Raw genomic sequence first — 57,671 nt, 5'->3', positions numbered from 1 at the left:
GGGTCTACGGTTCCATCGGCCCATCGATTGCAAAATAAAGGATAAACCTGTTGGTTATATCCGGCAGTTTCGTCTAATTTGGTCAGCAGTAAAGTGTGTCCTAATGGGGGCTTTAGTGCTGCAATTAATAATCCATGATATCGCCGGGTTAGCATTCCAGAAATGGTGCCGGAGGCATAACTGCCGGTGCCATTGGTCACTAACCACTCGCGCTGTTGTGCGGCGGCTAAATCTCCACAAATTTCTCTGCCTAATTGAATAGCCATAATCGCGATCGCTTGGTGTTTCCCACATCCGTATTGATTGCAGTTTTGGGAAATCCAGCCAAAGCAGGACTTACCCAGTCGCGCTTATTTTACACCCCACGGCTGGCTTTTCAAACCACTGAACCGGGATAAGTCCGTCTCGCGATTGGGGGTTACTGTCCCGCGCAAGGATTGGCGTTGGATTTAGAGGCGCAGGGATTGGCATCTGTCTTAGAAGCGCAGGGATTGCTGTCGGATTTAGAGGCGCAGGGATTGCCCTGAGTTTCGGTGGTCTGGTCTTTCGTCTGCGCGGCACAAGGATTGGCGCATCCCACCACAAATCCTAAACTTAACACAGAAGCTGCCGCTAGGGTACTTAAATAATTAATTCGCATCAGTTGTCTCCTCCACAATTTACGATTATGATGAAGATTGCCTAGCCTCTCCAGAAGAGTTTGACTCGCGCAATCTGGCGTATCCTATTTGCTAAATTAGGGCAGTTGTCTGAGTTTTTGCTGAGAATGGAGTGGGGATCGGATTAAAATTTGGAATGGGTAAAATTAGAATGAGAGTGTGACAATTCGAGGGAGAAATTTTATGGACACTTCTGATTGGTTGGTGACGCAGGTGGGGGAATGTCTTCCCTGCGACGCCCCGCGAGACGATGAATTTCCGGCGTCACCTTATCGCCTATACCGATTTCTCACGGATGTAGAGGATATTCTGCGCGATCGCCCGGAGGATGAAGCGCGTCTGGCGGCGATTCGGCCCTTAGTGCGGCGGTTGTTGGTCAGTTCCGATTGGTTGCAAGGGGAATATCGCGCTCCGGATCCGCAAACCGGCTGGTCTGTGGTGATTCTCTACGACGAACCGGATTTTCCCCTGACGGTGCAGATGGTGGCGTGGTTGCCCGGAAAGGTGTCGCCGATTCACAATCACGGCACTTGGGGAGTCGTGGCGGTGGTCAGTGGTGAGGAAAAGAATACATTGTGGAAGCGATCGCCTACCCCGGAGTTTCCCGATCGCATCGAATCCGTAGGCGATCGGATTTTCCTCCCCGGGGAAATTATCAGTTTCCTCCCAGATGCCATTCACTGCATCGAAGCAATGGGCGAAGAACCTACTATTACCTTTAATTTATATGGCGTCACCGATTACCAGCGTCGCTTTGAATTCAATCCGCGCGATCGAACCGCCCACTTGTTTTAAAACAACCATATGGGAAATTCTGCCAACGTAGGGTGCGTGAGACCCCGTACCCCATGAGTGGCAACATCCCACATTGCAATTCCGGGGGCCTCACACACCGACCTACTCGGGCGCTTTTCAAGCAGGTTTATTAATATTTATTCTCCCAATTCAGCAAGGTTTGAAATTATTTTGCCTGCCTTAATTAGAAGGAAACACAGCCTCGGGAGAAGCGTTCCCAGGCTGAAGCTGGGAACGAGGGGGCGCGGGAAAAACGAAAGGGATAAAACCGGATTATTTTCCCCTTTGTCTGATTAATTTACCAGCAAAAAGTGCCGACTTCGATTATCCTTCTGCGGTAGAGGGAGAAGCGGAGGTAGGGGTTTCTTCCGTACCGGGGAAGAATTTTTTCGCGATTCCAGCGGTGATAATATGAGATAATAATCCCATTGGACCGGCGAACAAACAGAATGCCAAAGAGTGAATCGTCCAGACTTTGGTCTGCTGTCCTTGCCAATAAATCCAGCGCCCGACAAATAAATCCATGACGAGAAAGTGAACCCAACCCGTCGCCGCCGCACCTTCTTCGGCAAAAAAGCGGGCAATATCGGCTAATTTTGGATTGGAAAGTGCTTGGGCAGTTTCGGAGTTAATTTCTCCGGCAAATAAATAGATATAGAGCAATGCCAAGGGGACAAAAATGAGGTAAGAGTCCATCACTTTTCGGGTAACGCCCCAGTTGGGCAGCAAAATCATCAGCGCCCAAAATGGCAAAACGTACAGATTAGCCAGGGTAAATAAAAGGTCCAAGTTCATGGTCGATCGCATGTAAAGTGGGATTGACTTAGATCGAGTCCGGAGGAATAGCAGTAAAAAAATGAGTCCGCGTCGGCGAACTACGGAAAGCTAAGGCGCAATTTCAATCGCCCGCTTTGATGAGCCATCGCCCGGATATGATATTATATCAGGTTGGTGGGAATAGATGTAAAAAAAATCAGTCCGCGTCGGCGGAGTTCGCCTACACAGGCGCGATTTCAATCCCCCGCTTTGATTGTCCTCGCCCACAGGTTCGGGTTTGGAAGGGATAAAATTGCGGTTGGGGGGTTGCAGGAGGGAAAATAGCGGCATAATAGAACTGTACATCTCGTTTTGAGGAGAAATGACATGACCGGACATGAGCTTTTGGTCTTGGTTCTGTTGCTGTCCCCCGGTATTTTGCTATCGGCGCTGGTGATGGGCGCATTTGCGGCGGGCGGATAAGAATAGCGGAAAAGGGGTGAAGGAAAGAAGGGGGAAGGAAAGTGCTTTTTCCCTTCTTCCTTTGCCCTTTTTTGGTGTTAGTTTATCGTTTATGTTTTCTCCTGGGTTGAAGCTGTTTGAGGAGTTGGGCCGTTTGTGCCGGGTCTACGAGGGTGTTCGCGCAGAGGATACCGGAGGCGGCGACGGCGGGGACGCCGATTCCGGGCATGGTGCTGTCGCCGACGCGGTAGAGTCCGGAAATGGGGGTATGAATGGTGGGGAATGTATCTTTTCCGGCTGCGATCGCGGGTCCGTAGGTTCCTTGGTAGCGGCGGAGGTAGTGAGCGTGAGTCAGGGGAGTGCCGATCAGTTCGAGGGTAATGCGATCGCGGATATCGGGAATCACGCGCTCTAAGGCGCGCAGTAAAGATTGTGCCCGCGATCGCTTGCGGGCTTTATAGGTAGCATCCCGCTGCCAAGAGCTGTAGGGTTCTAGTGTATAAGCATGAACCACGTGATGTCCGGGGGGTGCGAGATTGGGGTCCCACACGGAGGGAATGGAAATCATGCAAGTATTGCCCGGTTCTGTGAGGTCGGTTTTCAAATCGTGAACCACCACGTGATGTCCGGTTAACCCGTCCAATCCGGCGGATTTGATGCCCAGGTGCAGGTGCATAAAGCTATCAATTGCCGGGGTGGCGAGGGCTTGGCGGCGATAGGATTCCGGTAAATCCCCCGGTTTGAGGAGATGGGCGTAAGTATCCCACATGGTAGCGTTAGAAATGACCACGGGGGCGGTAATGACTTTGCCGGTTCGCAAGAGTACCCCTTTCACCGCACCGGATTCTACCACAATGCGATCGATATGGCAACCCAGTTGCAATTCGCCGCCCCAGCGCTGCAATCCGCGCACCAAGGCATCGACGATCGCGCCACTCCCGCCGATGGGGTAGTCGATGGAAGTGCGATCGCGTTCGCCAAACATAAAGGCCACTTCTGGGGCGATGGTCTCGTGAGCTTTCAACCCGGAGAGCAGAAAGCATTCCAGGTCGATGGAGCGGCGCACGAAGGGGTCTTTTATCTCGCGGTCCATCAGTTGACCCACCGATGCCCGAACGTCGCCGATGTGAGGGATTAATTTCAGCACCGACGGCCAGTATTTTAGCAGGGTCGGGAGCATTTGCCAATCCGATCGCAGGGCTAAGATGGGTATATCTTTGAGACCGCTGTAGAGAGACAACAGGCGCTTTTCAAAGCGTTTGAGTTCCTCGGCTCCAGTGGGGGTAATTTGGGCGATCGCGGCGCGGTAGCGATCGCTGTTGCCGTAAATTGGCAGAGTATAATCGGGGAAGTGATAGTGGCCCAGGGGGTCGTAAGGCACAGTGGCCAAGGATTCCCCCAGCAGGTCTAGCACTTGGCGCACTGGATTGAGGCTGTGCGGATCGGCCAATCCGCAATAAAACGAAGGTCCCGAGTCGAAGTGAAAGCCTTGGCGAGAAAAGCTATGGGCCGCACCGCCCGCGATCGCGTGGCTTTCGCACACCAGGGTTCGTTTGCCATAGCGCGCCAGCAGAGCCGCCGTCACTAATCCGCCAATTCCGCTTCCAATCGCGATAACGTCATAATCAGACATGGGTATGTATCCTCCGGCGTTCGATTGTTCCCCCTCGTCGGGTATAATGTTAGTTTTGGATGTCGCCATTGGGCATCGTGGTGTCTTTAAATATCGCCCCGGCGAGATTCGCGCTGCTCATTTCCGATCGCATCAAGTTCGCGCCGGTTAAATCCGCATTCATCAGATTGGTGCGGGCTAGGTAAACATCGCATAATTCCGTCTCGATCAGCAAAGTTGAGGAGAGGTTAGCGCGACTGAAATCGGCGCGGTTGAAGGTAGCTTTACTGAGATCCGCGCCCTGGAGGTTGGTTTTGCCCAGTTTCGCATCGGCGGCGATCGCCAGGGTCAGCTTCACGCCACTGAGGTCCGCTTCGGTTACTTGGGCGCGTTCGAGTTTGGCATTGATCATCCGCGCATCGCGCAGGTCTACTTGGTTTAAATTCGCTTCGCTGAGAAAGGCGCGATCGAGAATCGCCTCACTCATTTTCGCTTGGGAGAGAGTCGCGCCGCGCAGGTTGGTTTCTGTGAGATTCGCCCCGGTTAAATTCGCCCGGGTCAGATCCGCACCGCTGAGGTTCACCCCGCGCAGGTCCGCCCCGCGCAGGTCCGCCCCGCGCAGGTTGGCGGGACTGTATATCCGCCGTTCCTGGCGCAGGTTGGCTCCCCGCAGACAAGCGCCGCGCAAAGACGCGCCACTCATGTTGGTACTCCGCAAGTCCGCATTGCTCAGATTTGCATCTTGCAAGTTAGCCAAGGTAATGTTAGCGCGGCGCAGGTCCGCCCCTTGTAACGTGGCACCATGAAGGTCTGCATCGCTGAGATTTGCCCCACTCAGGTTGGCTTGATTCAGGTTGGCTCCACTGAGTTTGGTACTCACGAGATACGCCGCACTTAAGTTCACCCGACTTAGATAGGCGAGAATCAAATCTGCGCCATGCAGGTCCGCGCCGCGCAGTTTTGCTCCGATTAAATCCGCTCCCCGCAAATCTGCCCCCCAGAGGTTGGCTCCGTTAAAGTCGGTTTCTCCGTCTGTATATCGCTGCAGCAGTTCTTCGGTATTCATTCGATCTCCCTGTTGATTGCACGGTGGTTCGAGATAGTGGTGGGCGGCGATTCCCCTGGCGCAGACTCGCGGGGAGTGCTTGGGCGAGTTCTCCGGAGGTTGAGCGAGGGGCGATCGCGCGCTTTAGGCATTTTTATTTTATCAGCAAATGGGATTCGCAGTGCTAGTCTTTTTCGCCATGAATCAGGCGATTTCGTTCTGCTTCTTCCAAGCGACTCAGCAGTTCGAGAAATTGAGAGCTGGTGTCTTTCAGTTGAATCACAAAATCCCCCAAGGCGTCGTATTTGAGGGAGAGCATCTCCTCTATTTCTTGCCCGTTGAGTTCCTCGTCTAAATCGATTTCTAATTGGTTTAGTTGCGTTTCGATAAAGCTCACCACTTCCCTGACTCGCCCTCTGACCCGATCGCTGACAATTTCTTCGAGTTCCTGTTTTTGTTTGAGCGGATCGTGCAAACTCAGGGCGCTTAAGGAAAATTTGCCCGAGGCGCGATCGCTGTTTTTCCTTTCCGAAACCGGCGGCGCGCTTCCCGATACTTCAGCAAATATCTCGCTGTTATCTTCATCTAGTGAGTCTCCCACTTCCGTCTCGTCGGTGCCAATATCCCCAGAGTTGTCTAACGCCTCTAACTTCCAATTTTCTACAGTTTCGGGAGGGCGATCGGCATACATTTTATCTGCTATTTCTCCTCGGTTTGGCACCGCTCCATTGGGCGGTTCTCCCACTTCCGTTTCCTGTTCTGGTTCCCGATAGAAAGCACTCATATGTTGAATGACCACACTCGCCGCTTGAATCTGTTCGTCGGGTTCTGGAAGTTGTTTGGCGGTATGATAAAGCAAAGATTCTAAATCTTCTGCAGTTTTGCACACCGAACAGAGGTTTTGTAAGAGTTCGTCCAGGGAAATTTTTTTGATCTGACCCCAGTCTTCATCGCTGTTAAAATCAAACAGGCGATCGATGGCGGAAAATATAACCAGTTTGGCGCGCAGGGGACTGGTATGCTGCATCACTTTGAGCCGCAGGTCAAAGATTTGGTCGAGGGGAATCGGTTTTTGGGACAACCCACCCACTTCGGTTTGAAAATCCGTGGTGGGATTGCTGTTTTCTTCTGAGGGAGAAACCACTAAGGTTTTGGCGTCATAATAGTTATTCGTCCGATCCGGTTCGGTGGCTTCTTCTTGAAATTCGGGATAGAGTTTGCTCACATTTTGAAAAATTTTGTTGGCAATTATGGCATATTGTTGCGGTTTATTAATTTTAGAAACAATCCCATTTAAGACTGATTTTAGATTTTGAGAAGTGACGGTCGTTTCGCAAACTTCCAACACTAAATCGCGCAAATTCAACGCTTGAATTTTCTCGGCATTGTTTTCCCAAGTCCCCTGACAAACACAAATCATCAGCTTTTTGATCCGCGTCAGGTTTCGGTCTTGCTCTAGCTCTTGAACGACTTCATTGAGTAAATGTAAATTGGTCATCTCTGCCTCCAGACAGTGTGCGGGTTCTCGGGAACGAAAGGGGGTACGGGCAAAACTCAGGAAATGAGCCTCGGCTATTTATGATTAAAGCCGAAAGTCACCCCCCGATCGCGATTTTACAGATTTTCTTAATCTGAAAATCGAGCGGTTCTCTCGATCAATCCCCTGCTCTCAATTTATCTTAGATCTAATTGGCTTCTCTTGCATCTGGGTGAGGGGTAAAACCCCGTGGGAGTTACACCACATTTGCGGCGAGATTGTCGGCGATCGCCCCTCCATTGGCGCTACAATCCAATTATTATCCCCCCCAGCACAGAAGCGGTGCATCCACCCCCGCGTTTCCCCTGGAAATGCCCGATTGATTGAACACCATCGCCCCCATCGAAATTGTCGTCGCCATTTTTAGCATAATTCGCCCCATTGCCCCATGCATTCAAATCCTCCCCCACTGCCACCAGGGCACCCACCCAGTCCTCGGTTTATCCAAAAACCTGCAGGGCCGGCAACAGGTTTGTTCCCACAAATTCTATCATGCCTCTAAAAACATTAACTTCCCCGATTGCCAGCACTCCGCGCCTGGTTATTTCCCACGGCATCCCACCACCCGCCTTCAGGGTTGCCCCTCCGATGAAATCCGGTTGATATGCTTTTGAAAAAAGCGGCGATCGGCACTCGACTTAAAGGGCGATCGCCTGCCAATAGAAAATCAGGAAAGGTTTCGGGAACGATTAAATGGGTGAGGGGGTTTCCGATTCATCTATTATCAACCTAAATCAATGAAATTGAACTTTAAATTATTACCCCAATTTTCCTTTACTGCGGAAAAATACAATGTTATAATTGACTAATAAATGGAGAATACAACAATGATAGAAACGATTCAAGCCCAAAATATTAACCTGCTCGACTTAGAGCAAAAATTTGGTCTCGAACGCAGTGACGATTCCGACTTTTTCTTAGAGTGGCAAACGGATCTCCCAGAACTTACCGATGCCGAAAAGCAGTCTTTAGACGAACTCAAAGCCGAATATTTGCACTTGTCCAAATACCCGATTCTCGAACCGATTGTCAAACTGGTTGTGCTTTCCCCCTTGCTGCGACTGGCGGGGTTTTATCGTCCGCCGTTTTACCTCACGGGAGAGAAAGAAGTCAGAATCGTGTCTCAGGATAATGGAACCTTGGTCTCGGGAAGGCTGGATCTGCTGGTTTTTACCCCTCAAATTTGGATTTTGGCGATCGAGGCAAAAAAAGCACAATATTCCCTAGAAGCAGGTATTCCGCAAGCCCTCGCCTATATGCTGGGCAATCCCAATTCGGAACAACCAGCGTTGGGATTTGTCACGAATGGGAGTGAATTTCAGTTTTTAAAACTGGCTCAACAAGAGGGTGCAAAATACAGTCAGTCTTATCGATTCTATCTGGAACGAGAGAACGACCTGTATGCAGTTCTGAGCATTTTAAAGCGCTTTGCTCAGTTAGTGAGGGAATAAACTAATAGCCAACATCTTCTGAGGGTGGGAGGGGCGAGTTTTTCATTGAACCCGCCCCTCCTTGATTACAAAAACCCGAGGATGACTCTATCTAGAGACATAAATTACCCCGGTTACACAAGCCATTTGACCCGCAGGCGAGTTAAACTAACCGCGTAGTCTGGAGTCTCAAACCATGATTGAGCTTTACACCTTTACCACGCCCAACGGACGCAAGGCGTCTATCATGTTGGAAGAACTCGGTTTGCCTTATAATGTCCACAAAATCGACATTACCAAGGGGGAGCAACATACGCCGGAATACAAAAAAATCAATCCGAATAGCAAGATCCCAGCAATTATCGATCGCGAAACCGACATTACCGTGTTTGAATCCGGGGCAATTCTGATGTATTTGGCGGAAAAAACGGCCAAATTGCTGCCTCTAGAACCGAAAGAGCGGTTTCGAGTAATCGAGTGGTTGATGTTTCAGATGGCGAGTGTCGGCCCGATGTTCGGTCAGCTGGATTATTTTAAACTGTTTGCGGATGAAAAAATTCCCCCGGCGATCGAGCGGTATGAAAAAGAAACTATCCGATTGTATGGGGTATTAAATGACCAACTAGCGGAAAATGAATACATCTGCGGGAAAGACTATACGATCGCCGATGTGGCAACTTTTCCCTGGATCGCCGCTTACAAGTTTATGAAAATGAGTCTGGATGACCACCCGCACCTGAAGCGCTGGATGGAAATGGTGCAGCAACGGGAAGCGGTACAGCGCGGAATGAAAGTGCCGGCGTAGGGGGCGCGCAAAAGCTTCTCCTCACCCTTCGGGGTGGGGTTCGGGGCAAAATCGGGGAATGCAAGGGAGGCGATCGCCGGTTTGGTGATTTTATTTCCAGAAAAAATAAGGCAGAATCGGCAGCTAAAATCCTGGTGCTGACCCCGACAACCTGCGCTTAATTTGCTATGCTGGAATTTGCCCTGGGTTAGCGATAGAAAAAAAGTATGCATAGGGTATTCACTGGCGAGTTGCGCGTGGAACGAGTGACGGTGGCGATCGCCGATTTGCCACCCCACTTATCGGGCACGAAAATCGTGCAGTTAACTGATTTTCATTATGAAGGATGGGGACTGTCCGAACAACTGCTCGAAGAAGCGATCGCCGCTAGCAACGAAGCCGACCCCGATTTAGTGGTTCTCACCGGCGACTACGTAACCACCAATCCCGACCCCATTCATCAACTATCCCTGCGTCTCAAGCACCTGCAAAATCGCGCCGGGATTTATGCTATTTTAGGCAACCACGACCTGAAACGTCCCCATTCCAAATCAGAAATTATCGCCGCTTTAAATCGCGCCGAGATTCGCGTTTTGTGGAACGAAGTAGCCTATCCTTTCGGTTCGGGTTTGGCCCTGGTGGGCATGGCAGAAATCCAATCTGGCGAATTTAAAGCCGCCCCAGTGCTGATGCCTATCGATCCCAATATCCCGCGTATTGTATTATCCCACAATCCGGATACCGCAGCATATTTGCGGCAATGGCGCGTGGATTTGCAAATGTCCGGTCACACCCACGGCGGGCAGATTATTTTACCCCAAATCGGTCCGCTTCCGGCGCGCTTAAAAGGCATTCGCCGCCGCATTCCGCAATGGTTGCGTCCTTGGATTCCCTATATGTCCAATTGTTACCGAATCGTGGATAATTGGCACTGGCATCAAGGGTTTCATACCGTGGGCAATAACCAACTTTACGTGAGTCGCGGATTGGGTACTTATTTCCCCGGACGATTCTCTTGCCCGCCGGAAGTAACGGTCATTACATTAAGCGAAAAAAAACCATGACAACAACGGATAAAGTTTGGAAAAAACAAGACCTTTCCACTAGGTTTTTAGAAGGAGTTCGCGGGGCCGTTCCCTTGGCTGACGAGCAAATTCAGGTGATGCTAAAAATTGTTGGTTTGGCATCATCTCCGGTGCGAAATTTTCTTGATTTAGGCTGTGGCGATGGAATTTTAGGCCGATCGCTGTTAGCGGAATATCCCCAAGCAAAGGGCGTGTTTCTCGATTTTTCCGAACCGATGATTGAGGCGGCAAAATCCAAACTCAGCCCCCAGCATCCGAATGTAGAGTTTATCATAGCCGATTTTGCTCAACCCCACTGGGCGGAAGCAATTGCCCCGCAAGGGCCGTTTGATGCGATCGTCTCTGGTTTCGCGATTCATCACCAATCGGATGAGATAAAACGGGTAATTTATGGTAAAATTTACGAACTCCTGACGCCGGGAGGAATTTTTCTGAATTTGGAGCATGTTTCTTCTCCCAACCAATGGATTGAAAACCTGCATGACGAGTTTTTTCTCGATTCTATTTATCGGTTTCATCAAAGCAAAGGCAGCCAAAAGTCCCGGGAAGAACTGGCTCAGGAATACTATCACCGCCCGGATAAAGCTGCTAATATTTTAGCACCGATGGAGACCCAGTGCGAGTGGCTCAGAACTATCGGCTTTGTGAATGTGGATTGCTTTTTCAAGCTGTTTGAATTGGCGATTTTTGGCGGAATGAAGTCGCGAGGGACTAAAGTCCCTGGCTGATAGCTGAAGTCGTCTAAAGACGACTAAAAGCGGATTTCGGATTAAAAATACCCGCAACCTAGAAGGGTAGGGCTAAATGCGGACAAAGCTGCTCCTACGCGGGCTAATTTCAAACCGAGACTGGGGGATTTGCTATGAGTCGGTTTTTAACCGACTTAAGCTATAAGGAGGGGACTTTAGTCCCCGACTAACTAAAAGCGGATTTCTGGGGGATTTGCTATGAGTCGGTTTTTAACCGACTTAAGCTATAAGGAGGGGACTTTAGTCCCCGACTAACTAACGAAGCTAATTGTGGAGTGTATTGGTAGTCTTGTACCATTAACAGTTATGACGAGAAAAATTTTTGTGGTTTTGGCAAAGCATCTGTTGACTAGCGCGATATCGGTAGGTTTAGTCAGCTTGATGTCTTGTAATAATAATTTAGGGCAGAATCCGGCTACCAATTCAGAAAAAATGATTCAACCATCCGACGTGGCTAGTAATTCAGCAGAGATGAGCGATCGCGTGACCGAGGCATATACCGAATTTGCCTTTAAGCTGTTTTCCCAACTGAGCGATCGCCAGGAACAACAGAATATTTTCATTTCCCCGGCGAGCATTACCACGGCGCTCTCCATGACCTATAATGGGGCTTATGGGGAAACCCAAGATGCGATCGCGCAAGTGTTGGCAGTGCAGGGCATTTCTGTAGAAGAACTGAACCAAAGCAACGCCGCCCTGAAAGCTGCTTTGGAAAATGCCGATGAAGAAGTCAAGCTCACCCTTGCCAATTCTCTCTGGTTGAACAAAGAAGCTTCTTTCCTGCCCGCTTTCCTGCAGCGAATCAACGAATCCTATGACGCGAAATTGACGCAACTTGATTTCAGCGAACCGCAGGCGGTGGATGAAATTAACGCTTGGGTGCAGCAGCAGACGAACGATAAAATCAATGCGATTTTGGATGAAATCCCCCCGCAAGCGATTCTGTATTTGATTAATGCCATTTATTTTAAAGGCAGTTGGTCCGAACCCTTTGCGCCAGAAGCAACGGAAGAACAGCCATTTACCTTACTCGATGGCAGTACAAAACCGCATCCGCTGATGTCGCAAACCGGGGAATATCGCTATTTGGAAACCGACCAGATGCAGGGGGTGAGTATTCCTTATGGCGATGGGCGATTGAGCCTGTACGTTTTCTTGCCCAACACCGAGAGTAACTTGGCCAATTTTTATCAAAATTTGAGCCAAGAACAATGGGAGGATTGGATGAGTCGGTTTCAGTTTCGACCGGGGACGGTGAAATTACCTCGGTTTCAGTTGGAATATGAAACCAGCTTAAATGAGGTATTGAAACAGATGGGAATGGAGGTAGCGTTCGACCCCGGAATGGCGGATTTTTCGCAGATGACGCTCATGGAAAATGCCCATATTTCTGAAGTGAAACATAAGACCTTTGTGGAAGTGAATGAAGAAGGAACCGAGGCGGCGGCGGTGACTTCTGTGGGGGTGGTGGCCACCAGTGCGCCGGTGGATCCGCCGTTTTCCTTTGTGGCCGATCGCCCGTTTTTCTGTGCGATTCGGGACAATCAAACTGGGACGATATTGTTTATGGGGTCGATTGTAGATCCGAGTTAGGTGGCGCGGTTGCGGGGGCGCTCGTTCCCAGGTGCGGTGGGGAAACGAGCGGTCTCACTTGCGGTTAGCTAGCGGCGGGGGAAACGGGTTTTACATATTGTTCGTTCGCTCTCACGAAGCAATTGCTGACGCTGTTTTCTCCCGCAGAGCTTTCCACAAAAATCCAAGGATTGTTGTTGGAATCGAAGGTGATGACAAAGCCGCCGGGAGTGAGTTTAGCTTCAAAGGTTTGGTTTTGTTGCAAGGTGCCTTTCACCGGGAAACTGCCGATTTCCAGCGCCCCGGTTCGCGGATCCCAAATTTGGCTCAGGGGGGAATTGCCCATGCGACAGTTTAATCCCTGGGGGTCCGGATCCACCACTTCCCAGTACAGGTGGTTGGATTTGCCGATAAAGTCTCCTTGTTCGTTAGTGTTGGGCAATACGGAAGTGTAGGCGGTGTCCTCGGAGGTTTGCGGGGTGGAAGTGCCGCGATCGTCTTCCACCGGGGGGGTGGAAAGGGGCTGTTGCTGGGCGGGGGGAGAGTCTACCGAGGGGGAGCCACAGCCAAACGTGGCGATCGCCACCAGGGCGAAGATAGCCAACAAGCGGGGTCGGCGGGCGAGACCCCGAGATATTGCCCCCCGGTGGGAGGTTCGGGTGGATGGAAGCAAATTGCTGATTTTCATATTTCGATCCTTTCTACGGCTACAAATAAATTCACTCGTTACCACCCCTGATTCGGGAAACTCGGGGACTGTTGGCGCAAGGGTCCGCCATCCCTCCCCAGGTTCTCTGTTCTATTTTAAATGGCTTGGGAAATGCGGGTGGGGGCGCTCAATCGGTTCGGGATAGCTTGGCGGGCAAGTCTGGAAGGCGATCGCTCCGGGATTGCTTCTGGGCGCAAGGGGCTGGATTTCGGGTACAATAGAATCGGGCATGGGCAAAATGTCGGTGTTGGATCCGTGGGGCTTTGGATCTCCGATTTTCCGGTAATGGGTAGCTGTGGAAAATGATGGCGCTTCCTTTTCGCCTGAAACCCTACCGTTTGTGGCTTTCGTCGGGTGGGTGATGCCGGGAATGGATTGTGCCAGGGCTGAGGGGCGATCGCGCCTCGCGGTTCGGACATTTTCCCGATTGAATTGGTAGAATTTCCCCCCTGCCGATGTTGACAAGCGATCGCCGGCATTGTACGGGAGTTTATCTTTTTCCTGAGATGGGAGGGTCTGGAAAAAAGCGATCGCCGAGTCAACCTACCCGCGCGAGGAAGCGCCGCCTTTCTCGATGGCGGGGTTTGGGAAAAAGAGTGGGAGGGGCGATCGGGCAACGTGACAAAAATCTAATACAATTTAAACGCGAGTCAATGCCCGAGCAGAGAAATAGATGCACCCTGGAAAGGTTGGGGAGTTGTGCTGCTAATGGTTGTGGTTTTTTTTAGGCGGAATAAAATAGGTAAACCACACAAACCAAACCAGCCAGAGAGCTTGCATCCAATCTCCGTTCAGCACGCCGGGAATGCCTTGGAGTCCCAGAAATCCCAAAAAACCAAGCATCCAGTTTTTTCTCATCGAACCTTCTCCTTTGGCGAGGGGCAAAAGCAACTGTTGCCTTAAACGAGGCTAACACAAAAATTCCCGGCGGTGCCCAGTGGGTTCCGGGGAGGGGAAGCCAAGGGCACAAACCCCGGTGCCCCTCCTTCTTCTGTTACAGATTCCTGTGCCGACAAATTGCGACTCGAGAAAGAGGATGAAAGAGAAAATTTAGGATAGAATGTTATACAACGACGGGGGAAAACGAAACCGGAAATGCGATCGCCGTTATCGGCTATCCTCTGGGGCTTCATCCCCGTACCGCCCGCCCTGGCTCCCCGGGGTATTGGTTCTGAATTCATCGCACCAGTTGAGGATATTAAGCCATGAATGATGAGTTAAAACAAGAACTGAAAAAATGCAGAGCGCTGTTTAGCCTTACCCTTTGTCTGCTCTTGGCAAACTGCACTGCATCTTTCAGTTTGCCCCAAGCTGCCAACAATTCCAAACCCAACCCACCGCAACCGGATTTGCGGCAACAATTGCATTGGGTTCCCCCGGAACGCACGGTAAGTTTGCCCAAAGACAGACTGTCTTATCCTCTCGCTGCAAAACGAATCGCCAAGATTGCCCACTTCAATCCTCAGCAACTAAACCCCGATCGGTTGTAAAGCCCCGCCCTCCGGCAACGAGGGCAATTTCAGCGTCGGCCCACACCGGGCAAACCCCTGCTTCAGGGGGCGTGGTGGCGCGCCCCACCTGGTGCAATGGTTCCCTGGAGTGCAGGGGGCGGAAAAATCCGGGCTGCAAAAACCGGGGAGCGAAAAATACCGCCTCAGAAGGATGACGCTGCTGCTTATACCGAGTAAGGTATAGAAACCGAACGCCCCTAGGCTGCATTCGCTCTATCTCCTGGCAGAGATTCCCGGAATTACAGGGAAAAATCGGCATTTTTACTCAATATTGTCTCTTATTTTCGGGATTAATGTGCTATAATTAAATTACAAGCGGCTGAGAAGGTTGCTTCTGCCGCGCCCAACTCTTTGGGCAAATCGATAATAAAATCCTAGGGCAACACAGTATTGCCACTGGGGACAACTCTCACCGGCAAACTCCCGCGATGCAGCCGATTCCCAATTCGGTGCGATCGGCAGTGGGTAGAGAAAACGGGCGAGAGTCCCTGTCCAGGGAAAATATAACTGGATGTAACGTAGAAATTAAAGAGGTTTTATAATGGCTGACAATCAAACCATGAATCGCTTCTCCACTTCCAATCCTGGCGATCGCATCTCCGATGAAGCCCAAACCATCGAAGAAAAAGCGAAACAGGTGGCAGTAAATAGCCCTGACATTACTGGCGATAAAATTCACGTTCCCACCTACTTCATCGTGGAAGATGAAAGCGGGGAAAAAGAAGCCCTGCACCACGTGCGAGATGCGGAAGAAATTTCCGACGTCATCCGCCAAGCCAGAATGGATGAAAATGGCGATCGCAAGTGGTGGTAAACTGACAATCACGGCAATTTTGCCATAAAAAAGCCCCGCACTCTGAAGGGTGGGGCTACACTTCCAAACCCCGCCTACGCGGGCTATTTTTATGGGCAATTGTCCGCACAGAAAAGAAAACCGAGGGAGAGGCTTCCCAGGGATTTCACGGCTAGGGTGGGCAACGAGTTGCCCACCCTACTGCTGACAACGAGCGGATAAAATGGCGAGGGATGAAAACGCGATCGCCCCCTTAGTCGGCCTGTTTTTTGCGTTTAAAAATCCACCAAACGACGGCAATTAGCAAACCAATGGCTACCAGGAGAGAAATCGGTTTGATAAACTGTTCTACCAGGCCATAATTTTCCCCGAGCAAATAGCCGGCGGTGGTCAACAAACCCACCCAAATTGCGGTGCCTAAAGTCGAGTAGATGATGAAGCTGACCAAGTTCATGCGATGCAGACCGGCGGGAACCGAAATCAAGGTGCGAACCCCGGGAACGAGACGACCGAAAAACACGGCAAAACTCCCGCGTTTGCGGAACCAAACTTTAGCGCGATCGATATCTTCCGCCGAGAGAGCCAGCCATTTCCCGTACTTGTTTGCCAATCGTTTCAAGCGCCTTTCGCTAAAGTGCTTTCCGGCATAATACCAGGGAAATGCTCCCGCCACCGAGCCGATAATTCCCGCCACAAATACCGCGCCAAAATCCAGTTTTCCCTGGGTGACGGTAAAGCCGGCGAGGGGCATAATCAGTTCAGAAGGAATTGGCGGAAAAATGTTTTCTACAAACATCAGAAAGGCAATTCCGATATAGCCTAATTCGGTAATAATATTGGTAATCCATTCCAGCATAGGGGTGCGTCCTCAGTGGGGTAGTTGGTTGCATGGTATCGCAGATTTCCGGGACAGACTGGCAGGGATAGAGTGGGGAATTCCCCACCAACGCAAAACTGCGACCCCCCAAACCGAGGGGATTTGGGGGCAAAAGCGACGATCGCGATCGGGTTGTAGGGAGATTAATGAATGTCGATTGCCGGCTGCAGCAGCAGGGCGATCGCGCCGACAATTGCAAATGCCAAACTGACCCAAACAAAGACTCTCATAAAATATTCCTCATCGTAGATTGTCATTCATCTCTATGAAAGCAAAAAAGCGGGCAAAAAACCTCTTTCCCGAGAGACATTTTCTCCTTCACTCCTTCCCTAAATGGGAACAGAACGCCCGAATATCTGGGGCGGTAAAGCGCGGTGGGATAGGGTTTCTATGAGGCACATTTGGTGGGGGAGGCGGAGCCTCGGGATATGCGTTCCCAGGCGGGAGCCTGGGAACGAGTTAAAGCCTGGGAACGAGTTAACTGTTTCGTTGTTAAAGAAAAATGGTATGAGAAACGCTATAGGTTGATGTGGGCAAATTGTGCCGCGTCACCGGATGACTTGGGAAAAACCGCTTATTTGGTATCGGAACTTTCGTAAGCCCAGTAATCGGGACAATTCGTTGCCTCTGATTTTAACACGCGATCGGGATGCACGGCACATTTAAGATAAGGATTATTTTTAAAATACTGACAGTTCGTACAGGGCAATTGATGGCGAGTTTTCTGTAGCGAACCCATGCGATTTCTAACTGATTTCCACAGATTAAAGTGCATGGCAAACAGCAACATCCAAACCACGGTAGCAAACGAAATCGGCACTAATAAAATTTCGCCACTGGGAAAGGAAGTTTCCGGCATCGGAGAAGCAGAGGGGGAGATCTCAATCTGGTTATTGCTCTCCCAACGTTGCGTCACGGTGGCTCGGTTAAACTGTGGATAATTGTCTGATTTTTGCATGGTATTGACCTCTTGATAATGAGTGGTTAGAACAGCATGGTTTCAATTGCAGGCGATAATGAACTGCTGGGATAAAGCAGTCTTATTCCCCATTCAGGAATAAATTACCGAGCCGTTAAACCGATTCGGTGGTAAAAAATATTTAGCTGACAGTATCTATTTTAAAAGATATCTTAAAAACGAGACAAACAATATCTTTCTGTAGGGTAATATTTAACAAGTTTTCATCCGTCGGTAGTTTGACGTTGCGCCTCCGGGTTTTGGTATATGGAATTACAGCCACTCCCGAGTAGCGCGGAGAAAATTGCCGATAAGATGCCAATAAGTTGCCGTTTTTTGACGGCAACTCAACCAGAAAATTGAAATGATTTTGCAATCGGGAAATCAAATCTGGTTTTACGGTGGAGAGCTGGCGTGGGATCGGCACGGAGGGTGCGATCGCCCCCACTCAGCTCGGCAACAATTATCCCATGCGAGCCGCGAGCAATTTTTTCGCCCGGGCGGCATACTTGCAATTCTGGTCTTTGATTTCGTGAAAGAAATCGACCAATTCGCGATCGCCAGCTTGTTCGGCGTCATTGGCATACATTTCATAGGTCGCGGCACCTTCGAGGGTGTGATACAGTGCGCTAACCAAATCGTAATCCTTATCTTCTACGCCGGTAATTCTTCCGCCTTGTTTGACGTCAGTCATATTTTCCTCCTTAAAATTAATCGCTTCTTTTAGCAAGATAAACCATCGATTGAGGCGATAAAATTCGACCCAATAGAATGCAGCGGTATTCCAGACGCGCTCGGTGAACGTTCCCCACCGCTTAAGTCTTGCCAAAAGCTAATTGTTTTTATCCGAGCTTACTCAGATAGTTTATTCCTCATCAGCCCGATTGTGGATCTCTCTGTAGATAGAGATATTTACCGAGGTCAACCGTAGCAAGCTAAACGGTAAAACGTTACAGCCAATCGATCGCCGGCAGCAATCACGAGAGTCTGCTAAAAAACGCCGAACCAATTTTCTAGGTGCCAGTGTAATCTAGGCAACAGGAGAGTTAGGCGCTGGCAAAAAGCCGCCAAAACGAGGCAATTCGGGAGTTTCCGCGCCATCGACAGGATTTTCCCCGGGGAATTGTGCATGGAATTCTCGGAAAAAGAGATCTCCCTCGCCGGATACCTCTTTAGGTAGATGAAACCCATCTAGAGGAGTTTTAAACTGAAAGTATTTGAAAGACACTCCTGTGATGCAGGAATAAAGCGATCGCCCTCGATAGAGCATCACTCTTTCCCGGGAAAACTTGAAAAAAATATCTACATAAAGGAGAAAAATCATGGCAAAGGTGGCAATTAATGGATTGGGAAGAATTGGCCGCGCCACGTTGAAGATTGCCATTGACAATCCAGATTTAGAAGTGGTTGCCATAAATGATTTAGTGCCCCCAGATAATCTGGCTTACTTACTCAAATACGATACGGTTTACGGGCGATATGACAAAGAAGTAGAAAGTACCAGCAAGTCATTAATCGTTAACGGCAAAGAATATCCCGTCTCGAGCGAAAAAGATCCGGCACAACTGCCGTGGGGGGATATGGGAGTGGATATCGTGTTTGAATGTACCGGGATTTTCACCAATCGCGAGGGGCTGGAAAAACACCTACAAGCGGGAGCCAAGCGCGTTATCCTCTCTGCACCCATCAAGAAAAACGGGGTTCCCACCATCGTCCACGGGGTCAACAAACCGGGCGAAGATGAGAAAATTATCTCCTGTGCCAGTTGCACCACCAACTGCGTCACCCCGGTAGCGGAAGTGATGGATCGGCGAATTGGCGTCAAAAAAGCGATTATGACCACGATTCACGCTTATACTTCCACCCAGGCGATCGTGGATGGGCCGAGCAAGAAAATGCGGCGCGGACGGGCGGGGGCGGCGAACTTAGTGCCCACCAGTACCGGTGCGGCAAAAGCCACCGCCAAAGTGCTGACCCAGTATCAAGACAAATTTGACGGGGTTGCGGTGCGGACTCCCGTTGCGGTGGGTTCGATTACCGATATTACCTTCGTCACCGAAAAAGCCACCAGCGTGGAAGAAATTAACAACATTTTCAAGGAAGAAGCACAAACCGATAAATATCAAGGAATTTTAGCTGCTTCGGAAGAAGAACTGGTGTCCTCGGATATCATCCAACAACCCTACGGATCCATTGTAGATCTGACCATGACCCAAGTCATCGACGGCGACTTAGTAAAAGTTATGAGCTGGTACGATAACGAATGGGGATATTCCAGCCAAATGGTGAAAGAAGCGGTTCGCATGGTGAAAGAAACCAAGGAGCTGCAAGCGGTGTAAAAACATCCTATTGCTACCGGATAAATTCTTCGCAATGGGGTTAGGAACAGCAATGAGTAGGGGCGGATTTGGGGAAACTATCGACGGTTTCAACCGGAAAAACTTTCCGAACCGTTCCTGCTTTTTTATTGAAAGCTTGGGGTCAATTATCCAGAAATCGGTCAGTAAGCATCTTTTTAATTCAGAACGGCAAACAGTAAATTTTAGGAGAAAATCGGTATGGCAGAGAATAATTACATTCGCTGGTTTGACAGCTTGGGTTCCGATGATACGGCAATCGTGGGCGGAAAAAATGCCTCTCTCGGGGAAATGATTAGCGCCTTGAAAGAAGAAGGGATTCGGGTGCCCGATGGCTTCGCGACTACCGCCCAAGCGTATCGGGAATTTTTAAAAGCCAATGAACTCGACGATAAAATTAAGTCTCATCTCGAGGAGCTAAAACAGGGAAAAATTCCGCTAGAGAAAGCCGGAAAATCGATTCGCAGACTGTTTCTCGACGCGCGCTTTCCCGACAAGATAGCCAGCGCCATTCGCGAATCCTATGGGCAAATGAGCGATCGCTATCAAAAAGAAGAGGTGGATATCGCCGCGCGAAGTAGCGCCACTGCAGAAGACTTGCCCGAAGCCAGTTTTGCGGGACAGCAAGAAACCTTTCTCAATGTCACCGGTGCGGAAGAAGTGTTAGAAGCATGCCGCAAATGCTACGCCTCTTTGTTCACCGATCGCGCAATTAGCTATCGGGAAGAACAAGACTTCGACCACATGAAAGTTGCCCTCTCCGTGGGGGTGCAAAAAATGGTGCGATCGGACAAAAGCAGTGCCGGCGTGATGTTTTCCATCGATACGGAAAGTGGTTTTCCCGATGTAGTGCTGATTAATGGTGCGTGGGGATTGGGTGAAAACGTGGTGCAAGGGTCAGTAACGCCAGATGAATATCGCGTATTTAAACCCTTGCTGGAAGACCAAAAACTAAAGCCGATTGTCGATAAAACTTTGGGCGAAAAACAGAAAAAAATGGTGTATGCCAAAGGCAAAAGCCAGACCACGGAAAATATAGAAACTTCGGCAGCCGAACGGCAATCTTTCGTGTTAGAAGATGAAGAGATTTTGCAATTAGGACGTTGGGGCAGTGCCATTGAAGCCCATTACCAGCGCCCGATGGATATGGAGTGGGCGAAAGACGGAGAAACCGGGGAACTGTTTATCGTGCAAGCCCGACCTGAAACCGTACAATCGCAAAAAGAAGCCGCTACTTTAAAAACCTACAGTCTGAAAGAAAAAGGGGAAAAAATTCTCGAAGGCGTCAGCATTGGTGATGCGATCGCGGCGGCGAAAGTGTCGCGGGTGAAAAGTGCCGAAGACATCAATAAATTTGAAGCCGGCAGCATTTTAGTTACGGGAATGACCGACCCGGATTGGGTGCCGATTATGAAACAAGCCGAGGGAATTATCACCGATCGCGGGGGACGAACTTGCCACGCGGCGATCGTCAGTCGCGAGTTAGGAATTCCCGCCATTGTTGGCACTGGAAATGCCACGGACGAATTAGAAGACGGACAGGAAATTACCCTCTCCTGCGCTGAAGGCGATCGGGGATATATTTACCAGGGAATTTTAGAATACGAAGCTAACGAAGTCAACCTGGAAGATATTCCCAAGACCCAAACTCAAATTATGATGAATATCGCCTCTCCTGGAGCTGCTTTTCGCAGGTGGCGATTGCCCTGCGAAGGCATCGGCTTGGCGCGGATGGAATTTATCGTCAATAATATCATTAAAATTCATCCGATGGCGCTGCTTCATTTCGATAAAGTGGAGGATGAATCGGATCGGAAGGAAATCGAGCGCTTAACCCGCGCTTATTCAGACAAAACCGAGTATTTTGTAGATAATTTAGCCCGAGGAATCGGGAAAATTGCGGCGGCACAATATCCGAATCCGGTTATCGTGCGGATGAGCGATTTTAAAAGCAATGAATATGCGGATTTAATTGGCGGGCGGAATTTTGAACCGACGGAATCGAACCCGATGCTGGGATTTCGCGGGGCGTCGCGCTATTACAGCGATCGCTACCGGGAAGGCTTTAGTTTGGAATGTCGCGCTTTGAAACGAGTGCGCGAGGCGATCGGGTTGAGCAATGTGATTATTATGATTCCGTTTTGTCGTACCTTAAAAGAAGCCGATCGCGTGCTAGACGTGATGGCAGAAAACGACCTGAAGCGTGGAGAAAATGGCTTGCAGGTGTACGTGATGGCGGAAATTCCTGCCAATATCGAACTCGCCCCGGAATTCTGCGAACGCTTTGACGGATTTTCGATTGGTAGTAACGATTTGACCCAATTAGTGTTGGGGGTCGATCGCGATTCGGAAGAACTGGCGGAATTGTTTGACGAACGAAATGAAGCGGTGAAGCGGGCAATTCGCCGATTGATTCACAGCGCCCACGAAGGCGATCGCAAAGTGGGCATTTGCGGACAAGCGCCCAGCGACTATCCCGACTTCGCCGCCTTTTTAGTCGAAACGGGAATTGACTCGATTTCTCTCAATCCCGATAGCGTGGTGCAAATCAAAAAGCGGGTGGCAAAAATGGAAAACCAGCAATAAATATTCGGTGTGGTGTGGCGCTTTTGCTGGAGAAGCGCCACTGCGATTTCCGAGGTAACGACGCGAAATAGACAGCCAATAAATAGCGGAGATAACAATGGATATTACCACAGTTTGGGAAAAACTTGCTTGGGAAAGCGGGGGCAAAATTATCTATTTAATTGTAGATGGCGGTGCGGGATTGCCAGACCCCGAGAAAGGGGGAACGGAACTGCAAATTGCTCGCACGCCCAACCTGGACGAATTGGCGACGCGATCGAGCTGCGGGTTGTTAGAATTGGTCGGTCCGGGGATTACTCCTGGTAGCGGTCCGGGGCACTTAGCTCTGTTCGGCTACGACCCGTTGAAATATAATGTAGGCAGAGGGGTACTTTCGGCCCTGGGCATTGATTTCGAGCTGCAAGAAAACGACGTGGCGGCGCGGGTTAACTTTGCTACCCTGGATGACAGTGGCAAGGTGAGCGATCGCAGGGCGGGAAGAATCGAAACCGACCTAAATCGCCGTTTGTGCGATAAAATCCAAGACAAGGTGAAGCTCGATTTTGAGGGAGAATTCTTTTTCCAGACTGTGAGCGAACATCGGGCGGTTTTCGTCCTGCGCGGTGCCGGCATTAGCGGCAATTTGAACGATACCGACCCGCAAACCACCGGCAAAGCGCCGCGCGATCCGGAACCCAAGTCGGAAGATGCTCAAAAAACGGCGGAGTTGGTGCGATCGCTGGTGGAACAGGTGAAGCAAATCCTCGCCGACGAACATCCCGCCAACGGCATTTTAATGCGCGGATTCGAGCAGTACAAACCCCTGCCTTCCCTGAAAGAGCGGTTTAACCTGACCGGCTTGTGCGTGGCGGATTATCCCATGTATCGCGGTGTCAGTCGGTTGATTGGCATGGATGTGGTGCCGAAACCCGGGGGCATGAAAGAACGATTTCAAGCCCTAGAAGCTAACTATGGCGAGGATTATAATTTCTATTTCCTGCATGTGAAGCATTCCGACAGCGAGGGAGAAGATGGCAACTTTGAGGGGAAAGTGAAGGTTATCGAAGAAGTGGATAGTTTGCTCCCTCGGGTGACGGCATTAAATCCCGATGTGCTAGTGGTGAGTGCGGATCATTCTACTCCCTCGTTAATGTCGGCCCATAGCTGGCATCCGGTTCCGGTGTTGATTGCGGGGAAATACGCGCGCATCGATGAGGTAGAGCGCTTTGATGAATATGCCTGCTTGCGCGGTTCCATCGGATTGCGACCCGCCACCCATTTGATGGGGTTAAGCTTGGCGAATGCGAAAAGACTGCGAAAATATGGGGCGTAATGACCCTTCCAGCTCACATGCGGGGAACGAGTGTGCTTGATATACTCTGGTTCCCAGGCGGTCGCCTGGGAACGAGTTGAAAGGAGTTTAACAATGAGGCTGGTTTCCAGCTCACATGTGGGGAACGAGTTCAAACGGGATTATCTACTTCTGGCAATACCATGACGAGCAAATCAAACCGCATCCATATCGGCACCTCGGGTTGGCATTACGCCCATTGGCGATCGGCTTTTTATCCGGAAGATATTGCGAAGAGAGATTGGCTGAATTTTTATGCCGACCGATTGCCCACGGTGGAAATTAATAACTCGTTTTACAAGCTTCCGTCGCCGGAAACGTTACGGGAATGGCGGGATACGGTGCCGAAGGAATTTGTGTTTGCTGTCAAAGGCAGTCGATATATTACGCACCAAAAAAACCTGAAGGATCCGGAACAAACCCTGGAAAAATTTATGGATCGGGTGCAGGTTATCGAGGAAAAATTGGGGGTGATTTTGTTCCAATTGCCGCCCCACTGGCATTATAATGGAGAACGGCTGAGAAATTTTATCGAGAGGTTGCCGCAGCAGTACCGCTATGGGTTTGAGTTTCGCGATCGCAGTTGGTTTAATGAAGAAGTTTATACCCTGTTATCCGAGTGCGGGATGGCATTTTGCATTTACGAACTCGCAGGAGAGCGATCGCCGAAAACAGTGACGGCAGATTTTGTCTATTTGCGCTTGCATGGGCCAGATGGGGCGTATCGAGGCGAGTACGATACCAACAGCTTGTGTCAGTGGGCGGAAGAGTTTGCGAACTGGACGAAACAGGGAAAAGAGGTGTACTGTTATTTCGATAATGATGAGGCGGGATATGCGGCTCGAAATGCGATCGCACTGCAAGATATTGTGCTAGAATAAGCGAAAAAAGAGGAAAATTTCGGCAGGGGTGAATCTGCCGAAAGTGCGATAACAATAGCTAGGTTGACACGATCGCATCCAAGAGCGAGTCAGGGCCGAAGCGCACCGGATCGGTGCAGGGCAAATGGGTTTCCGCTTCCACTTGGGCGATCGCATCCCGGGCATCCGAGTCGTTCAAGTGCCGAGTATTGAGGGCGATCGCGGCCACCTTAGCCGGATGCAAAGCCCCTGCCGCATCGGCCACCCGTTCGTATAAATCGATGACGGCCGGTAACGGGGGAATCGGGACGTGAGAGTGTTTGCGAATATGAGTTTGTCCGGCGCGATGCACCAAAACCAAGTGAGTGGGTTGCGCGCCGCGCAGCAAGGGCAGAGTAGCCGTAGATCCGGGGTGAAGTAAGGACCCTTGCCCCTCCACAAATACGATATCGCGATCGCTGCCGAAGCGGGTGACGATATGTTCCACTGCACCGGCGGCAAAATCCACCCGCACCGCATCCAATGCCACTCCATCCCCGGCGATCGCCAAACCCGCTTGACCGGTAGCCAAAAACTTCGATCGCAACCCGCGCGCTTGGGCGGCGCGATTCAGTTCCAGACAGGTAGACATTTTGCCTACCGCCATATCGGTTCCCACCGCCAACACCCGCAGACAAGAAAGCTGGCGCGCTTCCGCACTGGCGATTTTCAAGCCCACCGGTTCTTGGCGGATATCCCAAATCCACTGGTCCTCACGCAAGCGTTCGCGGAATTCGGTTCGATCGCCCAAGGAGGTATGCAAGCCGTTCACAATCGATAATCCCTCGGCGATCGCCATTTGGATTTCCCGAAACCAGGCTGCCGGCAGCGCGCCTCCCGGAGGGGCAATGCCGATCGCTAGCACATTGGGCTGGTAAGGGAAAGCTGCTGCCACGGAATCCACAATGGGTACATCGCGGGGGATGCCGGTGAGTTCCGGAAGCGATCGCCCCGCACATTCGCGATCGATCGCCGCCACGATGGTTGCCTCACTGTAGCGCAACAGGGTCAAACCCGTTTTTCCCCCAGGGCCGAGAATGCCTTCATGCAGGAGAATGGCCACTCGATGATTAGCTGTTGTCAGACGCATGATATTTTACTCCTAAACCCGGTAATTCGTTGGGAAGCAAACGACCCTGGTGTAAGGTAGCCCCCGTAAAGGGATCGTCCCTCAAATTAAGATGACTGTCTAAATCCAAATAATCCGCCAGGGGTGAGAGGTGAGACATAGCCGTATTCGCCAGAGCACTGTCCGAATAACAGCCAAACATCACCTGCAAACCCCACGCTTTGGCGGCGTGAATCATTCGCATTGCTTCCGTTAACCCCCCACACTTCATCAGTTTGATATTAATCCCCTGCACCCGGTCCGCCAATTGGCGAATGTCAGCGCTGGTAAAGCAACTTTCATCCACGAAAATCGGTAGAGGCGACTCCGCCGTTAGTGGAGAAAGCGCCTCATGTGCGGCCACCGGCAGGGGTTGTTCCACATATTTTACACCCCGATCCGCCAACCAGTGGCACATGGCGATCGCATCTGACAACGACCACCCGCCATTGGCATCCACGCTAAACGCCGCCGACGGTGCCTCCTGCTGGACGGCTAAAAACATGGCTTTGTCCGCCTCGATGCCTTGGGGACTGCCCAGCTTCACCTTCACGGCGCACCCAGTGGTCGAATGGTCTGCCCCTGCCCCATTTTCCTGGTTAAACCAATGTCGCACCCGCGCTCTGGCCGCTTCTGGAGAACTGATGCCGATGGTAACAGATGTGGGGACAATTTTGCCGCGATCGAGTCCCCAAATTTGCCACAATGGCAGTCCGGCTTTTTTCCCCATCCAATCGTGCAGCGCTACATCAATCGCCGCTCGCGCCGCCGAAGGAAATGTATCAGAGTTTGTGGATTTTGTCAAGACTTCTTCAATTTTGCCGCGATCGAGGGGACTGAATTTCTGCAATTCTGGGGCGACTTGCTGCAACGCCGCCACCAGGGCCTCGGTGGTTTGCGGCGTCCCCCCCACGGAAAATGGGGACGCCTCTCCCCATCCCCCTATGCCTTCGTGTTCTACCTTCAGCCAAACATTGCTGGTTTGAGCTGTGGTACCGCGACTGATGGTGAGGGCGAATCGCTTGTGAACCGTGAATGTTTTGATGTGAATTTGCATGGGTAAATGGGTAGGTGTATGGGTTGAATGGGCGATCGCGATCGCGCCGAACCAGGGCGATCGCGATCGCGCCGAACCAGGGGGATTGCGCCTTGGCAGGGGGATTGCGATCGCGCCGAACCAGGGCGATTGAAATCGCGCCGAACCAGGCTAAGTCCGCCTTCGCGGACTAAGAATATTGCCTGGGCAGGGGGATTGAGCGCCTGGGCAGGGGGATTGCGATCGCGCCTGGGCAGGCTAAGTCCGCCTATCGCCCTCCCTAACGGGTATGGTAACGCTTACGCGGACTGGGATAGCATGCCACTGGGGGATTAAAATTGGGCAGAGTTTACTTATGTCTTCTCTTCAGAGTGGGGCGAGAAGGGGGAAGGGCGATCGCTTGTTGAGTGGTTTGGGTTTGATGGTGGAGAGGATAGCATTTCCCAATGGGAAATGATTGATTTTTGTTGATGGTGAAGGCGTTGATTTCTGATATAGTTAGCCACCCTGTCTAGGTGATTGTGGCTTACGGTAAAAGCGCCATAGCTGCCTTGCCATTTGAAGAATTCATGGCGCTTGAGTTCGTTAGCGATGAAATGAGAGGAACTGCCTTTTATCTGTTTGATGAGCTTAGAGACGCTTAATGTAGGCGAATATCTCACTAATAAATGCACGGGGTCTTCAATGCCCCCCACTGCTATGACTTTACATTCTAAGTAGTTACATTCCCCAACTATAGAAGCATAAACTCTTTGCTGAATATCTGGTGTAATCAGAGGCAATCTGTCCCAAGTGCCCGAGACATAATGAAGATACAATCGCGTACAATTTGCCCTCATCTTGTTCTCACCCCTCATCAATTAAAATTGGTTGGTGTTTTTTTCACAGTATATCTTACCATAACCCGCGCAGCAAAGAGAAGCAGCAGCGCGATTTCAATCCCCCTGCTGTTCGATCGCCTTTTAATCTCCCAGATAAATCGTACAACCCAACCCGCGAAGGCGGGTTTAGCCTACCCAGGCGCGATTTCAATCCCCCTGCCCCCAGAATCGCTATACAATATAAACCTCCACCCTTTCCATCCCCCAGTAAACCCTCATCTGTTTTTTACGTTTCCCAGGGAACCTGTAGCCTTGCAAAAACGTTGTATTTTAATAAATGCTGACTCTAGAATAAGAGATATGAGAACGATGAACTTACCGAAAAAATCCATTTCTGCTGCATTGAGTGCCACGCTGTTGCTGTGGGCACTCCCCGCCTTAGCAGCGCCGGATTTGCGCCTAACTTGGATCCGCATGAGTAGTTCTAACTTTGATGGTTGCTTGAGAAAAGCAGTGGAAGCCATGAAAGCGGAAAGACTCGACAATGTAGAAGTCAAGGACAATGAATTCGTCCAAGGAGAAACCAGCGAATCCCAGGCAAAAATTATGTGCATTGAAAGCGGGCGAGACATCATTGCCGCGATCGCCGTTAGCAGTGACGATTCCGAGGAAGCGCGCGAACTTCGCAATGGCTTGAGAAATCGCCTGCGACGCTAGCAACAATCCCGGGTGAGAGGAACTCGTCCCTTTCCTCCACCCGAGTAAGGGTCGATGGCTGTAGATGAAGTTAACCCAGGGCACGAAAAAATTACCATCCCCCTCACTTCTTTACTTTTTCTTCTGGGATTTTTCCCCCTTTTTTTTCTGCACCGTAGTTCCAAATCCTTTACCCTGTGGCCTTGCTTGTTCTAACTCTTTCAGTCGCTCTAACACATCTTGGCGATCGCCCTCGCCATATTTTAACCCCATCCGATAGATATCTTCTGCCTTTTGATAATCCACCTCTAGATGCGGATAATTTTTCAGCCAGTAGATATCCCCCCAATGGATATACCCCCAAGTAAACCCCGGATGTTCTTCAACTAACTGCCGAAACAGTTCTTCTCCCCGGGCGGTATTTCCCCGCTCTAAGTGAGCTTGCGCGCGACCGCTTTTGATATATCCCAGACTCTCTTCATCGGCATCGGGGAACAACTGGAGGAACTCTTCGCAGTATTGGAGATGCTTGCGCTGGTATTCGGGGTTAGTGAGACCAGCGTTGGCCAATTCTGTTTCGATATCCAGCAACCACGCAGACGTTAAATATAAACCCCCGGTTAGTTTCTCGTCAATCTCCGAAAAAGCGTTTAACCTCGGCACAAATTGCGCTTTAAATTTATCCCAGCAATCCAGCCAAATGTCGCAGGTTTTTTCATCGCGATGGATTTTCAGGTAATCATACCCTTGTTCGATCGCGTCGTGCATGAGATCGCCGCTAAACACCTCTGGCGTTAACCGTTGCCACAACACTATTGCCGCCATCAAGATAAAATCCTTATCGTATCCTTCAGCAGTTAAGTCATAGTGTTTTTCCCAATCATCTACCAAATCGTCATGGCTGTAATACGCGGGAACGCTCTGGCGAAATTCATCCGGAGTAATTTCCACGCCGAACTCGTGTAATTTGGCAAAAATGCGATCGGTAGAATAGTTGCGAACTTCCGGCAAACTCCAGTGCCTTTTTCTGACCACGATTGTCCTCCTCCTTTATTGAACCTCAATCGGATTTCGGTTTGAATTTTAAATCCATCTGTTCTTGTTGCCGAGTGTTGAGGGAAGAACGGATGCCCCGATCGAGGCAACGACGGTGCCAGCGCATGAGGGCGTGGAGAAATTCCAGCCAAGAGCGTTCCGCCGTGCAAGTTCGATCGCAACGAAGCAAGCCATGTACCAATTGTAAATCCCGCAAAGACAACTCAGACATCGGCAAGCGTCCGAGACGACTAATTTCCGAGGTCCACAGACGCACCGTGCGATCGCCACTACTCGTCACCAGCACTTGACCGTTGGGGCTAAAATTCACCCCCATAATCCAATCCGAATGGTCCCCCTGCTGGTGTAACGCCATCCCCGTATTCGCATTCCACAGGCGCACGGTTTTATCCCAACTCCCACTGGCGAGGATATCCCCGGTAGGATTGAACCCCAAACAAGACACCGCCCCCTGATGGGCTTCCAGGACCGAAAGCGGTTCGCCGTCGGGGATTTTCCACAACCGCACGGTATAATCATTGCTGCCGGTCGCCAGTTGGCTGCCGATGGGGCTAAAGCTCATGCAGCCCACCGAACCGGTGTGACCGGTGAGAGTTTTGAACGGCGCACCCACGGGAAGCCACCAGAGGCGCACAGTTTTATCCCAACTGGCGGTAGCGAGTAACTGCCCATCGGGACTGATACTCAAGCATTCCACCGGCCCTTCATGGCCCGTGAGGGTTTGCAGCAAGTCTCCAGAAGGCAGCAACCACAAGCGCACGGTACCATCAGAACTGCCAGAAACCAGCAATTGACCGTCGGGACTGATTCCGAGACAATTAATCCAGCCTTGATGGCCCGTGAGGGTAGCCTGCAGGGTGCCGGTGGGCAGTCGCCAGAGGCGCACGGTGCCATCGGCGCTACCGGTAGCGAGTTGTTCCCCGGTGGGGCTGATGGCCAAACAATGGATCGGGGCGGTGTGACCCGTAAGCTGCTTGAGGGCTTGGCCGGTGGAGGTGCGCCAGAGGCGCACGGTGCCGTCATCGCTACCACTGGCGAGGAGCAGGGTTTTGCCGTAGGAACCCACGCCAGGGTGACTGAAGGCGAGACAATTCACCGGCCCGTCGTGTTTGACCATTCCTTGGGCTAAAGCTGCAGAGCGCAACGAGGGGACGCCGAGGACTTTGAGCAGTTTTCCGGTGATGGTACTCCACAACTGCACCGACCCTTCGGCGGTACCGATCGCCACCATTGGCGGATCGCTGGTAAAGTTGATTGGCGCAGGCCCGAGGGCAAAGCTGGTAACTTGTCGTTTGCGATCGCCGATAATATGAGAGCAGTGCATCTGTCCGGCGAGGGCCGACACTTCCCCCACGCACTGATGCGCCAATTGCTTTAATGCCTCACAGGCTTTCGCCTCGCGACTCGGTGCCCATTCCAGCAAGGAATCGGGATTGATTTCCCGCAGTAACTTGACGCTCCACACCGCGGGAGCAACCTGCGCCAGTTGCCACATATCGTGCCATTGCTGCTGTTCTTTGAGAATCTCGATCGCGGTTTCCCATTCCCGAGGGGTCATGTCCCCGAGTCGATGCCGCCGCACGCCGCCGACGATCGCGCCGACAATCTCGCTGCGTCCGGCTTTGCGGGCTTTTTGGGCGATGCGCGATCGCAGGGTTTGGGAGGCTTCTTGATAGCCCGCCCCGAGCAAGCTGTGATGAAATTCTAACTCTTGGTACTCGCGCCACTGTTCCGTTAACACGTAAAAAATAGCGCGCTGTTTCGGGTCTGCAGGGGCATATCGCGCCGCGATCGCCGCCTCCCCGGCTAAGGGATGGTCCTTGTCAATCGTCCAGCGACAGACTTCTTCCTGGGCTTCGGCTAGGTCTAACTTGCGAAGCGCCATCAGGGCTTGGATTCCCAGCCAGCGGTCGATATCGCGACAGGCAATTAACAAGGGTTCTACCACTTCCGCCCCCGCCGCCGTCACCACGTCCATCCGCCCCACTTTCAAGGCACTCAACACCCGAACCAGGGCGGGTTGTCGCGCTACATAACCGCCGCTCAAAATCGCCTGTTCCAGAAATGGGGTGCGGGTCATGGCCCATTGCTTGCACAGAGCATCGATCGCCTCTTGATTGTGCAGGCGAAACAAACATTGGCGGGCGCGATGGGCGATTTGCGGGTCGCGATCGCGACAGATGGCGAGTAGGGGTTTGACGATTTCTGCCCCACTGCGGATAATGGTCTCGAATTGTGCGGTTTTTAATGCAGCGAGCAACCGCACGGGTAGGGGGTTGCAGGCGACCCAACCTCGCTCTAGGAGCAAATGGGTTAATTTCGGATCCCGGGCGATCGCCCATACTCCACAGACGGTATCGATTTGCTCGGGGTCTTCAAGCTGTCGCAGGGTTTCGGTGGCGATCGCCTGCACGGTTTCATCCTCGGACTCGATTAACGCCTTGGCCAATATCTTCACCGTCTCCGGCGTTTTCTCCCGAGCAAGGGCGATCGCCGCCTGACGCCGCAACCATCTTCCCATCATCGGCACATCACTGTCTAACTGTGCCGCTAATTTTCTTAACTGTTCTGGCTCCATAGATGCTGTCCCTTCATCGGTGCCCCTGTTGGTCAGGATGTGGTTTAATCTGTATGCCGCCGGTTCGGGAAAAGTGGCGCGAAGGAGTTCTCCTTCGCAACTCCCCTTCTCCTCTGTGCCATCCGGGCAAAAACTCGCCCCTTTCAATGCTCGAAATTTTACCTCAGCCCTGGAAGGGCTTGACAATTGCCCATCGCCTAAAATAGAGAGGGATCGCCACTATAGGTAAAGTTATGGCTGGAAAAGTCGTGAGAAATTGGTTGACCAATATTTCCCAGCGGTTTGCCCCGGGCAAATCGCCATCCAACCCCGCAACCGCCTCTAACCCGGACGCCGAACCCCATCTCCACCGCCAAGTTGCTACAGGTGTAGAGGAAAAAACTTCTGCCAAAGTTCCAAATCGCCAGCATTTCCCTGACTTTATGCCCCACGGGTATCAAGTGCTTCAGGTGTTGGGCCATAATTATGCCGGGGGTCGTTCTACTTATTTGGCGACCCACACCGCATCTCAGCAACCTACGGTAATCAAACAATTTCAGTTTGCCAAACCCGGTGCGGATTGGTCGGCGTACAAAGCCCACGAACGGGAAATCCAAGTGTTGCAGAATCTCAGTCACCCCGGTATCCCCCGCTATCTCGATTCTTTCGAGACTGCTGAAGGGTTTTGCTTGGTTCACGAGTACAAAAATGCTCGCTCTTTAGCGATTCGGAGCCGCTTCGATCCGGGGAAGGTCAAGCAAATTGCGATCGCGGTTTTGGAAATTTTGGTTTATCTGCAAAACCGCATTCCCGCTGTGATTCATCGGGATATTAAACCTGAAAATATTTTACTCGACGATCGCGGCAATGTGTATTTAATCGATTTTGGCTTTGCCCGCATCGGCGGCGGTGAAGTGGTGCAAAGCAGCGTGGTTTCTGGCACTCCCGGATTTATGCCGCCAGAACAGTTACTCAATCTTCCCCTCACTGAAGCTTCGGATTTGTACGGGTTGGGGGCAACCCTGATTTGCTTGCTGACCCAAACTCCCTCCCGGGATTTAACCACTGCGATCGATAGCAACTATCGGATTAATTTTGCCCATTTGGTGCCCCAGGCGAGCGATGAGTTTATTCAGTGGTTGCAAACAATGGTGGAACCGAATGCAAAAGAGCGCTTTCCCGATGCGGCGAGTGCTTTAGAAGCGATCGCTCCTTTGAATGTCACTCGTACTTTACCCCAAGTGGAGTTTAGCAAAACGCGCATCGAATTGAGCGGTAAATCTGGGGAGGTACTCTCGGATACGATTACTGTGAAAAATGTGGTTCCCCATACGAAGCTCGATGCCTATTGGGAAATCGCTCCCCCGTCGGAAAATTCCCCGGCATCTTCGGATTGGATTGCTATAAAACCGATTAAGTTGAAAAAAAATCAGGTGGATTGCACCGTGACTATCGAGTCGAGCGATTTAGGGCAAAATAGCAGCTACGAAGGCCATATTTTACTGCACTCTAATTGCGCCACTCCCACCCAGATTATTCCCATATCCGTGCGGGTGGAAGCGGCAGAAATCCAGCAGGCAGATTCGGGTAAAATTGTGCGTTCAAATGCGGTTTTTCCGGTGCAGATTGTGTTAGTATGGGTGGGGGGAAGTTTGCCGTTGCTGGCGGTTTATCCGGAAATGGCGATCGCGGTGGCGGTTCCCTTGGTCGCACTTGCGGCCCAAGGGTTTTCCGAAAAGGTGAAAGATGCAGATATCGAGAGATTTGCGGAGTTCTCTCGCAGGTGGTTGGCAGCTCCTTCTCTGGCGGTGTTGGGCATAGGATTGGTGAGCCAATTGCCGATTGATTGGTTGGACCATCCGGTGAGAAAGGTATTGGCGATCGCCCTATTCGGCACCGGTATGGGCGGAATCGGGATTGGGCTGTTAGATATCTTTAAGGCCACTCTCAAACGGGCGGTGGTTCTGCTTCCTCTGCTGATTTTTGGCACGTCTTTTGTGTTAGTTGGTATCACTACCGGGATTCCGGGACAAATAGCCGAAGTGGGCGTTACCGCCTGGATATGCAGCAGAACCGCCAAAAGTGCGATTCAACGGCACAATTACGGTATCGGTCTCGCCCTGCGGAAGTTTGGCTTAACTACTGCGATCGGTCTGGGCGTGGGAACCGGGTTGGCGGCGTTGTTGCTGCATTATGGCATTGTTTCCCTGATGTAGCTTTCTCACACCTGTCAGGTGCGTGACCCCCGCCACTGCATCGGTGGGGCGATCGCGGAGAAATGCGATCGGTCAATCGGGTTAAACTGAAGCCACGGACTGAGGAGTTAAATTGTCTAGTTAATTAGAGTTGCAATCCCGTTGCCCGGATTCATTGAATTCAAAGAATTCAGGAAGATTAATAGGGGACAAAAAAATGAAGAGTTTCAATCCCGTTGCCGGGATTCATTGAATTGAAAGTTTTTCCAAACCCCCTTGACAATCGTTATAAAGTAGTGGTTTCAATCCCGTTGCCGGGATTCATTGAATTAAAAGCGATCGGAACGTGCGGGTAGGGTGGGAACCCCGAAGGTTTCAATCCCGTTGTCGGGATTCATTGAATTGAAAGTTTCTTCGGCTTGGAAAAAAGCCTTAACTATTTGGAAAGTTTCAATCCCGTTGCCGGGATTCATTGAATTGAAAGTCAACAACATCAATAGCATCAACGTCGTTAACGCCAGTTTCAATCCCGTTGCCGGGATTCATTGAATTGAAAGGGAGGGGAGGGGGATGATACCTTTATCCTGTCGCCGGTTTCAATCCCGTTGCCGGGATTCATTGAATTGAAAGTTTTCCAACCCCCCTTGGCAAAAGTTGGAAAATTGTGGTTTCAATCCCGTTGCCGGGATTCATTGAATTGAAAGTACATGGGTAGCCGTACTGCAACTGTATCCACCATAGGGTTTCAATCCCGTTGCCGGGATTCATTGAATTGAAAGTTTCATTCCCGTTTTTTTATCATTTAAAGGCTTGCTGTTTCAATCCCGTTGCCGGGATTCATTGAATTGAAAGTCCAAGGCTGGATGAAAGCGTTCGGAGTAAAAGAACTCGTTTCAATCCCGTTGCCGGGATTCATTGAATTGAAAGTGGCATGAAACTGTGGGAGAAAATCTTGACGAAATGGTTTCAATCCCGTTGCCGGGATTCATTGAATTGAAAGTTCCTATGACGTTCCTACGCCTACAGCGGCGGAAGGGTGTTTCAATCCCGTTGCCGGGATTCATTGAATTGAAAGCTGTAGGGCGGCGAGAATTGCCTATTTTTGTAGGGTTTCAATCCCGTTGCCGGGATTCATTGAATTGAAAGGTCCGGCGCTTTCTCAAAATCCTTTCCCCAATTCTCGAGTTTCAATCCCGTTGCCGGGATTCATTGAATTGAAAGGGAACGCCCCCCAGAGGAGTATGAACAACTTGCCTGTTTCAATCCCGTTGCCGGGATTCATTGAATTGAAAGAACAAAGGTAACGATTTATGCGGATAAAAGGAAAAAGTTTCAATCCCGTTGCCGGGATTCATTGAATTGAAAGGGACAGGGAAGAAAACTTACAAAACCGTCGTCCGTTTGTTTCAATCCCGTTGCCGGGATTCATTGAATTGAAAGGAGAGAATCAAAAAAAGAGTAGCTCTTATGTGCGGGTTTCAATCCCGTTGCCGGGATTCATTGAATTGAAAGGTTTCCCAAGGAATAGCCAACACGTGGTGTTACTAGTTTCAATCCCGTTGCCGGGATTCATTGAATTGAAAGACAAAGGGGTAAAGGCGACCGAGATAAACTTTCGAGAGTTTCAATCCCGTTGCCGGGATTCATTGAATTGAAAGAAGGTAACAGAAATAAACTCTCGTGGAGCCATAGAAGTTTCAATCCCGTTGCCGGGATTCATTGAATTGAAAGGCGATCGCCGCGTCAGTAACTGCTTTAGGAGGTGAGTGTTTCAATCCCGTTGCCGGGATTCATTGAATTGAAAGCGGTCTCTCCTCCAGCAAGGTAAAAAATTCATTGTTTCAATCCCGTTGCCGGGATTCATTGAATTGAAAGAAAGAGCATTTCACCGAAGGGTTTGGTTGGAAATGTGTTTCAATCCCGTTGCCGGGATTCATTGAATTGAAAGTTGTGTTAAAACTGAGTTAACGGTTTAATTGGATGGTTTCAATCCCGTTGCCGGGATTCATTGAATTGAAAGTTGGGTTCCAGAGGATTTTGGCGCCTCTCAAATTCTGGTTTCAATCCCGTTGCCGGGATTCATTGAATTGAAAGGCCGGTGAACTATCGACCGATAAACAATGAAATATTGTTTCAATCCCGTTGCCGGGATTCATTGAATTGAAAGTGCCCCCGCCAAAACTCGTAAAATCGATCGCAATTGCGTTTCAATCCCGTTGCCGGGATTCATTGAATTGAAAGCATGATTGGTCTTCTCTCATGCCGCGATCGCATCTTGTTTCAATCCCGTTGCCGGGATTCATTGAATTGAAAGCGGCAAGATTAGGGTCGCAAGAACGCCGAGAGATGTGTTTCAATCCCGTTGCCGGGATTCATTGAATTGAAAAAATGGTTGACATGATAGATGGTCTTGAAATATTAGATAAGTTTCAATCCCGTTGCCGGGATTCATTGAATTGAAAGATATCGCGTCCTTTGGCAAGTCGGAAATCTATATGAGTGTTTCAATCCCGTTGCCGGGATTCATTGAATTGAAAGTCTTCTGTGCTTTGAGAAAAACTAAGTTGCTCTAGGCGTTTCAATCCCGTTGCCGGGATTCATTGAATTGAAAGCACGGACGGGTATTTTGGATTTGGAGACAATCCAAAAGCAGTTTCAATCCCGTTGCCGGGATTCATTGAATTGAAAGTGCGCAGACTTTTTCGACGTTGTCTCGACCGCCAAAGTTTCAATCCCGTTGCCGGGATTCATTGAATTGAAAGCTACTACTCGTAGGTGAACGAGGGTTTTCTGTCAACGTTTCAATCCCGTTGCCGGGATTCATTGAATTGAAAGCCGTACTCACGCCTTACCCGTAATGTTAAAACCCTGTTTCAATCCCGTTGCCGGGATTCATTGAATTGAAAGAACTCGGAACCAGAACCAGATTTAACAGACTACTTGTTTCAATCCCGTTGCCGGGATTCATTGAATTGAAAGACCCAAAGATGACGCGGCAGAAGGTGAAATTCGGTGCAGTTTCAATCCCGTTGCCGGGATTCATTGAATTGAAAGTCATTTGCGAAACTTATCCGGTGTATTGAGTCGAGGTTTCAATCCCGTTGCCGGGATTCATTGAATTGAAAGCATGCGTAAGGAAGAACTATTAAGGGAAACGGGGTTGTTTCAATCCCGTTGCCGGGATTCATTGAATTGAAAGCACTATATAGAGCTATATTCTATCATAAGGCGGTTGTTTCAATCCCGTTGCCGGGATTCATTGAATTGAAAGCTGCCGTCCAAACTGAGCAAAGAAATTGAAGAAAGCATGTTTCAATCCCGTTGCCGGGATTCATTGAATTGAAAGTTCTGAAATTGAAGACGTACCGCTACCAAAAGGAAGAGGTTTCAATCCCGTTGCCGGGATTCATTGAATTGAAAGTGTAGCGCACCCAGATTAGATTGTCAAGTCTTTTTTAAGTTTCAATCCCGTTGCCGGGATTCATTGAATTGAAAGCATCAAGGATGTTCTGCCATGTGGCATCCGGGATAAGGTTTCAATCCCGTTGCCGGGATTCATTGAATTGAAAGATTAATGTTTAATTAAACGGCCTTGACAATTCTTTCTTGTTTCAATCCCGTTGCCGGGATTCATTGAATTGAAAGACTCGAAATTGAAGCCGAAGGTGAAACAGACGGATATGTTTCAATCCCGTTGCCGGGATTCATTGAATTGAAAGTTGATAGCCGTCTATCCGATAACCCGCTACCCTCTGGTTTCAATCCCGTTGCCGGGATTCATTGAATTGAAAGGGAAAAAATCCCTGTACGGGTTAAAGACAAGTCGATGTTTCAATCCCGTTGCCGGGATTCATTGAATTGAAAGTTGGCTAGACAAACTTATTAGCCGCAACGAAATCTTGTTTCAATCCCGTTGCCGGGATTCATTGAATTGAAAGTAAGGAAATCAAAAAGGGGGTTTCTTTAGATTTCGTGTTTCAATCCCGTTGCCGGGATTCATTGAATTGAAAGTCCTCTGGAAACCAAGAACCAAAATCAAAAGATTTCCGTTTCAATCCCGTTGCCGGGATTCATTGAATTGAAAGGTGGTGGAGCAATCTCAAGGCGCCTATGAGATAGGGGTTTCAATCCCGTTGCCGGGATTCATTGAATTGAAAGTCTGGCTTTGAGGTGCAAATAAATCCCAAGTAGAAGGGTTTCAATCCCGTTGCCGGGATTCATTGAATTGAAAGTGCCACCACCCACTTCGCCAGAATGTAGCTATCAAGGTGTTTCAATCCCGTTGCCGGGATTCATTGAATTGAAAGCCAGACAATTACGGTGTCTAGCAACAACCATGAACAAGTTTCAATCCCGTTGCCGGGATTCATTGAATTGAAAGTTACCAAGAAAATTGCAATCATACGGACAAAGAGAGTGTTTCAATCCCGTTGCCGGGATTCATTGAATTGAAAGTGTAGAGAAGGGTTTGAATAAATTTAAAATATTTTCTAGTTTCAATCCCGTTGCCGGGATTCATTGAATTGAAAGGTTACCTTAGTAGTAAAAAGTACAATTATTTTAGTGTTTCAATCCCGTTGCCGGGATTCATTGAATTGAAAGCCATCCGCGTTCTGCGCATAATTTTTCAACTTTATGTTTCAATCCCGTTGCCGGGATTCATTGAATTGAAAGGCTTTTGCCGAAAGTTCTGGGACCCTTGAGCCTCAGTTTCAATCCCGTTGCCGGGATTCATTGAATTGAAAGCAATCTTCCTCCATGGGATATTAGCAAGATGTACATGTTTCAATCCCGTTGCCGGGATTCATTGAATTGAAAGACGAGTCCGCAAACTAAAAGAGCGATTACAGAATCTGGTTTCAATCCCGTTGCCGGGATTCATTGAATTGAAAGACGGTTGTCCGGTGACCAAGTGATTGACGTTGGTAAGTTTCAATCCCGTTGCCGGGATTCATTGAATTGAAAGCACCTCCCATTGCTCCTGATAGGGGCGATATAGCTGTGTTTCAATCCCGTTGCCGGGATTCATTGAATTGAAAGAACCGGATTCGGAACAATCGGTCGAGTTGTCTGATTTGTTTCAATCCCGTTGCCGGGATTCATTGAATTGAAAGCCCGACCGCGCGACCGCGCGACCGCGACCGCGACCGGTTTCAATCCCGTTGCCGGGATTCATTGAATTGAAAGCTAGACTCTCTCACTAGCGAAGATTTAAAAGAAATGTTTCAATCCCGTTGCCGGGATTCATTGAATTGAAAGTCGCCTAGGATTTATCACCGCGAAGCAGCAAACGCGAAGTTTCAATCCCGTTGCCGGGATTCATTGAATTGAAAGCGTGCCCGTTGGGCGCCCGTTGGGCGTGCCCTTTTTTTGTTTCAATCCCGTTGCCGGGATTCATTGAATTGAAAGCTCTCCCCTTTCCTCCCCCTGCTTTTTCTATTATAGGTTTCAATCCCGTTGCCGGGATTCATTGAATTGAAAGGGGCACTTAATGGTATCCCATAGAAGCGTGCCAGAAAAGTTTCAATCCCGTTGCCGGGATTCATTGAATTGAAAGTCTGAGTGCAGAGGAGTTTTCAAGTTTTGAGAAAAGTTTCAATCCCGTTGCCGGGATTCATTGAATTGAAAGTTCTCTACGTATTAGCTGCTGGTATGCTCTCTACTAGTTTCAATCCCGTTGCCGGGATTCATTGAATTGAAAGTAAAGTGTATGCTTTCTATGCGTCCGCTTAACAAAGGTTTCAATCCCGTTGCCGGGATTCATTGAATTGAAAGTCGGGAGTTGTTCCCAAATATTAAAATTCAGGCGCGTGTTTCAATCCCGTTGCCGGGATTCATTGAATTGAAAGTTTTCGAGGATTCCCCTCGAAAGGCAATCGACCTTTAGTTTCAATCCCGTTGCCGGGATTCATTGAATTGAAAGGCGCCGGGAGACCGGATTAGAAGGGGGAAACTAGAATAGTTTCAATCCCGTTGCCGGGATTCATTGAATTGAAAGAGGGCTACGCCCTGGAGGGCGGGAGATTAATAAATGTAGTTTCAATCCCGTTGCCGGGATTCATTGAATTGAAAGCTTAAGGAAGTGCATTTGAAATCTGTTTCAAGATGGTTTCAATCCCGTTGCCGGGATTCATTGAATTGAAAGGTCGCGGATAAGCCCGCCCGGGCTTACACAGTCTTGTTTCAATCCCGTTGCCGGGATTCATTGAATTGAAAGGCGTCTGACCTTCCAGAGTAGTGAAGATAAATTCTTGTTTCAATCCCGTTGCCGGGATTCATTGAATTGAAAGGCTGCGACCCCAACACCGGGGGGTGCAATAAAACTTTGTTTCAATCCCGTTGCCGGGATTCATTGAATTGAAAGCCCGGAAACCGCCGCCACAGCAGCCGCCACGGGAAGTTTCAATCCCGTTGCCGGGATTCATTGAATTGAAAGCACAAAGCTTTTCCCCCAAAGGCTGACCTCCGAGAACTGGTTTCAATCCCGTTGCCGGGATTCATTGAATTGAAAGTAGTCCGGGTCAGCTTTTGTGCAAAAGATGTTTCAATCCCGTTGCCGGGATTCATTGAATTGAAAGCCCTTTCAGACTGAAGAGCTTGCCGACGGTCGTAAAGGGTTTCAATCCCGTTGCCGGGATTCATTGAATTGAAAGGCTCTCCAAGCACTTTAAATCGCCCTCTATCCAGGTTTGTTTCAATCCCGTTGCCGGGATTCATTGAATTGAAAGCATTGTACGAGGCATACACTAATGATGCTTTGGATGGTTTCAATCCCGTTGCCGGGATTCATTGAATTGAAAGTGCTTCTAGTGTTTTCTTCCTCTCTGTAGGCTGCGTTGCGTTTCAATCCCGTTGCCGGGATTCATTGAATTGAAAGCGCTATTATAGCTTTCACGTGTTGGGCTGGCTTTAGTTTCAATCCCGTTGCCGGGATTCATTGAATTGAAAGAACACACGGATGAGAGAGGCAACCCTTGCCAGGTCTGGTTTCAATCCCGTTGCCGGGATTCATTGAATTGAAAGAGGGAGAAGAGGTGAGCCGCCAAAAAAAACAAGGTAGGTTTCAATCCCGTTGCCGGGATTCATTGAATTGAAAGTCCTCCCCTCCTTTCTGTTTCTATTATAGCGCGTCGTTTCAATCCCGTTGCCGGGATTCATTGAATTGAAAGCGCCGCCAAGTTTTTCCCCGCCCATGCCCGATTGATGTTTCAATCCCGTTGCCGGGATTCATTGAATTGAAAGGTGAGCAGCCGGAGGCGATCGGCTTTTATGCTCCCGTTTCAATCCCGTTGCCGGGATTCATTGAATTGAAAGCAAGCCACCGGGCAAAAAATAAAGTGCCAGTGTTGAGTTTCAATCCCGTTGCCGGGATTCATTGAATTGAAAGAGCTTTTCCCAACTTTTTTAAGGCGCCGCATTGGCTGGTTTCAATCCCGTTGCCGGGATTCATTGAATTGAAAGCAATTTTCCAAATTTTCGCCGACAAAAACTTCGGTTTGTTTCAATCCCGTTGCCGGGATTCATTGAATTGAAAGAAGGAAGAAGAAAAGGAAGACGGGCTATCCCGTTATCGTTTCAATCCCGTTGCCGGGATTCATTGAATTGAAAGGTTTAGAGCTTGGCTTAAAGAAGAAGCCTCCTTCTTAAGTTTCAATCCCGTTGCCGGGATTCATTGAATTGAAAGCTAACCGAGACCAATTGACTCCCCGTTTAGAGGCTTGGGTTTCAATCCCGTTGCCGGGATTCATTGAATTGAAAGAAACAAGAAAGTTTGCGAGACTTTCTTCAATCTATGTTTCAATCCCGTTGCCGGGATTCATTGAATTGAAAGCGGAAGTTTGTGGCGCGAGTCAAATTATTATTTTTGAGTTTCAATCCCGTTGCCGGGATTCATTGAATTGAAAGGGGCAAATAATTTTACCTTTGAATTAAACCTAATTAGTTTCAATCCCGTTGCCGGGATTCATTGAATTGAAAGTTTTATGCACAACTCCTTCAAACTATTTTTTAAGTTGTTTCAATCCCGTTGCCGGGATTCATTGAATTGAAAGTTTTCCCATATTGCTCCCTTAAAAGCTAAAACTATTAGTTTCAATCCCGTTGCCGGGATTCATTGAATTGAAAGTCCGAGGAAGAAAATTACTTAGGGGGTATCGTAGAAACGTTTCAATCCCGTTGCCGGGATTCATTGAATTGAAAGACATAAATTAATAAATAATGACATTGTTTTTGCTCGGTTTCAATCCCGTTGCCGGGATTCATTGAATTGAAAGTGTAGAGAGTTGAGGACAAATAATGCTGGAAGCAAAATGTTTCAATCCCGTTGCCGGGATTCATTGAATTGAAAGAAGCCTCGTAACGCTGAAACTCCGACGACGACATTGTTTCAATCCCGTTGCCGGGATTCATTGAATTGAAAGTCTAATTTTATTGAAAAACCCTTGACAAATTGGATTCTAGTTTCAATCCCGTTGCCGGGATTCATTGAATTGAAAGCTAAAATTTTCAATCACGAGATTATAAATGGAATGATGTTTCAATCCCGTTGCCGGGATTCATTGAATTGAAAGACTGAGCCTGAGACCCCAGATGGGGAGGGGCTTCTGAGAGCGATTTTGGCGGGAGTCGAAGTCGAAGTTGATTTCAGCGCCCGCGATTGGGGGAAGCCCCAGGGGGTAAAACCCCGAAACTATTGTCTTGTCAAGGTTCTGGCGATTTGGCGGGACCCCCGGGGTTTTCGACCCCGCTTTCCCCTGCCAAAATTCCGATATCCCGATTATAAGATAGTGGTAGTTTCCTGTCTAGGGGGTGCCACCCCATAAACCACCGTGCGCTGCACCGCCGTAGCATCCAAAACATAGATGCACACTGCGTCTTCCCCCATTTTAATCAAATCCTCGATTTGATGCTGGAGGCTAGCAAACTGCTTCGGAGTCAGAAAGCACTCAAACAAACTGTACTGCTTCCAGGCCCCATAGCCACAGAGCAAATCATGCAAGCGCTGACGGCGCTTATTCCCTGCCTTAGTGGCCGGCAAATCGTAAACCACCAAATACAATAACGCTTTCATCGCAAAATCAACGGTTTATAGGGCACACCTTCGTGCAAATGACGGGCAAACAGACGCGCTTGCAACTCGATCGCCCGTCGGTAAGTGCAGCGATATTCAAACACCGGATGCTTGAACTCCGAAGTCAGTTTGCGCTCAAACGCCTGCAGAAAGGTTTTGCGTGCCCCATCCGCCAATCGATAAGCCCCCAGACTTTCGGTAAAATCCGCCGATTTGATTTCCTTATGAGTCAGCACTGAGAGCACCAGATTATCCGCAATCAACGGGCGCAACTCCTCCATCAAATCCAACACCACTGCCGGTTGTCCGCGAGTAGTGTCATGCAAGTAGCCGATATACGGATCCAACCCAGCCAAATGCACGGCGGCGGTCACCTGCACCCGCAGGAGTCCGTAGCTGAAACTGAGCAGGGCATTCACCGGATCCGTGGGCGGGCGGCGGTGGCGACCCGGAAGTTCCCAAGGTTCGGGTAACATAGCGGTCCACCGTGCGAAATACTCCCGGGCGGCCATCCCTTCAGTTCCCCGCACTTGGTCTAAAGTCTCCTGTTTCCCCACCGCTGCTTTGCGCTGCTTCAGGGGATTATCTTTCTGCCCGTGGCGATACAACACAGCGTGCTGATTGTGGATTTTCCCGGCCACGATCGTCTTAACAATTTCCAGTCGTCGGGCTACATCCCGATGCGCCTCGTACTGTGCCAAGCGCAACTGACCGTTGCGGGAATACCCGGGAAGTGCCGACCCCAAATATTTGCCAAATCCGGACAGATAATGCACCGGCAATCCCAATTCCAAAGCATAGCACAAAGCTTCCCCGGTGATACTGGGATTCCCCATCAATACTATCTGTTCCAGGGTTTGCGCCGCAACGGGTTGTTTCTGCCAAGTTCCATCCTCGCGCTCGAGAGCCACGTTAAACGCTTCGTATTTTTTGCTCAGCAGGGCATTCGGTTGAGTGAGATACAATACAGACATAATTTCTCCTTGATGATACGTTTTCCACTCATCAGTTACGGTTCTGGTGGGCGATTCACGGAACGGAGTTAAATTCCCTGTTCCCGATCGCGGCGGGTGCAGGGGTAACGGTTGGTTGCTAATGTACCCCTGACCCGTTCATTCAATTAAGGTAGATGTAACCGTTTCATTTCCTTGGGCAAACAAATCCCCAACAAACTACAATCGCGGCATTTTTGCACCGGTTGCAGGGGAGGGGGCATGGGTTGGTTCACCGCCGCCCGGGCAGCAGCGATCGCCGCTTCCGTCGCTGCGCGCAATTCCGGGGTAAATTCCACCCGCTGACGACGGCGGTTGCCATAATAGAAAATCTCCCCATACCTCACTAGGCGATCGCCTCTTTCTTCCAAACACAATGCAGCGGCACACAACTGAAAATGGTCGTTGAGATGTCGCGCCATTTTCCCTTTTTTATACTCCACCGGCACCCATTCTCCCCCTTCTTCTTCCACCGCATCGATAATCCCTTTCACCAGCAGGCGATCGCTCCATACCCACTGCTGACGGCGAATCAATTTATCGCCTTCGCGCGCTATCCCTTCCTCATCAATATTCCGATGCAAGTGCCGCCCGCGCAAAATATGCTCGTTTTCCGCCATTTCCCCCAACACATACTCCCAATAAAAGCGGCGGGGGCAATATTCCCAAGCATTCAAATACGACAGGGGCAAATACTCTTCTCCCATCTTCTCACCTCTGCTTCTTTTTCGGTTTCGGTTTTTCCTTGACTATCAACTCAGTTTGTCCCATTCCCATCGTGGTTTTTCGCCCCACGCCGGCGAAGAAAGCAAACCGGGCTAAAATCGCGGCAATTCGCGCCTGTTCCGCATCGGAAAACCGATAGCGAATCCACCCCTGCGCGCCAATTTCCGCCCCGCCTTCCAATCGCAAAGCATGGGTTTTCAATTCATAAGCAGACACCCACCCTTGCCAATTGATTTCGGGAAAATGCAACCCCGGGGGTGCAAAGCTATTCCACCGACGATGCAAACTGCCAAACACCAAATCGGGCAAGGGAAAATTTTGAATTCCCTGCTGTTGTTTAAAGCTCGTCGGCGAATTAAAATTTAACTGAATATTCCCACCAAGAGAAGGCGCATTGACCAAGGTTTCGTAGGCGGAACAATCTGCTAACGGATGACTCTCCGGCATCATCAGCGATCGCGTCCAAACAAACGGAAATTTCCCCAACACAACGGGCTGATTTTCCCACTTTGTCAATCCCAACAACAGCGGTTGAATTAGCCCCTCATCTAACAGGCCAATCCGAAACAGAAAACTATCTCCCGGTTGCGTCTGTTTTGAGCGACGATGACCCATCAATCCAGACAAACTCAACGGAGACATCTGACTGGCATGAATGCGTTCTGCCACATCCGGATTTCCTAACTGCAACCAGCGCAAAACGAGGGCGTGAATGGCTCGTCCCAAGGTTGCCGGTGGCTTCCCCGATTCCATCGCCACCAATTCTACCACAATCGAATACAGATGATGCAATTTATCTGACATTGGCACTGCTTCTTGCTCCATAACTCACCCCTTTCGGTAAATAAACCGCTGACGGAATTTCTGGAAAATCCTGCCGCCATTCGTCCCATTCTTCCCCTCTCAACTGCAAATATTCTCCTTGCAAGCGCGCCTGACTTATCAAGCTCACCGGGGGCATGACAATCCGATTATAAACTAATAACTCCTGGGTGGGCGGTAAATCAATCGGATTGAGAGGATGAAGGCAGGTATAATCCCCAGAACCAGATGCGATCGCCGCTTCCGGAATTAATTCAGCGCGAACTTTCACCTTAGCCATCCATTTTCCTACCCGAATCCAGCGCGGCACTCTCATCAAATCCGATCCGATTAAATAGGTACAATATTCACTTCCCACCGCCAGTTCTTTCGCTCTTCCGTAATTAATCGGATAGTTGCGATTCGCTCCTTTTTCGCCGAACTGTTTGGATTTCCCGTAAAAGTTAGTTTGCGCCGCTTTAAAAGTATTCACTTGATAGGAGTAGCGCAGGGGACGCGCCGGAAATAGATAAACCCCTTCCGGATTGAGCGCCAGTAAATTTTGCTCCCGATTCGGGTCTAAATAACTGGGTTTTTGCGCCAATTCTCCCTGCAAGCGATAGGGTTGCGCCATATATTGACTGGCAAAAAAAGCATAGGTAAGCGCCCAATTATGCAGGTATTTCTCGGTTTCGTAGAGAATTCCCATTTCGCGGGTGGCAAAGAAAACGTTATCGTGAAGAGTAAGCCGACAATAGTAAAGTTGCATGGGTTTTATGGTAGTAAACGATAATCCAATCAACAATCGAGCGGGGGATTGAAATCGCGCCTAGGCAAGCACACTGCACCGACGCAGAGGAATTCCTTTTAACTGGTTCCCAGCTCATGCTGGAAACCTTTCCCCGAGGTTCCGCCTCCCTCAATCAAGGTGCCAATTAATTGGCACCTTGATAATTGCTGCGAACCTAATTAAACCCCAAAGGATTCAGAGTCGGGATATTATTTTTTCTTCTTTTTCTTGCCCGATTCTGCGCCAAAGGTTTCCGCATAGGTTTGGGTTTGGTCGTAGAGGGTAGAAAGCACCTGATTCAATTGGTCGTCATCTTGATAAATGCCGGAAACTTCATTCAGCAATTCATCTAATGGTTCGCCAGAAATTTTATGCACGATTCGCACTGGTTCCTCCTGTAATAACGTATCGACAACGCCAGTAGCGTGGTGGCAAATGTCAGCGATCGCACCATTGACTTTGCCGTTCAATCCATCATACAAAGCTTGGGTAAAATGCAGATTGCTGAAAATTTCACCGTCACATAAAACAATCGCCACGGGATAGTTTCGCATAGTGCCGGTGCGCGATTCTTGTGCCCCATATCGCCGGGTTCGCAGCAAATTTCCCAGCACGTAAATAAACCCTTCATAGGTTGCATCGCGCAGGGTTTCCACCGTGGGAAAGGTGACTTCCGGAACCACGTGATCCAGTTCGTTAATTGCACTTCGCATTTTGCCTTTTTCGCTCATAGTTCCGCCTTCAAACGGGGCATTAAAGGTAAAGCTGCGATGAGATTGTTCGTAGGCGCTCAGGGAAAATGCAGAATCGGAATACACTTTAGAACGCTCAGAACCGCTATCCCCGATCGCAAATCCATACAGAATGCAGTCGGGACATTTTTTGCAGGAATTTTCCCCATTGTACTCGCAGTAATTGCTCTCGTTAGAGTCGGCGCTGGTGAGAGAAAGGGAGCGAAGCAATTCCCGTCCCACCAACCGTTCTGGTGTGGTTTGCTTGCGCTTGAATAACACCAGTCGGCTCATGGTTTCTTGAGCTTCAATTCCCGCTTGTGTGCGGGCAGTATTCAGAACTCCATCGGTTTGAAATACCGGGAAAGATTGACTGTGGCGCAACAGGATAAAATGAACGTATTTACCCGTAGCAATTCGGGGAAAATGACCGCGAAAGTAACTTTTGATGCTGTCTAATTGGCTCATGGTTTGTTCCTTGATTCAAAACTGGGTAAATTATCGTGAGAAACGACTCTCGAAGGAGAAGTGATATCTTCAGTCGGTTGTCAACTGACTTTAGCTCTGAGATGGGGACTTTTAGTCCCCGTATCCTTCCAATTAATCAGAGGAATTGTCGGTTTTTTCCTGCAATGCTAACCAGCGATAGGCAAATTCCGCACCGGATTTGATGCGGTTGCGATTTTCTTGCAGCAGGGCGCGATCGCCCCGGTAGAGGGTACCAAATAAATCGCGCACGCAGGTTTGCATAAAGCGATGAATCGCTTCGAGTTCCTGTTGTTGGCGGGTGGGAAAAGGCACGGTTTTATCCTGCAATAAAGGACGAGTATAAACCGGTTGGCGGTCGATCGCATCTTTCAGCAGTCCCGCACCTTGTAATATCATATCCTCCTCATCCACTTGCGTGGGCACCGATAAAATCGTGTCCAGCGCTTTCGACAGCGGGAGCAAAATCCCGTGACTGGAGGTACTGAGATTCACTTGATAAAAGGTGCGGTATTCTCGAACCAACCGCTCTATCAGATTGAGTTTATCTTGCATAGTAGTATCCCCTTGTAACCAAATGCGAGCAAAGTTCCAATATCGGTTGACCTCTTCTGCGGTGGGAGTGTCGCGCTGGTGACGGCGCAATCCTTCGGCGGCGATCGCGAAAATATGCAGAATATCGGTCATTACCTGGCGCGCCGTACCATTCAAAGCACTCCAGCGCGCATCCGGGGGGTTGCTGCGGTTGTCTAGGTGCAAGGTATAGAGAACCAGCAGGCGAGTTAAGGTTGCATCCAGGGTTTCGATGCGGACCGAGGCGGACCCCCCCAACAGAGACCAAAATCCCGCCGCCCCATCGAATACCGCCGAACCGCTAAATTCGCGATCGCTGCTATATAAAGGCACAGTGCTGCTTGTCGCCACCACCCGCACCCCCAGCAGTTTGGCGAGGGCGAGGGCCAGCAATGCGGGTTGTACCCAGGCATCGGTGAGAGTTTTGCCCTGGGTTGTGGTATAAGTAGTTGCCATAAAGGGCAAATCTTGGGTATCGTATCGGGTGCGATCGCGCTCTCCCAATTCTCGGTCTTCCGCCAACCAATTCAACTGGGATAAACTGCTTAATTCCAGTCCGCGATCGCACCATTGTTTGCGAACATCCCACAAATTCACCGACTTAATTTCTACCATCAATCCGCGAATCGCTTGGATGGTTTGCGGCGCATATACATACGCTGGAAAAATATAGAGAAACACAGGCTGTTGCTCTTCAAATTTCCCCGCCCGCGCCGACCACAACGCTTGGCGCAGCAGCATTTCTAACGCCCAAATTTTAGAAATACCCCGCTTAATTTTACCCCCACCTAATTTGTTTTTATTGCTATATTGCTGCGGTTTGAATAATACCACAGAATCTAGCTGGTCTTCCGAGGGAAATTCTCCGGAACTCAGAGAGCAAATTGGCTGTTTCGCGCCACGGGTTTTTGCCCGGACGTACCCCGTCAATTCTCCCTCGAAATCCGGTACGAATGTTTCCCATTCGGATACGTCCAAGTACCGCTCTACATAGCGGTCGAACACCTCCCGAGTAGGACTTTCAAAGGGTGGTAACAGGTCATTCTCGCTCGCCCAATCAGCGATGTTTTCTGCCAATTCCGACAGGAAATCGCTGGTTTGTTCTAAATCCAACCCTCCATGTCGGTGGAAATATTCCGCCGCCACCCGATACCATCCATAGTTTACCCCACCCAGGGTAATATTAACCTCTTCTTCTCCCAAGCAATCCGAGAGCTGAAGGGTATCGAGTATCTGGGAAACATACTGGTCACAGTGGGGTAAAAATTCCCGCTGGATGAGGATGATTAATTCCGCCAAGCGATCGCTGCGTAAATCCGCACCCGGTGCCAGGGTTTCTCGCGCTTCTGGGGTTAAGTTTCCTTGCGCGACGAGCTTATCCAAGCGCTTGGGGGTAGCGGGATTTTTGATATTGTTTACCCGCACTTCTATCGCTTGAGGCAATTGTCGAATTAAGGCAGCGGCGGGAAATAATTCTGCGGTTTGCGGGGCAAGTTTTAAGCCTTTCCCACTGCGTTTGAAGCCGATATCCCCATCGCGCATTTTCTGGCTGAGGACGCCACTAAGGCGCTGCCAAATGACCGTTTTTAACCGATCGCGATCGGGTGGGGTAGCCGATGGCGGGGCCAAGTAAACCACCCCCCGGGCGAAAAAGATAAGGGGTTGCCATCCGCATTGTGCGGCGAATTCTAAAGTGGCATTGTGAATGCCGTTCGTGAGGATGCCGATACTGTCGCGCAGGCGATGATAGACTAAGGTTTGACGAATGGCCAAGGCGGTTAAATGTTCCCGCAGCCGATCGCCAGCAGTTTCGGTGAGGATATCCGCCGGATCGCTCAAGTGAACGGCAATATCGCCAAATCCCAGCAGGTGGCGCAGGGGAAGGGTGAGACGGCGGGAATCGGCGATCGCAAATCTCGGCCAATTCCCGGGATAGGCATTGGTGCCGCATTTAAACTGGGTATTCTGGGCCAAAAATCCGATATCAGCCAGATACCGTTCCCAGTCGGCCCAAAAGGCGGCAAACTTCAATCGCTCTCCCATCTCCCGACAAAGGCTGAGAATATCGGGAACTTCGTGCGCTCTCGGTGCGTCTTCTCCCTGTCCGTGACAGTATTTATTATAGTCATGTAAGGTAATTCCCAAGCACAGCAACCGTTTTTCTTCCTCTGATAGGGGAGTGGAAAGGTGCTGGGTGGCTAAGTTCCAGGCAATCAGCAGGGCGTTGAGCACGTGAACGCACAGGTTTTGGTCCGGGCGATCGCTCCATCGTTGGGCTTTAGCGACGGCGTTCTCATCCCCCCGCTGTCCTAACTTGTGGTAATGCACCTGGAAATCCCCCCCCAAGGCGGAAATGGAACTGAATTCTCGTTCCATTTCTGGGAGAACGGTCTCCACATACTGGCACAATATCGGGTCGGTGTCCTCGCTTAAGGTAGATAATAACAGGTTTTGCAGTAAAGTGGCCATTGCAGACTCCGGAAATAGCTATATGGAAGGGCGAAATGGAAGCGAGCGATTGAAATCGCGCCGAGGCAAGGGCTTTAGCGAAGCCCGGGGCGACAGCGCTATAGTCCGCCGACGCCGACTATTTTTTGGGGGACTCTTTGCCCAAATATGATACAATGGCATGTTTCTTGGGTACGAAATGAGCGGGTTAAAACACAAGGGGATTGCTTTGTTGGCGACAAAAAGATTGCAGTTGCCATTTTAATGCCTCCAATAGTAGAGCATCTTGGTTGAACGCACAAGCATAGGCTTGGCTGCCGGCATCCACGAGACGATACAAGCCAAAAGACATCGGGAGTTGCAGCTTGCGGCTCACTTGCCAATGGCTGCTGGGTTGGGTGCGGTTGACGGGAACCAGGAAGGCGAGGAACTTGCGGCGTTGCAAGCAGCGGTTGATTTCGGGTTGGGGATGACCGATGATGGTTAGGCGATCGAGCAATGTGAGCTGACAGGGATGCAATTGGTCGGTATTCCGGCTGGTTTGCAAGGTGAGGGAAATGCGCTCTTCCACCCACTCCCGCACTCGCAGGTAGAGGGAAATGTAGCGCTCCTCGAAAGCATCGGGGCTGTAATTGGCGGCGATCGCTGCGGCCAAGAAAGTCTCGCGATCGCACAGTTCCACGCGGGCGGAAGGCAGCAGTCGCAGCAGGTCGTAAGTATAGAAACGGCAGTCGTCCCACAGGGCCGCTTGTATCGCACTGCTGCCGCGAAAGCGCAGCAGTTCCGCTTGGGTGGCTTTTCCTACGGGTTGTCGCCCGATCGCGAACCATTGTTTCCGGGCGGACTCTACTTTGCCGGGATAGACCCGCTCGAAGTCAGCAGACATGCGATCGCGCACCGATTGGCTGACTGTGGCATTCTCCTGACTCATCGCCGCCAGCATCCCCTGAGCCTGCAGCGCCCCCCACCGCTGACGGTATTGTGCGAAAGCTTTCGGTGGCTCGAACGCCTCGGCGATCGCAGCTTGCAATTGCGGGCGGTCTAGGGGGGCTGACGGTGCGGCGATCGCTTCCGCCAACCGCGCCATCACCCAGGACGTGCGACGGGGAATCAGGGCGAACGCGCAATAGCTGGAAAAGCCCGGGTGTCGTCCCAAGCGTCCCAACCGCTGAACCACCGTCGCCGCATCGCTGCTTTCAAAAATCAACAAGTGAATCCGAAAGTCTACCCCCACATCCACCGCCGAGGTGGCAACAATGAATACCGGGTCGGGGGAGTCTCGTAACTCCGCTTGAATGGGCGCGCGACTGCGGCGATCGATCCGTCCGCTGATTTCCCGCACTCGGATACCCGGAAGGCGTTGCGAGAGCGTTCTCACCGCGCGATTCACCGCCGCCAGGGAGTTGAGGATAATCAGTCCCCGTCCCGGAGATTGGGCTTCTAACATCGTGCGAAGCGAGTCGGCGGCTTCCGCGAGCCAGTCTACCGCATCTCCTTCCCCTAACTGCACGAACTGCAAGGCGTTCGGCTGCAGAATTTGCCGATATCCCGGGGTGGGCTGGTTGGTATAGCTGCCTTCGATTTGAGTGACGGTAAACTCGGCTTGCTGCAACTGTTCGATAAAGCTGGGTTTCGGGGTGGCAGAGGTAAACAAAAACCGTCGGGGCCGCCGGTCTTGCTGGGTGCGCCGAATTAGAGTGAGACTGTTCAGGGCAGCGGCTTCTTGATGAGGACCGAAAATATGGAACTCGTCAAACATCCACAGGTCGGGCCATTCCGCTAAGGCTAAGGGCAACATACTGCGATCGGCTGCCGGTTGGCGATACCGATAGTGGGTGATATAATGAAAGATGTCCGGATTGGTCAGCAGGATGGGCTTGTGGTAGATGGCGAGCAGCAGTTCTTGGAATTTGCTGCTGGAATCTTCTCTCACCCGGCGGGCTAGTTCTTCCCCGAACAAGCAATCGATGCGATCGCTCGCCGATAGGCCGAATAACTGGTGATATCGTTGCTGTTGTTGGGTTTGGTCCTCCACTAATTCAATGGTGGGATACAAGCTCATTAGGCGAAAGTTCGGCTGTAAGAAGCTGGGCAAACTGCCGGCCAAGCTCTTCCCGTCTCCGGTGGCAGCGGTATTAAACAGAATGTCCGCATGGCCAAACATCACCGCCGCCGCCGTCTCCGCCTGATGGGAGGACAGGGGACAAGGGGCACCAGCAGGAGGCTCCAAAGCAGGGGCGCGCTCTCGCACTACACAGCGCCCTTCGCATCCCAGGGGACATTGCCCCATCCCGGGATTGAGCTTCGAGTACAGGGGATTGACACGGAGTTTCATTGGCATTCCCTCGGTCGCTATTCTCAGATTAATACCCCCGGGGAAAAAGTTGTTATCTGTGGGTGATAACAATGGAAAATTTTTGGGTAATCCGCCCAAAGGGGGTATAGTAGAGAAAACTCACTGCGCTGGTTTGCTATTATGTCCGTGCGTTATAGTCCGATTGGCCTGGCTCTTTATATGCTCAAACTGCTCGCCCAACAGCAACGCAAGCGAGCGGAATTGGTTGATTTGGTGGCAGAGTATCTTGAGGGCAGCGATCGAAATATTTCCGACGTGCAGCAGAAATGCGATCGCACCCTCCGGGAATTGCGAGATTGTGGGTTCGAAATTCACTGCGCCCCCCATCGCCCTTATACCCTGCTGGAATCTAACTTTCCCTTGATTTTGTCGGCGGCCCAACGGGAAGCCCTCCAGCAGGGGGGGCAGTTTCTCGCCGATATGGGATTTTCCGCACAGGCTCAACTGCTGGTTCGTCTGAGCGAACAGTCGGAAAGCCAGGGGGCGGCAAAGATTCGCGGCGATTTTTTCCCTCCCGCCGATTATGGGAGTCCCCATTTGCGGCGGATTTTGGCAGAACTCCAGGACCGCTGCGACGGACAGCGGCGGTTTACGATTCGCTATATTGATAGCCAGAAGCGCGATCGCACCTGGGATTTGGACCGCTGCGAAGTGCGATCGCATGATGGGGCGCTCTATTTATTTGCCTTCGTCCCCGACTCTTCCACCTCCTCTTACCCAGAACCGGTGTACAAAAATCGCCTGTTTCGCATCGACCGGATCCAATCCGTCGGGCCGGCTTCTGCTCAGACTTGGATGCGCTCTGCTTTTCCCACCCTCACCATCCGCTATCGCATGACCGGTCCGTTAGCCACCTACGAACCCCGTCGAAGCCACGAACGAGTCATCACTCGCAATTTGCCAGAAGGGTATGTGGAGATCGAGACCGTAGAGGATTATCCCTTTTGGTTTCGCCAGCGAATCTTTCGCTATGGTTCCCATGCCCGGGTCCTCAGCCCCCCTCATGTGGTGGAAGAAATCAGCAACGAACTCCAACGCGCCGCCCGCAACTATCAGAACCCCGGTCATTAGTCATTGGTCAATGACAAGGGTACTCCTTCCCCCCTCCCCGAGGGGAAGCCGCCTTTTGGGTCTTTACGAACATGGCAGCCCGGAGGCGGTAAGCGTTAGCGCTGCTATGCCCGCAATGGCTTGTGGCGATGCCGAAGGCTTAAGGCACTCGGATCGCAACTTGCCTTGAGCGGGTTTGCGCTATGCTGAGGGCGATCGGCCTACTCCCCCAACCGACCAATGACCAATAACAAAAAAATATTTGCATTCCTGGCTGGCAACTGTTATAATCCAGAAAACAAAAATTGCTACGCGAAATTTTGGCAGGGGAAAGCGGGGTCGAAAACCCCGGGGGTCCCGCCAAATCGCCAGAACCTTGACAAATCAATACTTTTCGAGTTTTACCTCCCGGGGCTTCCCCCAATCGCGGGCGCTGAAATCGACTTCGACTCAGACTCCCGCCAAAATCGCTCTCAGAAGCCCCTCCCCATGTGGGGTCTCAGGCTCAGTCTTTCAATTCAATGAATCCCGGCAACGGGATTGAAACCTGATAAATCTGGAGACTGTTTTTGGGATACACGAGAACTTTCAATTCAATGAATCCCGGCAACGGGATTGAAACTCAAAGATTTCTAGGAAATACCTACTATCGCCCGCTTTCAATTCAATGAATCCCGGCAACGGGATTGAAACAAACTCGAACTTTCGAGTTAATTCAACTAAAGCTCGTCTTTCAATTCAATGAATCCCGGCAACGGGATTGAAACGCTTTACACTCAAGTCACCCGCGCCTCTTCCTATGACTTTCAATTCAATGAATCCCGGCAACGGGATTGAAACAAGCCGTCAGCCGCCCCGTCGGCTTCGAAATAACGCTTAACTTTCAATTCAATGAATCCCGGCAACGGGATTGAAACTTTGAATTTAAACTTGATTTAACTCAAGCGCAACACTTTCAATTCAATGAATCCCGGCAACGGGATTGAAACAAGAGATAAGAAAGAATGACTATCGACCGAATCGAGCTTTCAATTCAATGAATCCCGGCAACGGGATTGAAACGTTCCACAGGACCCGATAGGATCCGTCTGGAAACAACTCTTTCAATTCAATGAATCCCGGCAACGGGATTGAAACATTTAGACCTCGGAATCTACCCCTTGGCGGGGGTAGCTTTCAATTCAATGAATCCCGGCAACGGGATTGAAACTCCTTTAGAGGAACCCCTTTAAGAATTCGTTTTGAAGCTTTCAATTCAATGAATCCCGGCAACGGGATTGAAACACGAATTCAGACCCGCCCACCCCGGACTCAGCCAGCTTTCAATTCAATGAATCCCGGCAACGGGATTGAAACTTGCGATCGCAACTGCCCAATCGCGTTTCTGCCGGTCTTTCAATTCAATGAATCCCGGCAACGGGATTGAAACAAGCCCACTAGCGTAGCGCGCGGAGCTAGCAAGCGAGCTTTCAATTCAATGAATCCCGGCAACGGGATTGAAACCCAAGAAGAACCGGAATAACACCACACCGGATTCGGCTTTCAATTCAATGAATCCCGGCAACGGGATTGAAACCCTTTTGCACTTTTGGATCCTTACTGAAATCCTTTCTTTCAATTCAATGAATCCCGGCAACGGGATTGAAACATTTCGACGAGGATGCTGCTTTTTCCGCATCCCGCAACTTTCAATTCAATGAATCCCGGCAACGGGATTGAAACTTTGTTTAATTCGGAACTCGTCAAGATTTTTTGGGTTCTTTCAATTCAATGAATCCCGGCAACGGGATTGAAACATGATGCGATCGCGGGTGGCAGTGATGATGCGATCCTTTCAATTCAATGAATCCCGGCAACGGGATTGAAACGAGCCAGATGGTCTCGGTCTCCACTCGCAGTCTCTATGCTTTCAATTCAATGAATCCCGGCAACGGGATTGAAACTCTACTGACGGCGTATTTACTTATAAAAACGCCGGATCTTTCAATTCAATGAATCCCGGCAACGGGATTGAAACCTCCCTGTCACTATATCAGCAGGAATTTCATTATTCTTTCAATTCAATGAATCCCGGCAACGGGATTGAAACCTAAATGCCCACGTTGCGTTAGCGGCCTGTCGCCAACGCTTTCAATTCAATGAATCCCGGCAACGGGATTGAAACCGATTACGGGCGAATGCGATAACCAATGGCGGTGACTTTCAATTCAATGAATCCCGGCAACGGGATTGAAACAATAACGGGGCATTCATCACCTCGAACGCATTGGGGCTTTCAATTCAATGAATCCCGGCAACGGGATTGAAACCATTTCCGTTGCTGGGAACCAAAACACCTTGTCGCAACTTTCAATTCAATGAATCCCGGCAACGGGATTGAAACCTATCCGCTTTCTATTCATTCCGAGAAAAGCTTGACTTTCAATTCAATGAATCCCGGCAACGGGATTGAAACGTACGACGATTAAATCAGCAATCCGCCTTAACGGTCTTTCAATTCAATGAATCCCGGCAACGGGATTGAAACTCATACACTCCCCCATTGGGGAATGTGTACTGCCCTACCCGACTTTCAATTCAATGAATCCCGGCAACGGGATTGAAACACGAGATACTCTTGAGAAACACGATCGCGGGCTATCGCTTTCAATTCAATGAATCCCGGCAACGGGATTGAAACAAGAATTTATCTTCCCCCGTCGTGCTGCTGACCAGCTTTCAATTCAATGAATCCCGGCAACGGGATTGAAACTTTCATGAATTCCGGGTACGTCATCTGTCGCACCCGTCTTTCAATTCAATGAATCCCGGCAACGGGATTGAAACTATTTAACGCTAAACTTATAAAAACACCTGAAGAACTTTCAATTCAATGAATCCCGGCAACGGGATTGAAACAGCTTCCAGATAGGCGCCCGAGCCTTGAGGATTGAACTTTCAATTCAATGAATCCCGGCAACGGGATTGAAACCTCAAAGAGAACTGCCTCGTATAAATCCCCCCGGTTCTTTCAATTCAATGAATCCCGGCAACGGGATTGAAACTTTAATTTTTCCAAGTAGGTAATTAGTTTCATCTTCTTTCAATTCAATGAATCCCGGCAACGGGATTGAAACGCCCAAAAATATGGGGGAAATCAGCGCATATCTCCACTTTCAATTCAATGAATCCCGGCAACGGGATTGAAACGTTGTATTTGTGGTTCCTTCGCCTGCCGCTCTTCTCTTTCAATTCAATGAATCCCGGCAACGGGATTGAAACTCGATCGCTTCCTCTGAATGCCCGAATGCGATCGCCGCTTTCAATTCAATGAATCCCGGTAACGGGATTGAAACAGCTTTCGGACGCCCAACTCAAAAGCACGGATGACCTTTCAATTCAATGAATCCCGGCAACGGGATTGAAACCCGCCTCGAATTGGTCGAGCAAAGTGTCCCGGTTGTCTTTCAATTCAATGAATCCCGGCAACGGGATTGAAACGCCAACACGGCTACTACGTTTGGCAACCTTTCCGGCTTTCAATTCAATGAATCCCGGCAACGGGATTGAAACCCCTTCACAACCGCGCCGCGCGGGTCGGTAGCCCACCTTTCAATTAGGCTAAAAGGCCGAATCGCCCAACTTTGCGAACCATACGACATCCAGTTCATTGAAACGGAAGAATCCTACACCA

At 50.1% G+C, this 57,671-nt stretch carries 44 protein-coding genes and 2 CRISPR repeat arrays (1 of these 46 running past the window's edge); of the genes, 19 read left to right on the top strand and 25 right to left on the bottom strand.

Features of this window, described 5'->3' with window-relative positions; genetic code table 11:
* Nucleotides 1-266 carry the beginning of an amylo-alpha-1,6-glucosidase gene (locus tag AC0QH1_RS08040; protein ID WP_324630517.1) on the bottom strand. The gene continues 1,750 nt to the left of window position 1, outside the view, so only the first 266 of its 2,016 coding nucleotides appear in the window; the start codon lies at nt 264-266; the stop codon falls past the left edge of the window.
* Here AC0QH1_RS08040 and AC0QH1_RS08035 point away from each other — a divergent pair.
* On the top strand, nt 255-398 hold the full coding sequence (locus tag AC0QH1_RS08035) for a hypothetical protein (protein WP_324630516.1): 144 nt from the start codon (nt 255-257) through the stop codon (nt 396-398). The two genes, AC0QH1_RS08040 and AC0QH1_RS08035, sit on opposite strands and share 12 nt — an antisense overlap.
* A 20-nt stretch (nt 399-418) precedes the next feature.
* Here the strand turns inward: AC0QH1_RS08035 and AC0QH1_RS08030 are convergent, their stop codons facing one another.
* Nucleotides 419-640 (bottom strand): hypothetical protein, encoded by a 222-nt coding sequence (locus AC0QH1_RS08030; RefSeq protein ID WP_324630515.1) that lies wholly within the window; start codon nt 638-640, stop codon nt 419-421.
* Between the two features lie 202 nt (nt 641-842).
* On the opposite strand from AC0QH1_RS08030, the gene AC0QH1_RS08025 reads away from it, so the two are divergent.
* Entirely contained in the window at nt 843-1,454 is a 612-nt protein-coding gene (locus AC0QH1_RS08025) for a cysteine dioxygenase family protein (protein WP_324630514.1), read from the top strand.
* A gap of 324 nt (nt 1,455-1,778) precedes the next feature.
* Here AC0QH1_RS08025 and AC0QH1_RS08020 read toward each other — a convergent pair whose 3' ends face one another.
* The 4 genes from AC0QH1_RS08020 to AC0QH1_RS08005 form a co-directional block, all read right to left on the bottom strand.
* Nucleotides 1,779-2,249, bottom strand: coding sequence for an ABA4-like family protein (locus AC0QH1_RS08020; RefSeq protein WP_324630512.1), 471 nt, complete (start codon nt 2,247-2,249; stop codon nt 1,779-1,781).
* Between the two features lie 526 nt (nt 2,250-2,775).
* Nucleotides 2,776-4,305 (bottom strand): phytoene desaturase family protein, encoded by a 1,530-nt coding sequence (locus AC0QH1_RS08015; RefSeq protein ID WP_324630511.1) that lies wholly within the window; start codon nt 4,303-4,305, stop codon nt 2,776-2,778.
* A 49-nt stretch (nt 4,306-4,354) separates the two neighbouring features.
* Nucleotides 4,355-5,350, bottom strand: coding sequence for a pentapeptide repeat-containing protein (locus tag AC0QH1_RS08010; protein WP_324630509.1), 996 nt, complete (start codon nt 5,348-5,350; stop codon nt 4,355-4,357).
* A gap of 163 nt (nt 5,351-5,513) precedes the next feature.
* A complete protein-coding gene (locus tag AC0QH1_RS08005; protein WP_324630508.1) occupies nt 5,514-6,827 on the bottom strand; it encodes a hypothetical protein in 1,314 nt (437 codons plus the stop codon).
* A gap of 228 nt (nt 6,828-7,055) precedes the next feature.
* Between AC0QH1_RS08005 and AC0QH1_RS08000 the strand changes: the two genes are divergently transcribed.
* The 6 genes from AC0QH1_RS08000 to AC0QH1_RS07975 all read left to right on the top strand — a co-directional run bounded on the left by AC0QH1_RS08000 (nt 7,056) and on the right by AC0QH1_RS07975 (nt 12,507).
* Nucleotides 7,056-7,193 (top strand): hypothetical protein, encoded by a 138-nt coding sequence (locus tag AC0QH1_RS08000; RefSeq protein WP_324630507.1) that lies wholly within the window; start codon nt 7,056-7,058, stop codon nt 7,191-7,193.
* Between the two features lie 500 nt (nt 7,194-7,693).
* Nucleotides 7,694-8,317, top strand: a complete 624-nt coding sequence (locus AC0QH1_RS07995; protein ID WP_324630505.1) for a type I restriction enzyme HsdR N-terminal domain-containing protein — start codon at nt 7,694-7,696, stop codon at nt 8,315-8,317.
* A 175-nt stretch (nt 8,318-8,492) separates the two neighbouring features.
* Complete coding sequence (locus AC0QH1_RS07990) at nt 8,493-9,101, top strand: glutathione S-transferase family protein (RefSeq protein ID WP_324630504.1); 609 nt, start codon at nt 8,493-8,495, stop codon at nt 9,099-9,101.
* A gap of 206 nt (nt 9,102-9,307) precedes the next feature.
* Nucleotides 9,308-10,144 (top strand): metallophosphoesterase, encoded by an 837-nt coding sequence (locus tag AC0QH1_RS07985; protein WP_324630503.1) that lies wholly within the window; start codon nt 9,308-9,310, stop codon nt 10,142-10,144.
* Nucleotides 10,141-10,893, top strand: coding sequence for a class I SAM-dependent methyltransferase (locus AC0QH1_RS07980; protein WP_324630502.1), 753 nt, complete (start codon nt 10,141-10,143; stop codon nt 10,891-10,893). The genes AC0QH1_RS07985 and AC0QH1_RS07980 overlap by 4 nt, the downstream gene beginning before the upstream one ends.
* A 327-nt stretch (nt 10,894-11,220) precedes the next feature.
* Nucleotides 11,221-12,507 (top strand): serpin family protein, encoded by a 1,287-nt coding sequence (locus AC0QH1_RS07975; RefSeq protein ID WP_324630501.1) that lies wholly within the window; start codon nt 11,221-11,223, stop codon nt 12,505-12,507.
* A gap of 64 nt (nt 12,508-12,571) precedes the next feature.
* Here AC0QH1_RS07975 and AC0QH1_RS07970 read toward each other — a convergent pair whose 3' ends face one another.
* From AC0QH1_RS07970 to AC0QH1_RS07960, 3 genes are all read right to left on the bottom strand, one after another.
* Complete coding sequence (locus AC0QH1_RS07970) at nt 12,572-13,174, bottom strand: hypothetical protein (protein ID WP_324630500.1); 603 nt, start codon at nt 13,172-13,174, stop codon at nt 12,572-12,574.
* Nucleotides 13,175-13,290: 116 nt separating this feature from the next.
* Nucleotides 13,291-13,614, bottom strand: a complete 324-nt coding sequence (locus AC0QH1_RS07965; RefSeq protein WP_324630499.1) for a hypothetical protein — start codon at nt 13,612-13,614, stop codon at nt 13,291-13,293.
* A gap of 286 nt (nt 13,615-13,900) precedes the next feature.
* On the bottom strand, nt 13,901-14,053 hold the full coding sequence (locus AC0QH1_RS07960) for a DUF3796 domain-containing protein (protein WP_324630498.1): 153 nt from the start codon (nt 14,051-14,053) through the stop codon (nt 13,901-13,903).
* 347 nt (nt 14,054-14,400) lie between these two features.
* Here AC0QH1_RS07960 and AC0QH1_RS07955 point away from each other — a divergent pair, with 347 nt between their 5' ends.
* The gene (locus AC0QH1_RS07955; RefSeq protein ID WP_324630497.1) at nt 14,401-14,685 is read left to right on the top strand and encodes a hypothetical protein; all 285 of its coding nucleotides are present in this window, start codon (nt 14,401-14,403) and stop codon (nt 14,683-14,685) included.
* 562 nt (nt 14,686-15,247) lie between these two features.
* Nucleotides 15,248-15,520 (top strand): hypothetical protein, encoded by a 273-nt coding sequence (locus AC0QH1_RS07950; RefSeq protein WP_324630496.1) that lies wholly within the window; start codon nt 15,248-15,250, stop codon nt 15,518-15,520.
* Between the two features lie 232 nt (nt 15,521-15,752).
* Here the strand turns inward: AC0QH1_RS07950 and AC0QH1_RS07945 are convergent, their stop codons facing one another.
* From AC0QH1_RS07945 to AC0QH1_RS07935, 3 genes are all read right to left on the bottom strand, one after another.
* Nucleotides 15,753-16,355: a DedA family protein gene (locus AC0QH1_RS07945; protein WP_324630495.1), complete on the bottom strand. Its 603-nt coding sequence runs from the start codon at nt 16,353-16,355 to the stop codon at nt 15,753-15,755.
* A gap of 595 nt (nt 16,356-16,950) precedes the next feature.
* Nucleotides 16,951-17,334 carry a hypothetical protein gene (locus tag AC0QH1_RS07940; protein ID WP_324630494.1) on the bottom strand — a complete coding sequence of 128 codons (384 nt, stop codon included), beginning with the start codon at nt 17,332-17,334 and terminating at the stop codon, nt 16,951-16,953.
* 463 nt (nt 17,335-17,797) lie between these two features.
* Nucleotides 17,798-18,163, bottom strand: coding sequence for a hypothetical protein (locus tag AC0QH1_RS07935; protein WP_324630493.1), 366 nt, complete (start codon nt 18,161-18,163; stop codon nt 17,798-17,800).
* A 493-nt stretch (nt 18,164-18,656) separates the two neighbouring features.
* On the opposite strand from AC0QH1_RS07935, the gene gap reads away from it, so the two are divergent.
* From gap to AC0QH1_RS07915, 4 genes are all read left to right on the top strand, one after another.
* A complete protein-coding gene (gene gap, locus AC0QH1_RS07930) occupies nt 18,657-19,673 on the top strand; it encodes a type I glyceraldehyde-3-phosphate dehydrogenase (protein WP_324630492.1) in 1,017 nt (338 codons plus the stop codon).
* 219 nt (nt 19,674-19,892) lie between these two features.
* Nucleotides 19,893-22,277, top strand: coding sequence for a phosphoenolpyruvate synthase (gene ppsA, locus AC0QH1_RS07925; RefSeq protein WP_324630490.1), 2,385 nt, complete (start codon nt 19,893-19,895; stop codon nt 22,275-22,277).
* Between the two features lie 97 nt (nt 22,278-22,374).
* Entirely contained in the window at nt 22,375-23,589 is a 1,215-nt protein-coding gene (locus AC0QH1_RS07920; protein ID WP_324630489.1) for a 2,3-bisphosphoglycerate-independent phosphoglycerate mutase, read from the top strand.
* Between the two features lie 161 nt (nt 23,590-23,750).
* Nucleotides 23,751-24,488 carry a DUF72 domain-containing protein gene (locus AC0QH1_RS07915; protein WP_324630488.1) on the top strand — a complete coding sequence of 246 codons (738 nt, stop codon included), beginning with the start codon at nt 23,751-23,753 and terminating at the stop codon, nt 24,486-24,488.
* Nucleotides 24,489-24,546: 58 nt separating this feature from the next.
* On the opposite strand, the gene AC0QH1_RS07910 is transcribed toward AC0QH1_RS07915, so the two are convergent.
* Nucleotides 24,547-25,596 carry an N-acetyltransferase DgcN family protein gene (locus AC0QH1_RS07910; RefSeq protein WP_324630487.1) on the bottom strand — a complete coding sequence of 350 codons (1,050 nt, stop codon included), beginning with the start codon at nt 25,594-25,596 and terminating at the stop codon, nt 24,547-24,549.
* A complete protein-coding gene (locus AC0QH1_RS07905) occupies nt 25,577-26,671 on the bottom strand; it encodes a dipeptide epimerase (protein WP_324630486.1) in 1,095 nt (364 codons plus the stop codon). Before AC0QH1_RS07905 ends, AC0QH1_RS07910 begins: the two co-directional genes overlap by 20 nt.
* On the opposite strand from AC0QH1_RS07905, the gene AC0QH1_RS07900 reads away from it, so the two are divergent.
* Nucleotides 26,670-26,804: a hypothetical protein gene (locus tag AC0QH1_RS07900; RefSeq protein ID WP_324630485.1), complete on the top strand. Its 135-nt coding sequence runs from the start codon at nt 26,670-26,672 to the stop codon at nt 26,802-26,804. The two genes, AC0QH1_RS07905 and AC0QH1_RS07900, sit on opposite strands and share 2 nt — an antisense overlap.
* A gap of 199 nt (nt 26,805-27,003) precedes the next feature.
* On the opposite strand, the gene tnpA is transcribed toward AC0QH1_RS07900, so the two are convergent.
* A complete protein-coding gene (tnpA, locus tag AC0QH1_RS07895) occupies nt 27,004-27,489 on the bottom strand; it encodes an IS200/IS605 family transposase (RefSeq protein WP_324630484.1) in 486 nt (161 codons plus the stop codon).
* 351 nt (nt 27,490-27,840) lie between these two features.
* Here tnpA and AC0QH1_RS07890 point away from each other — a divergent pair, with 351 nt between their 5' ends.
* Nucleotides 27,841-28,188, top strand: a complete 348-nt coding sequence (locus AC0QH1_RS07890) for a hypothetical protein (RefSeq protein ID WP_324630482.1) — start codon at nt 27,841-27,843, stop codon at nt 28,186-28,188.
* Nucleotides 28,189-28,299: 111 nt separating this feature from the next.
* Here the strand turns inward: AC0QH1_RS07890 and AC0QH1_RS07885 are convergent, their stop codons facing one another.
* The gene (locus AC0QH1_RS07885; protein WP_324630481.1) at nt 28,300-29,202 is read right to left on the bottom strand and encodes a tetratricopeptide repeat protein; all 903 of its coding nucleotides are present in this window, start codon (nt 29,200-29,202) and stop codon (nt 28,300-28,302) included.
* A gap of 25 nt (nt 29,203-29,227) precedes the next feature.
* On the bottom strand, nt 29,228-31,801 hold the full coding sequence (locus tag AC0QH1_RS07880) for a WD40 domain-containing protein (RefSeq protein WP_324630479.1): 2,574 nt from the start codon (nt 31,799-31,801) through the stop codon (nt 29,228-29,230).
* 233 nt (nt 31,802-32,034) lie between these two features.
* Here AC0QH1_RS07880 and AC0QH1_RS07875 point away from each other — a divergent pair, with 233 nt between their 5' ends.
* On the top strand, nt 32,035-33,996 hold the full coding sequence (locus tag AC0QH1_RS07875) for a serine/threonine protein kinase (protein WP_324630478.1): 1,962 nt from the start codon (nt 32,035-32,037) through the stop codon (nt 33,994-33,996).
* A gap of 129 nt (nt 33,997-34,125) precedes the next feature.
* Nucleotides 34,126-42,545: direct repeats of the CRISPR family, unit length 37 nt; unit sequence GTTTCAATCCCGTTGCCGGGATTCATTGAATTGAAAG.
* 206 nt (nt 42,546-42,751) lie between these two features.
* Here AC0QH1_RS07875 and cas2 read toward each other — a convergent pair.
* From cas2 to cas3, 8 genes are all read right to left on the bottom strand, one after another.
* Complete coding sequence (cas2, locus tag AC0QH1_RS07870) at nt 42,752-43,045, bottom strand: CRISPR-associated endonuclease Cas2 (RefSeq protein WP_324630477.1); 294 nt, start codon at nt 43,043-43,045, stop codon at nt 42,752-42,754.
* On the bottom strand, nt 43,042-44,019 hold the full coding sequence (cas1d, locus tag AC0QH1_RS07865; protein ID WP_324630476.1) for a type I-D CRISPR-associated endonuclease Cas1d: 978 nt from the start codon (nt 44,017-44,019) through the stop codon (nt 43,042-43,044). The genes cas2 and cas1d overlap by 4 nt, the downstream gene beginning before the upstream one ends.
* A 146-nt stretch (nt 44,020-44,165) precedes the next feature.
* The gene (gene cas4, locus AC0QH1_RS07860; protein ID WP_324630474.1) at nt 44,166-44,744 is read right to left on the bottom strand and encodes a CRISPR-associated protein Cas4; all 579 of its coding nucleotides are present in this window, start codon (nt 44,742-44,744) and stop codon (nt 44,166-44,168) included.
* A gap of 4 nt (nt 44,745-44,748) precedes the next feature.
* Nucleotides 44,749-45,588, bottom strand: a complete 840-nt coding sequence (gene cas6, locus AC0QH1_RS07855) for a CRISPR system precrRNA processing endoribonuclease RAMP protein Cas6 (RefSeq protein ID WP_324630473.1) — start codon at nt 45,586-45,588, stop codon at nt 44,749-44,751.
* A complete protein-coding gene (gene cas5d, locus AC0QH1_RS07850) occupies nt 45,557-46,333 on the bottom strand; it encodes a type I-D CRISPR-associated protein Cas5/Csc1 (protein ID WP_324630472.1) in 777 nt (258 codons plus the stop codon). The genes cas6 and cas5d overlap by 32 nt, the downstream gene beginning before the upstream one ends.
* 230 nt (nt 46,334-46,563) lie before the next feature.
* Nucleotides 46,564-47,553: a type I-D CRISPR-associated protein Cas7/Csc2 gene (cas7d, locus tag AC0QH1_RS07845; protein ID WP_324630471.1), complete on the bottom strand. Its 990-nt coding sequence runs from the start codon at nt 47,551-47,553 to the stop codon at nt 46,564-46,566.
* 132 nt (nt 47,554-47,685) lie between these two features.
* Nucleotides 47,686-50,613, bottom strand: coding sequence for a type I-D CRISPR-associated protein Cas10d/Csc3 (cas10d, locus tag AC0QH1_RS07840; protein WP_324630470.1), 2,928 nt, complete (start codon nt 50,611-50,613; stop codon nt 47,686-47,688).
* A 187-nt stretch (nt 50,614-50,800) separates the two neighbouring features.
* Nucleotides 50,801-52,927 (bottom strand): type I-D CRISPR-associated helicase Cas3', encoded by a 2,127-nt coding sequence (cas3, locus tag AC0QH1_RS07835; protein WP_324630468.1) that lies wholly within the window; start codon nt 52,925-52,927, stop codon nt 50,801-50,803.
* Nucleotides 52,928-53,068: 141 nt separating this feature from the next.
* Between cas3 and AC0QH1_RS07830 the strand changes: the two genes are divergently transcribed.
* Nucleotides 53,069-54,019 (top strand): helix-turn-helix transcriptional regulator, encoded by a 951-nt coding sequence (locus AC0QH1_RS07830; RefSeq protein WP_324630466.1) that lies wholly within the window; start codon nt 53,069-53,071, stop codon nt 54,017-54,019.
* A gap of 10 nt (nt 54,020-54,029) precedes the next feature.
* On the top strand, nt 54,030-54,188 hold the full coding sequence (locus AC0QH1_RS07825; RefSeq protein WP_324630465.1) for a hypothetical protein: 159 nt from the start codon (nt 54,030-54,032) through the stop codon (nt 54,186-54,188).
* Between the two features lie 320 nt (nt 54,189-54,508).
* A CRISPR array of direct repeats spans nt 54,509-57,550; the repeat unit is 37 nt; unit sequence CTTTCAATTCAATGAATCCCGGCAACGGGATTGAAAC.
* Nucleotides 57,551-57,671: the final 121 nt, after the last annotated feature.

It is taken from the genome of Phormidium sp. CCY1219, from assembly GCF_055795085.1.
Note: the sequence above shows the minus strand (reverse complement) of the source record. Positions and strands in the feature narration are given on the sequence as shown.

Coding starts and splice junctions, on each gene's coding strand:
- AC0QH1_RS08015 (WP_324630511.1), bottom strand. CDS start 4,305: ATGTCTGATTATGACGTTATCGCGATTGGAAGCGGAATTGGCGGATTA.
- gap (WP_324630492.1), top strand. CDS start 18,657: ATGGCAAAGGTGGCAATTAATGGATTGGGAAGAATTGGCCGCGCCACG.
- cas1d (WP_324630476.1), bottom strand. CDS start 44,019: ATGTCTGTATTGTATCTCACTCAACCGAATGCCCTGCTGAGCAAAAAA.
- ppsA (WP_324630490.1), top strand. CDS start 19,893: ATGGCAGAGAATAATTACATTCGCTGGTTTGACAGCTTGGGTTCCGAT.
- AC0QH1_RS08025 (WP_324630514.1), top strand. CDS start 843: ATGGACACTTCTGATTGGTTGGTGACGCAGGTGGGGGAATGTCTTCCC.
- AC0QH1_RS07960 (WP_324630498.1), bottom strand. CDS start 14,053: ATGAGAAAAAACTGGATGCTTGGTTTTTTGGGATTTCTGGGACTCCAA.
- cas10d (WP_324630470.1), bottom strand. CDS start 50,613: ATGGCCACTTTACTGCAAAACCTGTTATTATCTACCTTAAGCGAGGAC.
- AC0QH1_RS07890 (WP_324630482.1), top strand. CDS start 27,841: ATGAACTTACCGAAAAAATCCATTTCTGCTGCATTGAGTGCCACGCTG.
- cas7d (WP_324630471.1), bottom strand. CDS start 47,553: ATGAGCCAATTAGACAGCATCAAAAGTTACTTTCGCGGTCATTTTCCC.
- AC0QH1_RS07985 (WP_324630503.1), top strand. CDS start 9,308: ATGCATAGGGTATTCACTGGCGAGTTGCGCGTGGAACGAGTGACGGTG.
- AC0QH1_RS07875 (WP_324630478.1), top strand. CDS start 32,035: ATGGCTGGAAAAGTCGTGAGAAATTGGTTGACCAATATTTCCCAGCGG.
- cas6 (WP_324630473.1), bottom strand. CDS start 45,588: ATGGAGCAAGAAGCAGTGCCAATGTCAGATAAATTGCATCATCTGTAT.
- AC0QH1_RS08010 (WP_324630509.1), bottom strand. CDS start 5,350: ATGAATACCGAAGAACTGCTGCAGCGATATACAGACGGAGAAACCGAC.
- AC0QH1_RS07940 (WP_324630494.1), bottom strand. CDS start 17,334: ATGCAAAAATCAGACAATTATCCACAGTTTAACCGAGCCACCGTGACG.
- cas3 (WP_324630468.1), bottom strand. CDS start 52,927: ATGAAACTCCGTGTCAATCCCCTGTACTCGAAGCTCAATCCCGGGATG.
- AC0QH1_RS07955 (WP_324630497.1), top strand. CDS start 14,401: ATGAATGATGAGTTAAAACAAGAACTGAAAAAATGCAGAGCGCTGTTT.
- AC0QH1_RS08005 (WP_324630508.1), bottom strand. CDS start 6,827: ATGACCAATTTACATTTACTCAATGAAGTCGTTCAAGAGCTAGAGCAA.
- cas4 (WP_324630474.1), bottom strand. CDS start 44,744: ATGGGAGAAGAGTATTTGCCCCTGTCGTATTTGAATGCTTGGGAATAT.
- AC0QH1_RS07920 (WP_324630489.1), top strand. CDS start 22,375: ATGGATATTACCACAGTTTGGGAAAAACTTGCTTGGGAAAGCGGGGGC.
- AC0QH1_RS07980 (WP_324630502.1), top strand. CDS start 10,141: ATGACAACAACGGATAAAGTTTGGAAAAAACAAGACCTTTCCACTAGG.
- tnpA (WP_324630484.1), bottom strand. CDS start 27,489: ATGAGGGCAAATTGTACGCGATTGTATCTTCATTATGTCTCGGGCACT.
- AC0QH1_RS07910 (WP_324630487.1), bottom strand. CDS start 25,596: ATGCGTCTGACAACAGCTAATCATCGAGTGGCCATTCTCCTGCATGAA.
- AC0QH1_RS07945 (WP_324630495.1), bottom strand. CDS start 16,355: ATGCTGGAATGGATTACCAATATTATTACCGAATTAGGCTATATCGGA.
- AC0QH1_RS07905 (WP_324630486.1), bottom strand. CDS start 26,671: ATGCAAATTCACATCAAAACATTCACGGTTCACAAGCGATTCGCCCTC.
- AC0QH1_RS07975 (WP_324630501.1), top strand. CDS start 11,221: ATGACGAGAAAAATTTTTGTGGTTTTGGCAAAGCATCTGTTGACTAGC.
- AC0QH1_RS08030 (WP_324630515.1), bottom strand. CDS start 640: ATGCGAATTAATTATTTAAGTACCCTAGCGGCAGCTTCTGTGTTAAGT.
- AC0QH1_RS07830 (WP_324630466.1), top strand. CDS start 53,069: ATGTCCGTGCGTTATAGTCCGATTGGCCTGGCTCTTTATATGCTCAAA.
- AC0QH1_RS07880 (WP_324630479.1), bottom strand. CDS start 31,801: ATGGAGCCAGAACAGTTAAGAAAATTAGCGGCACAGTTAGACAGTGAT.
- AC0QH1_RS07915 (WP_324630488.1), top strand. CDS start 23,751: ATGACGAGCAAATCAAACCGCATCCATATCGGCACCTCGGGTTGGCAT.
- AC0QH1_RS07990 (WP_324630504.1), top strand. CDS start 8,493: ATGATTGAGCTTTACACCTTTACCACGCCCAACGGACGCAAGGCGTCT.
- AC0QH1_RS08020 (WP_324630512.1), bottom strand. CDS start 2,249: ATGAACTTGGACCTTTTATTTACCCTGGCTAATCTGTACGTTTTGCCA.
- AC0QH1_RS07950 (WP_324630496.1), top strand. CDS start 15,248: ATGGCTGACAATCAAACCATGAATCGCTTCTCCACTTCCAATCCTGGC.
- cas5d (WP_324630472.1), bottom strand. CDS start 46,333: ATGCAACTTTACTATTGTCGGCTTACTCTTCACGATAACGTTTTCTTT.
- AC0QH1_RS07825 (WP_324630465.1), top strand. CDS start 54,030: ATGACAAGGGTACTCCTTCCCCCCTCCCCGAGGGGAAGCCGCCTTTTG.
- AC0QH1_RS07970 (WP_324630500.1), bottom strand. CDS start 13,174: ATGAAAATCAGCAATTTGCTTCCATCCACCCGAACCTCCCACCGGGGG.
- AC0QH1_RS07995 (WP_324630505.1), top strand. CDS start 7,694: ATGATAGAAACGATTCAAGCCCAAAATATTAACCTGCTCGACTTAGAG.
- AC0QH1_RS07900 (WP_324630485.1), top strand. CDS start 26,670: ATGGGTAAATGGGTAGGTGTATGGGTTGAATGGGCGATCGCGATCGCG.
- cas2 (WP_324630477.1), bottom strand. CDS start 43,045: ATGAAAGCGTTATTGTATTTGGTGGTTTACGATTTGCCGGCCACTAAG.
- AC0QH1_RS07965 (WP_324630499.1), bottom strand. CDS start 13,614: ATGTCCGAACCGCGAGGCGCGATCGCCCCTCAGCCCTGGCACAATCCA.